Here is a 55297-nt window from a genome sequence, read left to right on the forward strand (position 1 = left end):
GAGGCGTGCGCTGATCGTGGTGCTGGGGGCGGGTGTCGTCGTGGCCTGTGTGCTGACACTGGTCATCGGGCTTCGAGGCCCCGGTGGCGTGGGTGGGCCCGAGGGCGACTCGCTCACCGCACAGCAGCTGCCGTACCCGCGAGCGACCAAGCCGTTGCCCGTGCCCGAGGCGCACATCGGTGAGTTGCCGTGGAGGCAGGAAGTGGGCCTCGAGCCGTCCTCGGCAGCTCCGATGCCCCGGCCGACCGACGACCTGCCGGCATGCGGGCAGCAAGGGAAGTTCAGGTTCTGCCGGTCCGGGTAGAACACCTGTTCGAGTCGACGTATCCTGAAGTGGTGAACCCGAACGGCTCGATCAACGGACGACCGCTGGCAGCGGCGGATCCCTATGCCGTCCCGGTGCCACAGCCGCCGCCGGTCTACCACGTGTGGGTCAACCTCTCGAACCTCACGACCCAGGTGGCCCAGGAGTACCCGGGGCTCGTGCTGGGGTGGCGACGGACGTCCGACGGCTACGAGGCGCAGGTGGTCTACGTCGTCCCCAGCCGCACCCAGCGGCACAGCGACGCCTCGCAGATCGCCTGGCTGCCCGCGAGCAAGCTCAAGCCCCGCGAGTGAGGCCGGTGGCCGGCCGGTAGAACTGACGCATGGGACTCTTCGCCACGTTCGTGTTCGCCGGCGGCTCGTGGGACGGCTCGGCCGATCAGACGCCCCGCTTCGCGGCGAAGGTCCACGACAGCGACTTCGTGACGATCGACTACGCGCCGGCCCTGGCCGGGGGCACCGGGCATTGCTACGTGGGATTCGAGCCGCGGCACTACTTCGAGGACGAGACCGCGAGCGATCCGGTCGACACGGACGCCGAGGCCCGGGGGCTCGCCGCGTGGGCGGCGGACGTGCGGGGGACCGTCATCGACCCTGATGTCGTCCGCGGCCTGCTGGCCAGCCCGGAGGGCGACGAGGCCCCTGACGTCTTCGTCGAGGCCGCACTCGTCCGACTCCTGCTGGCGTTAGGGCTTCCGCTGCCGGAAGACCTCGAGGACTGGGCCGAGGTCTAGCGTCCGCTGCCCACATCACCAGCCGCGCTCGCGCCACTCCGCGAGGTGGGGACGCTCGACGCCGAGCGTCGTGTCGTGGCCGTGGCCGGGGTAGACGTGGGTGTCGTCCGGGAAGCGGCCGAAGATCTTGGTCTCGACCTCGCCCACCAGGGTCGTGAAGTCCTCGGGCGACCAGGTCTTGCCGACGCCGCCGGGGAACAGCGAGTCACCCGTGAACAGGTGCACGATGCCGTCCGGGTCGTCGTAGGCCAGGGCGATCGAGCCGGGGGTGTGGCCGGCGATCTCGATGACCTCCAGCTCGCAGGAGCCGACGCGCACGCGGGCACCGGTCTGCACGCGGCGGTCGACCGGGACGGGCAGCTCGTCGGCGTCCAGCTCGCCGGCGATGGTCTCGGCGCCGGTCGTGATGACCAGCGTCTCCAGGGCCTGCCAGTGGTCGCCGTGGCGATGCGTGGTGACGATGGCCGACAGGCCGTCGTCGCCGATGAGCTCGAGCAGCCGGTCGTGCTCGGCGGCCGCGTCGATCAGCACCTGCTCGCCGGTGAGGTTGCAGCGCAGCAGGTAGGCGTTGTTGTTCATCTCGCCGACCGCGATCTTGGTGATCTGCAGATCGCCCGCGTCCTGCACGTCGGCCGGCCCGCCGACCTCGACTTCTCCGGTGTACGTCATGCGCCCACCCTGCCAGAGCCCCGCCGAGGGCGGTGTGACGTGGTCGACCTGGTTCTCTGGAAAGAAACTGTCGTACCCCGTCGTTACGATGGGGAAGGGGCGGGTTCTGCCCTGCCAACACATCTTTCTCACCAGAAACAGGGGAGCCAGTGACCGATCGCCTCGTCATCCGCGGCGCACGAGAGCACAACCTCAAGGACGTCTCGCTCGATCTGCCGCGAGACTCCCTCATTGTGTTCACCGGCCTGTCGGGCTCGGGCAAGTCGTCACTGGCCTTCGACACGATCTTCGCCGAGGGCCAGCGTCGGTACGTCGAGTCCCTGTCGGCGTACGCCCGCCAGTTCCTGGGCCAGATGGACAAGCCGGACGTCGACTTCATCGAGGGCCTTTCGCCCGCGGTGTCGATCGACCAGAAGTCCACGAGCCGCAACCCGCGCTCGACCGTCGGCACGATCACCGAGGTCTACGACTACCTCCGCCTGCTCTACGCGCGCGCCGGTCGGGCCCACTGCCCCAAGTGCGGCGAGCCGATCGCACGGCAGACGCCCCAGCAGATCGTCGACCGCATCCTCGCCGGCGAGGAGGGCACCCGCTTCCAGGTGCTCGCGCCGGTCATCCGCGGCCGCAAGGGCGAGTACCTCGAGCTGTTCCGTCAGCTGCAGTCGCAGGGCTACAGCCGCACCATCGTCGACGGCGAGGTGCACATGCTCGCCGATGAGCCGCCCAAGCTCACCAAGCAGAAGAAGCACACGATCGACGTCGTGGTCGACCGTCTGCAGGTCAAGGCCTCGCAGCAGCAGCGTCTCACCGAGTCGATCGAGACGGCGCTCGAGCTGGCCGACGGCCTGGTGATCATCGACTACGTCGACCTCGACCCCAAGGACGAGAACCGCACGCGCCGCTTCTCCGAGAAGCTGGCCTGCCCCAACGACCATCCGCTCGAGGTCGACGAGCTCGAGCCGCGCTCGTTCTCGTTCAACGCCCCCTTCGGCGCCTGCCCCGAGTGCCATGGTCTCGGCACCCGCATGGAGGTCGACGCCGAGCTGGTCGTCCCCGACGACTCCAAGTCGCTCAACGAGGGCGCCGTGGTGCCGTGGGCATCCGCCCATGTCGCCGACTACTACTCCCGCCTCATCGGCGCGCTCGCCGACGAGCTCGGCTTCAGCGCCGACACCCCGTGGCGTGACCTGAGCGACGAGGTGCAGGAGGCGATCCTGCGCGGCCACTCCACCAAGGTCCACGTGCGCTACAAGAACCGCTACGGGCGCGTCCGTTCGTACTACACCGAGTTCGAGGGTGCGATCACCTACATCGAGCGCCGGCACGCCGAGACCGAGTCCGACACCAGCAAGGAGCGCCTCGAGGGCTTCATGCGCGAGGTGCCGTGCCGGGTGTGCAAGGGCACCCGCCTGCGCCCGGTCATCCTGGCGGTGACGCTGAACTCCACGGAGTACGGACCCAAGAACATCGCCGAGGTCTGCGCCCTGTCGATCCGCGAGGCCGCCGACTACCTCAAGACGCTGGAGATGAGCGATCGCGAGCGTCAGATCGGTGAGCAGGTGCTCAAGGAGATCAACGAGCGGCTGCGCTTCCTGCTCGACGTCGGCCTGGACTACCTGGCGCTCGACCGTGCCGCCGGCACCCTGTCCGGTGGTGAGGCGCAGCGCATCCGCCTGGCCACGCAGATCGGTGCCGGCCTGGTCGGCGTCCTCTACGTCCTGGACGAGCCGTCGATCGGCCTGCACCAGCGCGACAACCAGCGCCTCATCGAGACGCTGGTCCGACTGCGCGACCTCGGCAATACGCTGATCGTCGTCGAGCACGACGAGGACACGATCCGCGCGGCCGACTGGGCCGTCGACATCGGTCCGGGCGCGGGCGAGCACGGCGGACAGGTCATCGTCTCCGGCCCGGTGCAGGAGCTCTACGACAGCAAGGACTCGCTGACCGGTCAGTACCTGTCGGGTCGCAAGTCGATCCCGCTGCCGGAGAAGCGCCGCAAGCGGGTCAAGGGCCGTGAGCTGCGCGTGCGCGGGGCCAAGGAGAACAACCTGCGCGACATCGACGTGACGTTCCCGCTGGGCATGCTCGTCTCGGTCACGGGTGTCTCCGGCTCGGGCAAGTCGACGCTGGTCAACGACATCCTCTACACGCAGCTGGCTCGCAGCGTCTACGGCGCCCGGACGATCCCCGGCCGGCACCGCACGATCGAGGGTCTCGACCAGATCGACAAGGTCATCCACGTCGACCAGTCGCCGATCGGTCGCACCCCGCGGTCCAACCCGGCCACGTACACCGGCGTCTTCGACCACGTCCGCAAGCTGTTCGCGCAGACACCCGAGGCCAAGATGCGCGGCTACCAGCAGGGCCGGTTCTCGTTCAACGTCAAGGGCGGACGCTGCGAGGCGTGCTCCGGCGACGGCACGATCAAGATCGAGATGAACTTCCTGCCCGACGTGTACGTCCCGTGCGAGGTCTGCCACGGCGCCCGCTACAACCGCGAGACGCTCGAGGTGCTCTACAAGGGCAAGTCGATCGCCGACGTCCTCGACATGCCGATCGAGGAGGCCGTCGAGTTCTTCGAGGCGCACAACGTCATCGCGCGTCACCTGCGCACCCTGGTCGAGGTCGGCCTGGGCTACGTCCGGCTGGGCCAGCCGGCCACGACGTTGTCCGGTGGCGAGTCGCAGCGGGTCAAGCTGTCGGCCGAGCTGCAGAAGCGCTCGACCGGCCGCACCGTGTACGTCCTGGACGAGCCCACGACCGGTCTGCACTTCGAGGACATCCGCAAGCTGCTGGGCGTCCTGCAGCGCATCGTCGACACCGGCAACTCGGTCATCGTCATCGAGCACAACCTGGACGTCATCAAGACGTCCGACTGGGTCCTGGACATGGGTCCGGAGGGCGGCAGCGGCGGTGGCCTGCTGATCGCCGAGGGCACACCCGAGGACGTCGCCGAGGTCGAGGGCAGCTACACCGGCAAGTTCCTCAAGCCGCTGCTGGCCTGACGGCGGGACGGATCTTTCGGCCTTTCGGCTGCCCTGGCACCCGGAACGTCGAAAGATCCGTCCTCCCGCGGCGCGCCGGGCACCGATGTGTCGGCGTTCGCGCTGCTGCAGCGACCGAAATGCAGAAAGATCCGTCCCCCGGAGGTGTCCGGGGCCGACCGTAGAGTAGGTGCCGTGGCAGATCCAGCGACCTATCGACCGGCGCCGGGGGAGATCCCGACCGCGCCGGGGGTCTACCGGTTCCGCGACGACGAGAAGCGGGTCATCTACGTCGGCAAGGCCAAGTCGCTGCGCCCGCGGCTGAGCTCGTACTTCCAGGACATCAGCAACCTGCACCCGCGCACGCAGCAGATGGTGACCACGGCCAGCTCCGTGGACTGGACGGTCGTCGACACCGAGGTCGAGGCGCTGGCGCTGGAGTACTCGTGGATCAAGGAGTTCGATCCGCGGTTCAACGTCAAGTATCGCGACGACAAGTCGTACCCGTGGCTGGCGGTGACTGTCAGCGAGGAGTTCCCACGGGTCACCGTGATGCGCGGCGCGCAGCGCAAGGGCGTCCGCTACTTCGGCCCGTACGGACACGCCTGGGCGATCCGCGACACCGTCGACACGCTGCTGCGGGTGTTCCCGATGCGATCGTGCTCGGCCGGCGTCTTCCGCCGCGCGAAGGCGATCGGGCGGCCCTGCCTGCTGGGTGACATCGGCAAGTGCGCCGCGCCGTGCGTCGGCCGGGTCAGCCCCGAGGAGCACCGCGCGATCGTCAACGACTTCCTGGCCTTCATGGGCGGGCAGACCGCAGGGTTCACCAAGCGCATCGAGACCAAGATGCTCGAGGCGTCCGCCCGTGAGGAGTACGAGCTCGCCGCCAAGCTGCGCGACGATCTCGGCGCGCTGCAGCGGGTGCTGGAGAAGCAGACCGTGGTGTTCGGCGACGGCACCGACGCCGACGTGCTCGGATTCGTCGACGACCCGCTGGAGATCGCCGTCCAGATCTTCTCGGTCCGCGGCGGACGCATCCGCGGACAGCGCGGCTGGGTGGCCGAGAAGGCCGACGAGGCCGAGTTCCCCGAGCTGGTCCAGCGTGCGCTCATGACGCTGTACCAGGACGCGAACGCCGCGGCCGTCCCGCGCGAGGTGCTCGTGCCGGCCATGCCGTCGGACGTCGACGTGGTCACCGAGCTGCTGAGCGAGCGGCGCGAGGGTCCGGTCAAGATCCGCGTGCCCAAGCGCGGCGACAAGCGGGCCCTGATGCAGACCGTCGAGCAGAACGCCAAGCAGTCGCTGATGCGCCACAAGATGAAGCGCACGTCCGACCTGACGGCGCGCAGCCTCGCCCTGGAGGAGATCCAGGCGGCCCTCGACCTGGAGACCGCGCCGCTGCGCATCGAGTGCTACGACATCTCCAACCTCGGCGCCACCGAGACCGTGGCGTCGATGGTCGTGTTCGAGGACGGTCTGCCGCGCAAGTCCGAGTACCGCCGGTTCACGATCCGCAACGAGGGCCAGAGCGATGTCGCGGCGATGCACGAGGTCATCACCCGCCGGTTCAGCGCGTTGCTGCGCGCCCGTGAGGACAATGACGACGACGGACCCGGCATCGACCCGGAGACCGGCAAGCCCCGGCGCTTCGCGTACACGCCGGCGCTCGTCGTGGTCGACGGCGGCCCGCCGCAGGTGGCCGCAGCCCATGCCGCCCTGACAGAGCTCGGTCTGACCGACATCGCCCTGGTCGGCCTGGCCAAGCGCCTGGAGGAGGTGTGGCTGCCCGATGACGACGACCCGGTCATCCTGCCGCGCACCAGCGAGGGCCTCTACCTGCTGCAGCGGTTGCGCGACGAGGCGCACCGGTTCGCGATCAGTCACCACCGCGGGCGCCGCAGCAAGTCGATGATCGAGAGCGTCCTCGACCCGGTGCCCGGGCTCGGCCCGACCCGTCGCAAGGCGCTGCTCAAGAGCTTCGGCTCGGTCAAGAAGCTGAGGGCCGCCACGGCCGAGGAGATCGCCATGGTTCCCGGGATCGGCGCGGCTACGGCACAATCGATCGTGGAGGCACTGGCCTCCACCGAGGCGGCACCGGCCGTGAACACCGCCACCGGCGAGATCCTCGAGTGACACCGATGACAGGAGACATCCGTTGACCCAGCTCAGCCAGTTCGTGCTCGTGACGGGCATGACCGGCGCCGGCCGTGGCTCCGCCGCGAAGGTCCTCGAGAAGCTCGGCTACTACGTCATCGACAACATCCCGCCCGAGCTGCTGCCCGGCGCGGTGGAGACGATCGGGAAGTCCGACGAGATCGAGAAGCTGGCCGTCGTGGTCGACGCGCGCTCGCGGGGGTTCTTCGCCGGCCTCGTCGACGCCCTCGAGTCGTTGCGCGACAGCGGCGTCAACCCCCGCATCCTGTATCTGGAGGCGTCCGACGAGGTGCTCGTGCGCCGCCAGGAGGCCGCCCGCCGCCCGCACCCGCTCAGCCACGAGGGTCGCCTGATGGACGGCTTCGACCGCGAGCGGGAGCTGTTGCGCGACATCCGCGGGATGGCCGACATCGTCGTGGACACCACGACGCTGAACGTCCACCAGCTCGGCCAGCGGGTCCACGCGGCGTTCGAGGACGCCGACTCGGGGATGCGCGCATCGGTCATGTCGTTCGGCTTCAAGTACGGCATCCCCATCGATGCCGACATGGTCGCCGATCTGCGCTTCCTGCCCAATCCGTACTGGATCGAGCAGCTGCGTCCGCTGAGCGGGCTGGACGAGCCGGTGAGGGAGTATGTCCTGCGCCAGCCGCGCGCCGAGGAGTTCCTGGAGCAGTACGAGAAGCTCGTCGCGCTGCTGACCGGCGGCTACCTCAACGAGGACAAGCACTTCTTGACCATCGCGATCGGCTGCACGGGCGGCCGGCACCGCAGCGTCGCGATGTCGGAGGCCTTCGCCGACCGACTGCGCGCCCAGGGCGTCCGCACCCTCGTGGTCCACCGCGACCTGGGGCGCGAGTGATCGAGCGTCCACCCCGCCCGCAGCGGCCTGAACGGTTCGACGGTGACCTGAAGGTCGTCTCCCTCGGCGGCGGCCACGGCCTGGCGGCGAGCCTGTCGGCGCTGCGGCGACTCACGACCGAGCTGACGGGTGTCGTGACGGTCGCCGACAACGGGGGATCGTCGGGACGCCTGCGCCAGGAGCTCGGCGGCCTGCCCCCGGGCGACCTGCGGATGGCCCTGGCCGCGCTGTGCGGCGACGACGAGTGGGGACGCACGTGGGCCGGGGTCCTGCAGCACCGCTTCAACGGAGACGGGCCGTTGGAGGGGCACGCGGTCGGCAACCTGCTGATCGCCGCGATCTGGGAGCAGCTGGGCGATCACGTCGCCGGTCTGGACCTGGTCGGTGACCTGCTCGGGGCGCAGGGACGGGTTCTCCCGATGGCCGCCGTTCCGCTGGACATCGAGGCCGATGTCCACCTCCGGTCGGCACCCGACCGGCTCACCGTCGTGCGCGGACAGGTCGAGGTCGCCTCGACCGAGGGTCAGGTCGTCAGCGTGCGGCTGGACCCGCCCGATCCGCCGGCGTGCCCCGAGGCGGTGGCGGCGGTCGAGGCCGCCGACTGGGTCGTGATCGGACCGGGGTCGTGGTTCACCAGTGTCATGCCCACGCTGCTGGTGCCAGGGCTGCGGGACGCGCTGATCGCGACGACAGCGAGCCGCGTCCTGGTGCTCAACCTGGCCGAGCAGCGGGGCGAGACCGAGGGCCTGAGCCCGACCGATCACCTCGATGTGCTGGCCGCCCACGCACCCGAGCTGGCCCTCGACGCGGTCATCGCCGACGCGAGCCTGATTGACACGCGTGGCACGCTGGAGTCGGCCACCCGTGCCCTCGGTGCCCGCCTGTTCGTGTCCGACGTGTCGGCCGGGCCGGGGTCCGATCAGCACGATCCTGCCCGTCTCGCAGCCGCATTCGGGCAAGTCATGCGACAGGCGTAGGGTGACACTTTCCACCGGACGAGCTCAGCTCGCCACGACCAGTAGGGGAACATCTGCATGGCGATGACGGCCCAGGTGAAGGCGGAGCTCGCCAGCACCACGATCACGAAGTCGTGCTGCCGCAAGGCCGAAGTCTCCTCGATGTTGCGCTTCTCCGGCGGACTGCACATCGTCTCGGGACGCATCGTGGTCGAGGCCGAGCTCGACACGGGTGCCGCCGCCCGCCGCCTGCGCCGCGACATCGCCGAGATCTACGGGCACGACAGCGAGATCCTGGTGATGCAGAACGCCGGTATTCGCAAGGACACGCACTACGTCGTGCGGGTCTCCAAGGACGGTGAGGCGCTCGCCCGCCAGACCGGTCTGATCGACGGCAGCGGCCGTCCCATCCGTGGCCTCCCGCCACAGGTCGTGTCCGGATCGTCCTGCGACGCCGTCGCGGCCTGGCGCGGATCGTTCCTCGCGCACGGCTCGTTGACCGAGCCCGGCCGCTCGTCCGCCCTCGAGGTCAGCTGCCCCAGCCCGGAGGCCGCCCTGGCGCTGGTGGGCGCCGCCCGTCGCGTCGGCATCAGCGCCAAGGCCCGTGAGGTCCGCGGCATCGACCGGGTCGTGATCCGCGACGGCGAGGCCATCGGCGCCCTGCTGACCCGCCTGGGCGCCCACGAGTCGCTGCTGGCCTGGGAGGAGCGCCGCATGCGCCGCGAGGTCCGCGCGACGGCCAACCGGCTGGCGAACTTCGACGATGCGAACCTGCGCCGCTCGGCCCGCGCCGCCGTGGCCGCCGGTGCGCGCGCCCAGCGTGCCCTGGAGATCCTCGGTGAGGACGTCCCCGATCACCTCAAGATGGCCGGCAGGCTGCGCGTCGAGCACCGCCAGGCGAGCCTCGAGGAGCTCGGCCAGCTGCACGAGCCGGCCCTCACCAAGGACGCCATCGCCGGCCGCATCCGCCGGCTGCTCGCGATGGCCGACAAGCGCGCCGAGGAGCTCGGCATCCCCGACACCGAGTCGAGCCTGGGCGACGAAGTCCTCGCCGACGACTAGTCGCATCGACCGGCCTGTGGGCTGGATCACGAGAAACACCGCAGGTGACTCGCCGGTAGCGCCGGCGCCTCGGTAGGGTGGAGTCGTTATCCACCCGATCCAGCAGGAGATCAGTTACCCGTGACCGTACGCGTAGGCATCAATGGATTTGGCCGCATCGGCCGCAACTTCTTCCGCGCGGCCCGTGCCGCCGGGGCTGACATCGAGATCGTCGCCGTCAACGACCTGACGGACAACAAGACGCTCGCGCACCTGCTCAAGTACGACTCGATCCTCGGCCGCCTCGACGCCGACGTCACCTACGACGAGACGTCGATCTACGTCGGCGAGCAGAAGATCGTCGCCTTCGAGGAGCGCGACCCGGCCAAGCTCGACTGGGCCAGCGTGGGTGTCGACATCGTCATCGAGTCGACCGGCTTCTTCACCGACGCCACGAAGGCCAAGGCGCACATCGACGGCGGTGCGAAGAAGGTCATCATCTCCGCTCCGGCGAAGAACGAGGACGTCACGATCGTCATGGGCGTCAACCACGAGCTCTACGATCCGGCCGCCCACACGGTCATCTCCAACGCCTCGTGCACCACGAACTGCCTCGCCCCGATGGCCAAGGCGCTCAACGACGCGCTGGGCATCGAGAAGGGCCTGATGACCACGATCCACGCGTACACGCAGGACCAGAACCTGCAGGACGCGCCGCACAGCGACCTGCGTCGTGCCCGCGCCGCCAACCTGAGCATCATCCCGACGTCGACCGGCGCTGCCAAGGCCGTCAGCCTCGTGCTGCCCGAGCTCAAGGGCAAGCTGGACGGCTACGCGCTGCGCGTCCCGGTCCCGACCGGTTCGGCCACCGACCTGACGTTCACCGCTTCGCGCGAGACGACGGTCGAAGAGGTCAACCAGATCGTCAAGGACGCCGCTGAGGGCGCCATGAAGGGCTTCCTGGTCTACACCGAGGACCCGATCGTCTCGGCCGACATCGTCACCGACCCGGCGTCGTGCATCTTCGACTCGGGCCTGACCAAGGTCATCGGCGACCAGGTCAAGGTCGTCGGCTGGTACGACAACGAGTGGGGCTACTCCAACCGTCTGGCCGACCTGGTCGTCCACGTCGGCGCCACGCTCTAAGCCTGTGCAGACGATCGACGATCTGGGCGACCTGCGCGGCAAGCGCGTCCTCGTCCGCAGCGATCTCAACGTGCCGCTGGACGGGCGCACGATCACCGACGACGGCCGGGTGCGCGCGAGCGTCCCGACCATCAAGCGTCTTGCCGACGCAGGTGCCCGTGTCCTGGTGACGGCCCACCTGGGCCGGCCCGACGGCGTGCCCAACCAGGACTACTCTCTGGCGCCGGTCGCCGAGCGGCTCGCTGAGCTGCTCGGCGCCCCGGTGCTGTTCGCGAACGACACCGTCGGTCCCGAGGCGCACCGCATCGCTGCGGCGCTGCGGGACGGGCAGGTCGCCGTCCTGCAGAACGTCCGGTTCAACGAGGGCGAGACCAGCAAGGACGATGCCGTGCGCGGCGCGTTCGCCGACGAGCTCGCCTCGCTGGCCGATGTGTTCGTGTCCGACGGGTTCGGGGTCGTGCACCGCAAGCAGGCCAGCGTCTACGACATCGCGACCCGGCTACCGGCCGCGGTCGGCGGTCTCGTGGAGGCCGAGGTCACGGTGCTCAAGCGCCTGACCGAGAGCCCCGAGCGTCCGTACACCGTCGTCCTGGGTGGGTCGAAGGTGTCCGACAAGCTCGGCGTCATCGACAACCTGCTCAGCAAGGCGGACAACCTGCTGATCGGCGGCGGGATGGTCTTCACCTTCCTGGCGGCGCAGGGTCACGAGGTCGGTCAGTCGCTGCTCGAGGAGGACCAGCTCGAGATCGCCAAGGGCTACATCGAGCAGGCCGAGGCACAGGGCGTCCGCCTCGTGCTGCCGACCGACATCGTGGTGGCACCGAAGTTCGCCGATGCGGATGCCTCCACGGTGTCCGCCGACGCGATGCCGGCCGACCAGCTCGGTCTCGACATCGGTCCGGCCTCGGCCGAGGCCTTCGCCGAGATCATCCGCGGCTCGCGCACGGTGTTCTGGAACGGGCCCATGGGCGTGTTCGAGATGTCCTCGTTCGCGGCCGGCACCAAGGCCGTCGCCCAGGCGCTGACCGAGGTCGACGGACTGTCGGTCGTCGGCGGGGGAGACTCCGCCGCCGCGGTCCGCCAGCTCGGTTTCTCCGATGACCAGTTCGGCCACATCTCCACCGGTGGCGGGGCGAGCCTGGAGTACCTCGAGGGCAAGACGCTGCCCGGTCTCGCCATTCTCGAAGGGAACGACGCATGACGTCCGCACGCAAGCCGTTGATGGCCGGCAACTGGAAGTCCAACCTCAACCACCAGGAGGCCGTGGTCCTGGTCCAGAAGCTCGCCTGGACCCTGCAGGACAAGAAGCACGACTTCGAGCGTGCCGAGGTCGTCGTGATCCCGCCGTTCACCGACATCCGCAGCGTCCAGACGCTCGTCGACGGTGACCGGCTCATGATCGGCTACGGCGCCCAGGACGTCTCCGAGCACGACGGCGGGGCGTACACCGGTGAGATCACCGCGGCGATGCTCGCGAAGCTGGGCTGCTCCTACGTTGTGGTGGGGCACTCCGAGCGTCGTGAGTACCACGGCGAGACCGATGCCGTGGTGAACGTCAAGGCCACCAAGGCGCTCGCAGCGGGCATCAGCCCGATCGTGTGCGTCGGCGAGGGCCTGGACGTCCGCCAGGCCGGCGAGCACGTCGCGTACACGCTCGACCAGATCGACGGCTCGTTGGCCGGCCTGACGGCCGACCAGATGGCCGATGTGGTCATCGCCTACGAGCCGGTCTGGGCCATCGGCACCGGCGAGGTCGCCACTCCCGAGGACGCCCAGGAGGTCTGCGCGGCCATCCGTGGGCGTGTCGAACAGACCTGGTCGTCCGAGGTGGCCGCGGCAACGCGTATCCTTTACGGCGGGTCGGTGAAAGCGGCGAACATTGCCGCCATCATGGCGAAGTCGGATGTCGACGGAGCCCTGGTCGGCGGTGCAAGCCTCCAAGCGGAGGAGTTCGCCGGGATTGCCCGCTTCTATGCCATGCCGGATCTCTCCGGCGCCTGACAACGAAGGTCTGACGTGATTCTGACGTTTTCCATACTCCTGGCGATCAGCAGCCTGCTGATGATCGTGCTGGTCCTGATGCACAAGGGACGGGGAGGCGGCCTGTCCGACATGTTCGGTGGTGGCGTGTCCAGCTCGCTGGGCGGTTCGTCCGTCGCCGAGCGCAACCTCGACCGCATCACGGTCGGTATCGCAGTCGTCTGGGTCGTGTGCATCATCGCACTCGGCCTGCTCCTGAAGGTGAGTAACTAGTGGCAGCAGGTGCTATCCGGGGTAGTCGTATCGGCTCCGGTCCCATGGGTGAGGCAGAGCGTGGCGAGGCGGCTCCCCGCCAGTTCGTGACGTTCTTCTGCATCAACAACCACACGACCGAGCTGCAGTTCGCGATCGAGGCCGAGGTGCCGGAGTCGTGGGACTGCCCGCGCTGCGGCATGCCGGCCAGCGTGGACTCCGACAACCGTCCGACGGCCAAGAAGATCGAGCCGTACAAGACGCACCTGGCCTACGTGAAGGAGCGTCGCTCCGAGACCGAGGCCGACGAGATCCTGAAGGAAGCCGTCGAGATGCTGCGCAGCAAGCGCAAGTCCGGCGAGATCATCTTCTAGACCTCCCGCCGGTGGTGGTCGGTTTACCACGGTCCCACCGCAAACCTCGTCCGCCCACTGGAGATTTCCGGTGGGCGGACGACGTTTGCCAGGGGACCGTGGTAAACCGTCACCAGCGGGGACGTCTCAGGGCAGCTGCTCGGCCAGGAACTGGACGACCTGGGTCGCGAAGACGTCATTGTCGTCGCCGGCGACCATGTGCCCGGCCTTCGCCTCGCGCACGACCGCGTGCCCGATCAGCTGCTGCAGCTCGGCGGCGCCCTCGGGCGACACCACATCGGACGACGCTCCCCGCACGAGCAGGGTGGGGACGGTGACACGTTCCGCGGCGGCCTTGAGCCGGGCGTAGCCGGCTTCTCGACTCGGCTCGTCGCGGACCCGCAGGAACGCCGGGTCCCAGTGCCAGCGCCAACGCCCGTCCTCGCCACGTCGGACGTTCTTGGTGAGGCCGCTCAGGTTCGAAGGGCGCTTGCGGTGCGGGTTGTACGCCGCGATCGCGTCGGCGACCTCGTCCAGCGAGCCGAAGCCGTCGGGGGCGCTGGCCATGAAGTCCAGGATGCGTCGTGTGCCGACGGCCTCGACCCGCGGAGCCACGTCGACGAGCACCAGCGCGCGGGCCAGCCCGGGCGTCTCGCCCGCGGCCACCAGGGATGTCATGCCGCCCAGCGACGCGCCGATGAGCACCGGGGGCTCACCGACGGCATCGATGACCCGCTGCAGATCTCCCACCAGGGCGTCGATGGAGTAGTCGGCTTCTGCGTCCCAGTCGCTGTCGCCGTGGCCGCGGGCGTCCAGCGACATCGTCGTCCAGCCGGCGTCGGCGAACCGGGCGCCGCTGCGTGCCCAGGAGTGACGGGTCTGCCCGCCGCCGTGCAGGAGCAGGACCGTCCCGAGCGGGTCCGCGACCGCCCAGCGGTCACCCACGAGCATCCCGGCTGCGCCCTGGAACTTGATGGTCTCCGGCGTCATGCGGGCAGCTTCGAGGCCGCGGCCTCGTCGAGCAGCCACACGGTCTCGTCGAGCCCTGCAGCGCCCGCTGCCGGGGTGGAGTCGACATCGGCGCCGCCCACCGCGCGCGCGACCGCCTCGGCCTTCCCCTCGCCCGACACGATCAGCCAGACGCTGCGCGCGTGGTTGAGCGCCGGATAGGTCAACGAGATGCGTTGCGGCGGCGGCTTGGGGGAGTCGAACACCTCCACCGCCCGCCGAGTGGTCTCGTGCACCTGCGGGAAGCCGGGGAACAGTGATGCGATGTGTCCGTCCGGTCCGACGCCGTGCAGCACCAGGTCGAAGGGATCTGCCGGCAGCGTGGCGGCGTAGCCGTCGGCGGCCTCGGCCATGCTCTCGGAGCAGCCGTGGGCCGGCATCGCGTGGATGCGCGCCTCGGGCACGCCGAGCCGGGTCAGGAAGGCGTCGCGGGCCTGCTGGTCGTTGCGGTCGGCGTGCCCGGCCGGGACGAACCGCTCGTCGCCCCAGTAGAAGTCGACCGAGGACCAGTCGACGTCACCTGCCTGGATGCGCTCGTACGCGGCGATCGCGATGGTTCCGCCGGTCAGCACGACCGACGGGGTCCGTCCATCGGCCTGCACGGAGGCGAGGTGCTCGACGAGACGGTCGGCGATGCCCTGGGCGAGGCTGTCGGCGTCGGGCCAGATGTCGACGGTCATGAGTTCTCCAGCATGTGGTGGATCGTGTCGGCGTAGATGTCGTCGGCGTCGAGACGGCGCAGGTCTTCGGCGAGCAGCATCGCCAGTGGTCGAGCACCCAGCGGCACCTCACGCGGTGAGGAGCCGGGGACGCTGAACTGGCACGACGTGCTGTCGATGCGCTCGATCACGACATCGCCGACCGAGGTGTTCAGCACGACCGACATGATCTGCTCGGCGTCGGTGCGCTTGGCCGTGATCGAGATGCCCAGCCGGCTCTCCAGCCACGCCACGAGCAGCGTCGCCGCCGGGTTGCTGGCGCTGGCCGTCACGGTGCCGCCGGTGACCTCGCCGGGGGACTGGTCCAGTGCCGCGGCCAGCAGCGCACGCCATGGGGTCAGCCTGGTCCACGACAGATCCGTGTCGCCGGGGGAGTAGGCACGGGCGACGGCCTTCAGGGAGCGGGTCGGCGAGTCAGTGGCCTCGGCGTCGGTCAGCCGGCGGCGGGCGAGCTGCCCGATCGCGTCCTTGGACGGATCGGCCGGCGGCTTGCCCGGCCACCACACGACGACGGGGGAGTCCGGCAGCAGCAGCGGCAGGACGACGGACTCGGCATGCTTCGTCAGCTCACCGGAGATGCGCAGCAGGATGGACTCGCCCGACGAGCTCTCGCCGACCCGCACCTTGGCGTTGAGCTTGGCCGCGCCACGCCCGTCGCCCAGGATGACGCCGATGATCCGCGAGGGGTGCTCGCGCGACAGCATCGTGGCGGTCTTGAGCGCCTCGCTGACGTTCTCGTCGTCGGTGACGACCAGCAGCGTCAGCACCATGTCCATGGCCGGGCTGCCGGCAGCGGACCGCGCCTTGACCAGTGCTCGGGCGATGCGGGACGAATTGGTGTTCTCGAGCGCGATCTCCACTACGGACGCCTCCAGGTGCGGCCGTCGCGGGCCATCATCTCGTCTGCGGACGCAGGGCCCCACGTGCCGGCCTGATAGGTGTCCATCGTGCCGTCCTTCCGCCAGTGCTCGATCACGGGATCGAGGATCTTCCAGGCCAGCTCGACCTCCTGGTGCTGCGGGAACAGCGGCGGATCGCCCAGGAGCACGTCCAGGATGAGTCGCTCGTACGCCTCGGGGCTGCTCTCGACGAAGGCGCCGCCGTACGCGAAGTCCATGTTGACGTCACGGATCTCCATCGTGGTGCCCGGGACCTTCGCGCCGAAGCGCAGCGTGACACCCTCGTCGGGCTGGATGCGCATGACCAGCGCGTTCTGGCCCAGCTCCTCGATGTCATTCTTGCTGAACGGCTGGTGCGGGGCGCGCTTGAAGACGACCGCGACCTCGGTGACCCGTCGTCCCAGACGCTTGCCCGTGCGCAGGTAGAACGGCACACCCGCCCAGCGCCGGGTCGAGACGTCGACGCGGATCGCCGCATACGTCTCCGCGCGGGAGTCCGGCTTCACGCCCTCCTCCTCGAGGTATCCGCGCACCTTCTCGCCACCGGCCCAGCCGGCGACGTACTGCGCCTGAGCGGTGTGCAGGTCCAGGTCGTCGGCCGGACGCGCATTCGCGAGGATCTTCTGCTTCTCCAGGCGAAGGCTCCGGGCGTTGAACGAGACGGGCTCCTCCATCGCGATGAGCGCCATCAGCTGCAGGAGGTGGTTCTGGATGACGTCGCGGGCCGCGCCGATGCTGTCGTAGTAGCCGGCGCGTGATCCGATGCCGATGTCCTCGGCCATCGTGATCTGCACGTGGTCGACGTAGTGGCTGTTCCAGATCGGCTCGAACATCCCGTTGGCGAAGCGGAAGGCCAAGATGTTCTGGACCGTCTCCTTGCCCAGGTAGTGGTCGATGCGGAAGACCGACTCGCTGGAGAAGACGTCGCCGACGATGCGGTTGAGCTCCTCGGCCGAGGCCAGGTCGTGCCCGAACGGCTTCTCGATGACGACCCGGCGCCATCCCTTGGCCGAGGTCGCCAGCCCGTGCTTCTTGATCTGCGAGACGACGACAGGGAACAGACCCGGGGGGATCGACAGGTAGAAGGCGTGATTGCCGCCGGTGCCCTGCTGCTCGTCGAGGTCGGCCATCGTGTCGGCCAGCCGCTCCCAGGCCTCGTCGTCGTCGAACTCGCCCGGGACGAACCGGATGCCGGCGGCCAGCTGCTTCCAGACCGTCTCGCTCCACGGCGTGCGGGCGCCGTCCTTGGCCGCATCGCGGATCAGGGTGGAGAACGACTCCGTGCCGAAGTCCTGGCGGGCGAATCCCACCAGGGCGAAGCCGGGAGGCAGCAGACCCCGGTTGGCCAGGTCGTAGACGGCCGGGATGAGCTTCTTCTTGGCCAGGTCGCCGGTGACGCCGAACAGGATCAGGCTGCAGGGCCCCGCGATGCGGGGGAGCCGCCGATCGCGCGGGTCCCGGAGCGGGTTGCTGACATCCACCGGGCGTTCGGTCATTCCAGCAGCCCTCGGATCGTCTCCAGGCCGGCTGGCACATCGCTCAGGTGCAGCCGCAGCACCGGTCGGCCGTGATCGCGAAGGACCGCCGCGTCACCCGCGGCCTGCGAGTCGATGAACGAGCCGAAGGTGAAGTCGCGGCCCGCGATCGGCAGGTCGTGCTCCGGCGCGCCCGTGACCTGCAGGAACACGCCGTTCGGCGTGCCGCCCTTGTGGTACTGACCGGTCGAGTGCAGGAAGCGCGGTCCCCAGCCGAAGGTCACCGGACGCCCGAGGCGGGCCGCGGCGACCTCACGGACCTCGGCGAAGTCGGCGTACGCCAGGCGATCGAGGTAGACCTGTATCGCCAGGTAGCCCGCGTCGAGATCGACCTGGTCGAGCAGCGCCCGTACCGATTCGGCCAGCGACGAGCCGCTGCCGTAGACGTCGATGCCGTTCTCGGTGTAGTCCGGCGACGGGACCGACCCGGCGCCGTCCAGCAGCTCACGGGCGGCCTTCTTCGCGCTCTCCACGTCGGGCTGGTCGAAGGGATCGATACCGATCGCCCGCCCGGCCACGGCGACCGCGACCTCCCACAGCAGCATCTGGGCGCCGAGGGAGCCCTGCAGGGCAGCCGCGTAGCCGGACTGCGCCTTGGGTGCCTCGTCCGTGCCGATCGAGACCAGGACGGAGTCCGATGTGCTGGGGTTGAAGTTGACGGCGTTCTCGAACGGCACGACGACCGGCAGGATGCCCTTGCCGAGCTTGCCGGTCGACTCGGCGACCAGCTGCTCGATCCAGTCACCCACCCCGTGGCCGGTCTGGTCCGACAGCACCAGCTTGTCGACGCCGTGGGCGTTGGCGACGCCGAGCATGACGCCCAGCTGCAGCGCGGGATTGCTCGGGTCGTCGGCGTACAGGGACGCCTCGGCGTCCGCGGCACCGTCCAGCAGCGCGCCGATGTCCGCGCCGGCCAGCCCGCTGGGGACCAGGCCGAACGCGGTCAGCGCCGAGTAGCGCCCGCCGACGTGCGGATCGGCGCGAAAGACCCGGTAGCCGGTCTCGGTCGCCTGCTGGTCGAGCGGGGAGTCCGGGTCGGTCACGACGATGATGCGCTCGAGCGGGTCGATGCCGGCCTCGGTGAAGGCGTGCTCGTAGGCGCGTCGCTGGCTGTCGGTCTCGATCGTCCCGCCGGACTTGCTGGACACCACGACGACCGTCCGGTCCAGTCGATCGGCGATGGCCCCACGGACCATGTCAGGCTGCGAGGAGTCCAGCACCGTCAGGGCGACGCCGGCGGTGTGACAGATGACCTCCGGCGCGAGCGAGGACCCACCCATGCCGCACAGCACGATGTGGTCCAGACCCTTGCCCAGCAGCTGTTCGCGCAGCTCGGAGATCTCGCCCACCAGGGAGCGGGACGACTCGGGCAGGTGGGTCCAGCTGAGCCGGATGCTGGCCTCGGACTCCGCCTCAGGACCCCACAGCGTGGGGTCCTGGGCCGAGATTCGTGATGCGACCTGGTCGACGATGGCACTGCTCAGTGCCTCATCGAAGTCCTGCTGGGACGGGACACTGAGAACGACGTCGACCTCGGCCATGGATCAGGCCTTGTCGAGCTCGGCCTGGACCGTCTCGAGCAGCTCGTTCCAGGAGGCCTCGAACTTGTCGAGCCCTTCGTCCTCGAGCAGCCTGACGACCTCGTCGTAGGAGATCCCCTCGCGCTCCAGCGCCGCGAACGCGTCGCGCGACTCCTCGTACGTGTTGTGCACCCGGTCACCGATGACCTCGCCGTGATCGGCGAATGCCTCCAGCGTCTTCTCCGGCATCGTGTTGACGGTGCCGTTCACCACGAGCTCGGAGACGTAGAGCGTGTCCGGCAGGTTCGGGTCCTTGACGCCGGTCGACGCCCACAGCGGACGCTGCGGGTTGGCGCCCTTGGCCTTGAGGGCCTCGAAGCGGTCGGAGCCGAACATGTCCTCGTACGCCTCGAACGCGAGGCGGGCGTTGGCCAGGGCGGCCGTTCCGCGCAGCGGGCTGTCCTCCGGAAGCCGCTTGTCGACCTCGGTGTCGACCCGGCTGACGAAGAACGAGGCGACCGAGTGGATCGTCGACAGGTCGCGTCCGGCCTCGGCCGCCTGCTCCAGACCGCTCAGGTAGGCGTCCATGACGCCGCGGTAGCGCTCCAGGGAGAAGATCAGCGTCACGTTGACGCTGATGCCCTCGGCGATCGCGGCGGTGATCGCCGGAAGGCCCTCGAGCGTCGCCGGGATCTTGATCATGAGGTTCGGGCGGCTGACCCGCTCCCACAGCCGGTGGGCGAGCTTGATGGTGCCCTCGGTGTCGCGGGCCAGGTCGGGGTCGACCTCCAGCGAGACCCGGCCGTCGAAACCGCCGCTGGCCTCGTAGACCGGCATCATGATGTCGCAGCCGTTCTGGACGTCGGTCGTGGTGATCTCGAAGACGGTCGTGGCGATGTCGGCGCCGGACTCCTTGAGCTCCTTGACCTGCGGCTCGTACTTCTCACCCTTGGCCAGGGCCGAGGCGAAGATCGACGGGTTGGTCGTGACTCCGACGACACCGGACTCGGCGACGAGCTGGGCCAGGTTGCCGGACTCGATGCGCTCGCGGGACAGGTCGTCCAGCCAGATCGACACTCCCGCATCGGCGAGAGCCTTGAGACGGTCGTTCATGGGTGTGCTCCTTCGTGAGGAAACTTCTGCGGATCGCAGGCGCGTCAGTGGGTGGCTGCGTCTGCGTTGTCGCCGGGGCCGACGGGTCCCGCCGGCCGGGCGTGGAACGGGGCCGTGGGCTCGCCCGCCGCTGCGGCGATCGAGTCCTTGGCAGCTGCGACGACGGCCTCGGGCGTGATGCCGAACTTGTCGTAGAGCGTCTGGTAGTCCGCGGAGGCGCCGTAGTGCTCGATGCTCACGATGCGTCCGGCGTCGCCGACGATGTCGCGCCAACCCAGCGAGACACCCGCCTCGACGGACACCCGCGCGCGCAGCTGCGGGGGGATGACCTCGTCGCGGTACGCGGCGTCCTGCTGCTCGAACCACTCACGGCTCGGCATCGAGACGACCCGCGCCGAGATGCCCTCGGCGGCCAGCAGCTCGCGTGCCTTGACCGCGATCTGCACCTCCGAGCCGGTGCCGAACAAGATGACGTCCGGGGTGCCCTCGGTGTCGAGCAGCACGTAGGCGCCCTTGGCCGTCAGGCTGGCCTCGGCGTAGCCGTCGGTGCCACGAGGGAACGTGGGCAGGTTCTGGCGGGACAGCGCGAGCGCCGAGGGACGGTTGGTGTTGCCCATGACGGTGCGCCACGCCTCGATCGTCTCGTTGGCGTCCGCCGGACGGATGACGTCGAGACCGGGGATGGCCCGCAGGGCGGCCAGGTGCTCGATCGGCTGGTGCGTGGGTCCGTCCTCGCCCAGGCCGATGGAGTCGTGCGTCCACACGTACGTGACGGGCAGCTCCTGCAGGGCCGCCAGGCGGACCGCCGGGCGCATGTAGTCGCTGAACACCAGGAACGTGCCGCCGTACGGGCGGGTGAGCCCGTGCTGGACGATGCCGTTCATGATCGAGCCCATCGCGTGCTCGCGGATGCCGAAGTGCAGCACCCGGCCGTACCAGTCGCCCTTGAACTTCTCCGAGGAGCGCTCCGGCGGCAGGAAGGACGGCTCGCCCTTCGGGGTCGTGTTGTTGGAGCCGGCGAGGTCGGCCGAGCCGCCCCACAGCTCGGGAAGGCCACTGACGGCCGCAGACAGGAAGGCACCGGATGCCACACGGGTCGCGACACCCTTGGGATCGGCCTCGTAGACGGGCAGGTCGGCGTCCCAGCCCGCGGGCAGCTCACGGTTCTTGAGCCGCTCGAGCAGCGCCGCGCGCTCGGGGTTCGCCGAGGTCCAGGCGTCGAGGGACTCCTGCCAGACCTTGCGCTGGTCCGCGGCCCGGTCGCGCAGCGACTGGGTGTGCGCGATGACCTTGTCGTCGACGTCGAAGGTCTTGTCGGGGTCGAAGCCGAGCAGCTCCTTGGTCGCGCGGATCTCGTCGTCGCCGAGCGCCGATCCGTGCGATCCGCCGGTGCCCTGGGCCGTGGGGGCCGGCCAGGCGATGATCGTGCGCAGCTGGATGAAGCTGGGACGGTCGGTCACGGCCTCGGCGGCCTGGTAGGCGTCCCAGAGGGCCTGGACGTTCTCCTCGTACCCGGTGCCGCCGTTGGTCCAGTCGACGGTCTGGACGTGCCAGCCGTAGGCCTTGTAGCGGGCCGCGACGTCCTCGGTGAAGGCGATGTTGGTGTCGTCCTCGATCGAGATGCGGTTGTCGTCCCACAGCACCGTCAGGTTGCCGAGCTGCTGGGTGCCGGCGAGCGAGGACGCCTCGGCCGAGACGCCCTCCTCGAGGTCTCCGTCGGAGCAGATCGCGTAGATGTGGTGGTCGAACGGGCTCTCGCCGGCCGCGGCGTCGGGGTCGAGCAGCCCGCGCTCGCGCCGGGCGGCCATCGCGAAGCCCACGGCGTTGGCGACGCCCTGGCCCAGCGGGCCGGTGGTCACCTCGACACCGGGGGTGTGGTTGTACTCGGGGTGGCCGGGGGTCTGGCTGCCCCAGGTGCGCAGGCTCTTCAGGTCGTCCAGCGTCATCGGGTAGCCCGCGAGGTACAGCTGGATGTACTGCGTCAGGCTCGAGTGCCCGCACGAGAGCACGAAACGGTCACGGCCGGCCCAGTGCGGATCGGTGGGGTCGTGACGCATGACCTTCTGGAAGAGCAGATAGGCCGCGGGGGCCAGGCTCATGGCGGTGCCCGGGTGGCCGTTGCCGACCTTCTGCACCGCATCGGCGGCCAGGAGACGAGCAGTGTCCACGGCCTTCTTGTCGAGATCTGTCCACTCCAGCGAGCGGGTTCCGGACGTCACAGCTTGAGCTCCTGATCGTCGTTCTTTGGGGCTTGGCGGTCTGCCGTCGAAGGCCGACACGTTGAGCCTACTCGCGTCCCTTAGACTGATGCACGTGACTGCCGTGGATACGAACACCGTTAGTTCTACTGACGTACCCAGTTCTCCACCATTCACGGACGTGGTCAAGGGATATGTCGCCCTCACGAAGCCGCGCATCATCGAGCTGCTGCTGCTGACCACCGTCCCGGTCATGTTCCTCGCCGAGCAGGGCGTTCCGTCGCTGTGGCTGGTGCTCGCGACGTTCTGCGGTGGTGCGCTGTCCGCCGGCAGCGCCAACGCGCTGAACTGCGTCGTGGACGCCGACGTCGACCAGCTGATGCGTCGCACGTCGCGCCGGCCGCTGGCCCGCCACCAGATCCCGACCCGCAACGCGCTGATCTTCGGCCTGGTGCTCGGGGTCGTCTCGACCGCGATGCTCGGCTTCTGGGTCAACTGGCTGTCGGCCGGACTGGCGCTGGCCGCCAACGTGTTCTACGTCGTGGGCTACACGATGATCCTCAAGCGCCGCACGACCCAGAACATCGTGTGGGGCGGCGCCGCGGGCTGCTTCCCCGCCGTGATCGGCTGGACCGCCGTGACGGGCGAGATGGCGCTGGCGCCGTGGGTGCTGTTCCTGGTGATCTTCTTCTGGACTCCGCCGCACTTCTGGTCGCTCGCGATGCGGTACCGCGAGGACTACTCCGCGGCCAGCATCCCGATGCTGCCGTCGGTCGTCGGATCGGCCGAGGTCGCCCGCCAGATCGTCATCTACACCTGGGCCATGGTCGGCACGTCGCTGGTGCTGTGGCCGCTGGCCACCGGCTGGTTCTACCCGGCCGTCGCGATCGTGCTCGGCATCGTCTTCCTGGTGGAGGCGTACGACCTGAAGTCGCGCGCCCAGGACACCGAGGACCTGTCGATCATCAAGCCGATGCGGCTGTTCCACTTCAGCAACGCCTACCTGGCCCTGCTGTTCGTCGCCGCGGCGATCGACCCCTTCCTGCGCTAGCCCTCCGCTCAGCTGGCCTGCAGGCGCTGCAGGAGCTGCTCGAGGGCCAGCGGGTTCCCGGCGAGGTGCCAGCGGTGCCCCCGGTGGTGGACGACCGCGGTGCGTCCGCCGGCCGCCTCCACGATCGCCTGGCCGGGCAGCCAGTCCCACTCCGCCGTGGAGTGCTGTGCCCACACCCCGATGCGCCCGGTGGCGACGCTGGACAGATCCATCGAGCCGGACCCGAACAGGCGCGGGGTCGCCACGCCGGCCACCATCGCCAGCCAGGGCTGCAGGACGTCCGGGTCCGTCAGGGTGGTGGGATGGATGTAGGTCGCCATGCTGCACTCCGCCAGCGGACGGTCCGCGAGCGGCTCGAGCTCCTTGCCGTCCAGCGTCGTCGGCAGATCACGTCCGCCGAGCCACGTCTCCCCGCTGCTGGGCTGGTGGACGGCGCCGAGCACGACACCGTCCTCGTCGCGCAACGCCAGGGCGCTGCACCAGTAGGCCAGGCCCGACACGAAGTTGTAGGTCCCGTCGACCGGGTCGATGACCCAGGTGCGGCCGCTCGTGCCGGTGTGGGCGGCGCCCTCCTCGCCCAGGATGCCGTCGTCGGGCCGGACGCGCCGCAGGGTCTGCATGACGAGCTCCTCGGCGGCCCGGTCGGCGGCCGTGACGACGTCGGAGATCGAGGTCTTGAAGTCGGTGCGCAGGCCCTCGTCGCGCATGCGGGACGCGAGCGATCCGGCGGACGTCACGAGGAACACCGCGAGGTCGGCATCGCTGACGGACGGTTCGACATTCCATTCCACGGACATGGTCGAAGTCTATGAGTCGCTCCGGGACCCCCGGCGGACGCTACGGTGAACGCCACACGTCCACCCGCAAGGAGAGCCGCGATGCCCGTCGACCCCACCGGAGCCGATCTCAAGCGCTACCTCGCCGAGGACCCCGGGGGACCGGTGGTGATGCTGAACCTGTTGAAGTTCACCGAGACGGGACGGCCGAGCTACCAGAAGTACGCCGACGAGATCCAGCCGTTCCTGGACAAGGTCGGCGGCCGGGTCGTCTACGTCGGCGACACGTCCACGGCACTGGTGGCCCCCGACGGTTTCGACTGGGACGCCGTGCTGCTGGTGGAGTACCCGAGCCGGCAGGCCTTCAGCGCGATGGTCGCCGATCCGGACTACCAGGGCATCACCGAGCTGCGGACCGAGGCGCTCTCGGAGGCGGTCCTCCAGGCCACGACGCGCTGGGGCAGCTGAGCGTCAGCCGGTGATGCGCCAGCCGGCCACGTCGATCAGGAAGTGGGCCAGGACGAGCGCACCCAGGTAGAACGTCGAGACGGCCAGCGCTGCCCCGACACGAGGCCACGCTCCGAGGCGTCGGGTCGCGGTGAAGGCGACCGCGGTGGCCCAGCCGAGCGCCGCCTCGGCCGGGACGACGTAGATCGCGACGCCGGCCCACCGGGTGGTGTCCCCGGTCGGCTCCCACAGGCCCAGGGCCGGTGCCGCGATCTCCGCGCCGAGGAACACGACGGCCGAGAGCAGCGCCGCGCGTCCTGGACGGCCACCCGCGAGGGCTACTGCGATGAACAGCGGCGCCACCCACATGCCGGCCATCGCGACGGGGATGACATCGTCCACGCGCAGGCCACCTGTGTCGGGGAAGCGCAGGGTCCCGATCAGGTCCGCCAGCACCCAGTCCGGCAGGACCTGGAACACCGAGACCGGCACCAGGAAGGCGGCCAGCGCGGCCAGGTCGTCGCGGCCCGAACGCCGTGCCGCCACCTGCAGCGCGATGACGTAGGCGAGGACGGTGGCGAGCACGCCCCAGCCCTGCGCGGGCCGGGGGAGCGCCAGGCTCAGCCCGCCTGCCAGCACCAGGCCGGCGTGGACGAGCAGGAGTGGCGTGAGATCCGACGACCGGACGTCCGTGGCAGCCGGGCTGGTGGGCATCAGGTCACCGTAGGGGTGCCCCGCCCACAGGTCAACGGATCGAGGACGCCTCGCGCCGGGTAGTGCTCAGCTCGGCCTCGGTGCGCGAGGACAGGACCTCGACCAGCAGTCTCGTCCCGACGGCGATCAGGACCGCCGCTCCGACCAGGTGCGTCGCGACGAGCGCGATCGGCAGGTCGGTGAAGTACTGGACGAAGCCGATGACGCCCTGCGCCACCTCGGCCACCAGGAGCCACACGGCGAGGCGGGCCAGCGGCGTCCGGCGCAGCACGAAGCACACGGCGACGGTCAGCAGGACCAGTCCGTAGACGACCCAGGCGTGCACGTGGCTCATGAACGCGGGATCGAGCCCGTTGCGCGGGGCGTTGTCGTCGCCCGCGTGCGGGCCGCTCCCGGTGACGATGGTGCCGAGGTAGACCACGACCCACAGCACCGCGTAGGTGGCCAGGACGAGGGCTGCCGCGCGTGGGGGCACGGTCTGGGTGGCCGCCCCGCGGACCCGGACGACCAGCAGCACCGAGGCGGCCACCAGCATCAACGACAGCAGCAGGTGCAGGGAGACGATCCACGGATTGAGGTCGGTCAGCACCGTGATGCCGCCGATGACGCCCTGGAAGGGGACGCCCAGCGCGATGAGAACGGCGAGCCGGCGCAGGCTGCGGGACGTCCCGGACCAGCGCCACACCGCGACCAGCGTCGCGACGACCACGACGATCAGGACGTAGGTCAGCAGGCGGTTGCCGAACTCGATGACGCCGTGGGCACCGAGCTCACGGTGGGGGACGAACGACTCGTCGGTGCACTTGGGCCACGTCGGGCAGCCGAGGCCGGATCCGGTCAGGCGGACGAGCCCTCCGGTCAGGATGATGACGGTGTTGGCGACCACCGCCGCCCACGCCCATCGCTCGACCGACGTGTCGGTGGGCCTGCGAAGGCCCAAGCCGTTGTTCATGACTTTCACTCCCACTTGAACGTTCTCGAGACCAACAGACTCGCGCACACCGTCCACACCAGCAGGACGACGATCGCGAACGGGGCGGCGCCTTGGCCGGCAAAGGCATCGCGCAGGCCCTGGCCCAGCGCACCGGACGGCAGCAGCTCCACCACGTGCCTGGCCGCCTCGGGATAGCGGCTCAGCGGCACCAGCAGCCCTCCACCGACCAGCAGCAGGACGTAGACCAGGTTCGCCACCGCCAAGTTAGCCTCCGCGCGCAAGGTCCCGGCGATCAGCAGGCCGAGGGAGCCGAAGGCGGCGGTGCCCAGCACGATCAGCACCAGCGCCTCCCCGAAGGCGACGACGCCGCCCTGCGGGTCCCAGCCGAGCGCGATGCCGGCGCCGGACAGGATGGCCAGCTGGACGATCTCCACGATGACGACCGCGGTGATCTTGCCGAACAGCAGGCCCCACCGCGGCAAGGGGGACGCGCCGAGACGCTTGATGATGCCGTAGCGGCGCTCAAAGCCGGTGGCGATCGCGAGCGAGGTGAACGAGGTCGACAGCACCGCGAGCGCCAGGATGCCCGGCGTGATGATGTCGATCGTGCGGCCGGGGCCGAGATCGACGATCCCGTCGGCGCGCGAGCCCAGCACGAGCAGCACCAGCGGGATGACCATCGTCAGCAGGACCTGCTCGGCATTGCGTCCCTGCAGCTTCAGCTCCATGACGGTCTGCGCGCGCAGCATCGCCGACCGCGGCGCGGCGCCGGGCCGGGGGGACAGGTCGAGGGTGCTCTGGGGTGCGCTCATCGCAGGGCCTTGCCGGTCAGCTCGAGGAACCGGTCCTCGAGGGTCTGGCGCTCCACGAGCAAGGACTCGGTCAGGACGCCGTGGGACGCGCACCAGGTCGCGAGGGTTGCCAGGAGCTGGGGGTCGACGATGCCGGCGATGACGTAGGCGCCGGGGCTCACCTCGTCGACCTTGGTGTCGTGGGGGAGGGCGGACATCAGGCCGGCCACGTCCAGCCCGGGACGCGCCGTGAAGCGGACGGTGTTCTCCGAGCCGGAGGAGGCCAGCGCCTGGGGCGTGCCGGAGGCGATGACGCGTCCGGCGTCGACGATGTGGATGTGGTCGGACAAGGCCTCGGCCTCGTCCATGAAGTGGGTCGTCAGCACGGTCGTGACGCCGCTGCTGCGCAGCTCGTCGATGAGCTCCCAGGTCGATCGGCGTGCCGCGGGGTCCAGCCCGGCGGTCGGCTCGTCGAGGAACAACAGCTCCGGACGTCCCACGATGGCCATGGCCAGGCTCAGTCGCTGCTGCTGTCCGCCGGAGAGGCGGCGGTACGGCGTCGATCCGTAAGAGCCCATGCCGAGGCGCTCGATCAGCAGGTCGACGTCGAGCGGATGGGCGTGCAGCGACGCGATGTGGTGCAGCATCTCGTGCGAGCGGGCTCCCGACCACGCGCCGCCGGACTGCAGCATGACGCCGACGCGCGGACGCAGCAGGTGGCCGTCGGCGACCGGATCGAGGCCCAGCACCCGGACCGTGCCGGCGTGCGGGCTGCGGAAGCCCTCGCAGGTCTCGATCGTGGTGGTCTTGCCGGCGCCGTTGGGTCCCAGGATCGCGGTGACGGTGCCGGGACGGACGTCCAGACTCAGGCCGTCGACCGCGGTCTTGGTGCCATAACGCATGACGAGGTCGACGACCTCGACGGCGGGTACTTCTCTAGCCGGCTCAGACACCCCCACAGTCTAGGTGTCGACCCCCCACTGCTTGTCCGGGCGGTGCTGCACACCCGCTCATCGCACTGCGAAGACGTGCGGAACAGCTGCAGAAGGTGAGATCCGGATGTCCCCTGACGCGCCCGCCGCTCTGCACGACATCACGGGCGAGGCGCGCCAACGACTGGCCGGTGCGTTCGACGCCGTCAAGAACGTCTGAACTACGACGGCGTGTAGTAGGCCAGGGCTCTGTGGGATATCGTGACGAGGTGCCCGATCGACGCCTCCGCCGCGGCTTGCCGCGGTTGGTGCGAGGCGGTCTGGTCGCACTGCTGACCATGACGCTGGGCGTCGGCGCCCACGTCTGGGCCGGCGGTCACGCCCCTTCCGTCACCGCTGCAGGCGTCCTCGTGCTCGCGTTCACCGCGGCCTGTTGGGCCCTGAGCTCGCAACGCTGGACGGCACGTCCACTGCTCGCGATGTTCCTGCTGGCCCAGGTCGGGACCCACACGGTCGCCGTGGTCGAGCATCCTGACGCATCGATGGGCATGGTCGCGATGATCCCGGCACACGCCGCCGCGGCGGCCCTGCTGGTGGTGATGGTGACCAGCGGTGAGCGCGCCGCGATCGAGCTGGTCGAGCACCTGGCCCTGCGCTGCCTCGCGCTGCGGGCCGTCCCCGCACCGCGGCCCACGACCGCTCGCGCCGCGTCGCGGATCGTCTCGCCTGGCGCCGGGTTCCTGGGTGGACCGGTCCGTGGCCGGGCTCCGCCGCGCGGTCTGCTGCTGCCCACCTCCTGACGGCAGCAGTCCTGAATTCGTCGCCCCCTTCGGGCGTCCATCCAGACCTGGAGGCACCCATGCCATCGACCCTTCGGGGCCGGTCGGTGCTGGTCGTGCTGCTCGTCGCAGCCCTGTCGGTGATGCCGACGCGGGGAGCGTCCGCACACGCCGCACTGACCAGCTCCAACCCGTCCGCCGGCTCGTCCGTCTCGTCTTTGCCGGCCGAGATCGAGCTGCAGTTCAACGACGAGCTCAGCGACCTGGCACCCGCACTCATCCTGCGGCACGACGGCCGGACCCTCGCGGAGCTGCAACCACGCATCGACGGCACGCTGCTGCGTGCTGACGCGCCCGGGCTGGACCTGCCCGACGGCGCGTACCAGCTCGTGTGGCGGATCGTCTCGGTGGACGGCCACCCGGTGAGCGGGAGCATCGCGTTCCGGATCGGTGAGGCCGAGGCACCCGCGACCGAGGCACCCGCGACCGAGGAACCGGCCACCGGGCCGGCGACATCGGGGTCGTCGACCAACCAGCCCACCGCGATCGCCGTCGGCCTCGCGGTCATCGCGCTGGTCGCAGCACTGCTCGTACGGCGCCTGCTCAAGCGCTCCCACATCAAGGAAGAACAACCGTGAACCTCAAGACCGCCACATCGTGGCGCCACGCCGGCGCCGCCACCTCTGCCGCTCTCGTCCTCGCCCTGGCGTCGGCCTGCGGCAGTGACACACCGAGCGAGACCGCGACGCAGGCATCAGCGGTCTCGGTCAAGGACCCCTGGGTCAAGGCCGCTGACCAGGGGATGACCGCCGCGTTCGCCACGCTTCGCAACGCCGGTGGCAACGAGGCCAGGGTGGTGTCCGCAGCGGTTGAGTCGGTCACCCAGACGGCCGAGCTGCACGAGATGGCAGCCGACGACAGCGGCCAGATGGTGATGCGGCAGAAGCCCGACGGGATCGTGCTGCCCGCAGGGAGGAGCCACGAGCTTCGTCCGGGCGGCGATCACATCATGCTGATCGGGCTGACCAAGCCGGTCCGGGCCGGGGACGAGGTCCGGGTGACTCTGACCTTCGCCGACAGGTCGGAGCTGTCGTTCACCGCACCGGCCCGATCCTTCTCCGGGGCGCAGGAGGACTATCAGCCTGACGGAGGGCACGGGTCGGACCCGGACCCGTCCAGCCACCATGAGTGAGCGGCCACGCCGTCTGTCCCGGCGCACGCTTCTGGCCTCGGGTGCAGCCGGGGCTGCCGGGCTCGCCGTGGGGGCGGCGGGAGCGTCAGCGGTCGGCAAGGACCCCGACAGCCAGGACCTCGGACGCTCGACAGTGCCCTTCCGCGGGGCTCATCAGGCCGGTGTGACGACGGCCCCGCAGACGCACGCGACCTTCGTGGCATTCGATCTTCGCGACGACGTGGATGCCGACGGGCTGCGCCGCCTCCTGCGGATCTGGACCGATGACATCGAACGGCTGATGTCGGGTCGACCGGGCCTGACCGACACCGAGCCGGAGCTCGCGAGCCGGCCCGATCGACTGACCGTCACGGTCGGTGTCGGTGCCAAGGTGGTCGAAGTCGCCGGCGCCGAGGTTCCGGGTTGGTTGGGACCATTGCCGGAGTTCGTCATCGACCGCCTGGAGAGCCGCTGGAGCGGTGGGGACCTGATCCTGCAGGTCTGTTCCGACGACGAGCTCAGCGTCTCCCATGCCGTGCGGGTGCTGACGAAGGAAGCGCGGACCTTCGTGGCCGTCCGGTGGGTGCAGCGCGGGTTCCGGGGTCCGGTCAAGGGACCGGACCTGCCCCGCAACCTCATGGGTCAGGTCGACGGGACAGCCGCTCCCGCGGCCTCCGAGCACGATCGGCTGGTGTGGGTCGGCGACGGGTCGCGTCAGTTGTTCGGTGCCCAGCCGGCGTGGCTGGAAGGGGGGACCACGATGGTGGTGCGCCGCATCGCGATGGACCTGGACACCTGGGACGAGCTGGACCGGCCCAGTCGCGAACGAACGATCGGTCGCCGGCTGAAGGACGGGCGCCCCCTCACCGGTGGCAGCATCACCGACGATCCCGACCTGGAGGCGCGGGACTCCAACGGGCTGGAGGTCATCGATCCGTTCGCGCACGTCCGCCGGGCCCGCACGGAGGACCGGACCCAGCAGTTCCTGCGACGTCCCTACAACTACGACGACCCACCGGCGTCCGGCGACCTGACCAATGCAGGGCTGGTCTTCGTGACCTTCCAGGCGGATGTGGACAGGCAGTTCATCCCGATCCAGGCACGTCTGGCCGAGCTCGACCTGCTCAACCAGTGGACCACGCCCATCGGATCGGCCGTGTTCGCGATCCTGCCGGGAACCGGCGCTGGGGGATTCCTCGGCGAGGCACTCTTCTCCTGAGCTGGGGGTCGTCGATCCTCTATCGTGGCCGGATGGATCTTCCGGTCATGCCGCCCCTGAAGCCGATGCTCGCCAAGTCGGTCAAGGGCGTCCCGGCCGCGGACTCGGTGGCCGGCGGGCTGTCGTACGAGCCCAAGTGGGACGGCTTCCGCTGCATCGTGTTCCGCGACGGCGACGAGGTGTCGCTGGCGAGCCGGTCGACCAAGGAGCTGACCCGGTACTTCCCGGAGGTCGCCGACGCCATCCGGCGCGAGACGCCCGAGCGCTGCGTCCTGGACGGCGAGATCTTCCTGGCGATCGACGGTCGGCTCGACTTCGACGCCCTGTCGCAGCGCATCCACCCGGCTGCGTCGCGGGTCACGATGCTCGCCGAGCAGACGCCGGCGTCCTTCGTCGCCTTCGACCTGCTGGCCATCGGTGACGAGTCGCTCGTGGGGGAGCCGTTCGCGGTGAGACGTGACCGGCTCGAGCAGGCCCTGGCCGGTGCGAAGGCGCCGGTGCACGTGACCCGCACGACCACCGACGCGGCGATCGCCGAGCAGTGGTTCGGAATCTTCGAGGGCGCCGGTCTGGACGGGGTGGTGGCCAAGCCGCTGGCCAAGCCGTACGCCCAGAACGGCCGGACGATGCTGAAGATCAAGCATGCGCGGACGGCCGATGTGGTGGTCGCCGGCTATCGCCTGCACAAGACGTCCACCGAGGAACGCCCGCTGCTGGGCTCCCTGCTGCTGGGCCTGTACGCGGACGACGGGAAGCTGCAGCACGTGGGCGTCGCGGCGTCGTTCACCGAGGCGCGTCGCGCCGAGCTGGTCGAGCTGCTGCAGCCACTGGTCGTCGACAGCGCCGACCACCCGTGGGGCGAGTGGCGGGATCCGGACGCCCAGGCGTCGTCCCGGCTGCCCGGCGGTCAGAGCCGATGGACCGGCACCAAGGACCTGTCGTTCGTGACCCTCGAGCCCTCGCTGGTGGCCGAGGTGGCCTACGAGCACATGGAGGGAACCCGCTTCCGCCACACGGCCAGGTTCCTGCGCTGGCGCCCCGACCGGGAGCCGGAGAGCTGCACGTACGAGCAGCTCGAGGAGGTCGCCAAGTACGACCTCGCGGACGTCCTGACGTGAGGGCGGTCAGCGGCCGAGACGCTTGAGCCGTTCGACGAACGCCGCGTCCGGGTCCGACGCGGTGCCGTCCACCAGCTCCGCCTTCAGCTCGCGGGGCAGGGCGCCTGAGGTCTTCACCTCGGTGTGCAGGCGCTCCATCGTCGCGTCCAGCTCACCGGCCGTCACCGACGCCTCGCGCAGCCCGTCGAGCAGGGACTGCGGAACGGCCTCGGCGTACTTGTAGTAGATCTTGTGCTCGAGGCTGGCCCAGAAATCCATCGCGATGGTCCGCAGCTGCACCTCGACCAGCGCCGGGACCTCCCCGTCGCTGAGGAAGACCGGCACCTCGATGAGCGCGTGCAGGCTGCGGTAGCCATTCGGCTTGGGGCCGGTGATGTAGTCACGCACCTCGACGATGACGACGTCCGACTGGCTCGTGAGCATGTCGAACACGTGGTAGACGTCCGACACGAAGCTGCACGTCACGCGCACGCCGGCGATGTCGGTGATCTTCTCGCCGATGGACTCGAAGGTCGGGTCGCAGCCCTTGCGTCTCATCTTCTCGATGATGCTGTCGGGGTTCTTGAGCCGCGACGAGATGTTCTCGATCGGGTTGCTCTCGTGCAGGTGGGCGAACTCGTCGCGCAGGATCGTCAGCTTCGTGACGATCTCGTCCATGCCGAACTTGTAGCGCATCATGAAGCGGGTGAAGTCCTGCCGCAGCTGCTGCGCATCGTCGTCGGACAGATCGGGGCCGGGGCGGTCGAGAAGCCGGCCGAGGTCCAGACGTGCTGGTGTCGGATCCACGCAGCCACTGTAGACAGCGCCTCCTCACACGGGTACCGGGGTTGCGTCCCGGCGCGCGGTTGCAGGCATCGAGGCGTGGGCCGCCCCGGTTCGGGTACGTGATGGACACACCGACCGAGGAGAGACCATGTCGCAGACACCGTCCGATGACACCGAGCCCGATCAGGACGCCGAACCGCCCGTGGGAGCACCCGCGCCGGACCCGGGTGGAGAGCCGGTCGCCCCCGGCGACGCCTCAGGATCCGATCGCGTCGATCCCGCCGAGGCCGGCGAAGCATCCGACTAGCACCGCGCCCCACGTGAGGGCGGTGCCTCAGCCACGCATGCGCCGCAGCGGCGGTGGCTGAGCCACCCATCAGCGACGTGATCGGTGGCTCAGGCACCGCCCCACGCCGGGAAGCGGGCGGACCGAGGGCGGTCAAGCTGGGATCGGGACCACTTCTCTGACCAGGTCAGTCGTGCCCTCGGCATAGCTCAGGACGATCGAGGAGTCGCCGGTGTCGCGTACGGCGACGTCGAAGAACGACATGCCGTCCCCGCCACCCGAGCCGGCCGAGGCAATCTCGCCTGGCGTGCCGTCGGGCCACGTGATGGTCACGTGCTGCCTCAGGCGCCAGTCGATGGGTTCGCTCCCGACGTACCTCAGTGCCTCACCCTTGCCGACGAATGACAGCCAGACGAATCCCTCGGCCCGTCCCGCTGGGAGTCGCGTCAACCGGACGCCGTCGAGCTCGACCACATGCTGATCCGTCATCGCCACAGTGTGGCACCCATGGCGGGTGGGTAGGCGGTGGCTGAGCCACCCATCAGCGACGTGATCGGTGGCTGAGGCACCGCCCCACGGGCAGGTCAGTCCTTCTTCGCCTTGCTGGGCTGGACGCGCTTGGGCTCGCCGGGCATCTTCGGGTAGTCCGGCGGATACGGCATCTCGGTCGGGTCGGCGTGCCACAGCTCCAGCAACGGCTCGAGCGAGTGCGCGACGTCGTCGATCTCGGCCCAGGCGTCGCCGTCGCGGGCCAGCTTGTCCGGGACGGTGTGCAGCGTGAACGTGCGCGGATCCTCCAGGGCAGCCAGCTCGTCCCAGGTGACCGGCATCGAGACTGTCGCGCCGGGTGCGGGGCGCAGGCTGTAGGCCGAGGCGATGGTCCGGTCACGCGCGTTCTGGTTGTAGTCGACGAAGATGCGGTCGCCGCGCTCCTCCTTCCACCAGGAGGTCGTCACGCCATCGGCCCGCTTCTCGAGCTCGCGCGCGACACCGATCGCCGCATGTCGGACATCGGTGAACGTCCACTCCGGCGCGATGCGCACATAGACGTGGACGCCACGCTTGCCGCTGGTCTTGGCGAAGGCGCGGACGCCCAGCTCGGCGAACATCTCGCGGGCGACCCCCGCGACGCGTACCGCGTCGGCGAAGGTCGCCGACCCGAACGGGTCCAGGTCGATGCGCAGCTCGTCGGGATGCTCGTTGTCGTCGCGGCGCGTCGGCCAGGGGTGGAAGGTGATGGCGCCCATGTGGGCGGCCCAGGCGGCGACGGCAATCTCGGTGACGCACAGCTCGTCAGCGGGACGGCCGGACGGGAACAGCACGGCGGCGGTCTCGGCGTAGTCGGGCGCGCCCTTCATCATCCGCTTCTGGTAGAACGCATCGCCGTGCGAGTCGGCGCGCGTCGACATCACCATGCCCTCCCGGACGCCCTTAGGCCAGCGCTCCAGCGTCACTGGCCGGTCGCGCAGGGCACGCATGAGTCCGTCGGCCACGGCGACGTAGTACTCGGCGATCATCACCTTGGTGACTTCGTCAGAGAAGTCGGTGGCCTCGTAGATGACACGCGTCGGGCTGGAGACCCGCACGGATCGTCCGCCTGCCTCGATCTGGACCGCATCGCTCGCCATGGCACGACTCTAGGGCGCCGTGGGGGGTGGCGTGAGTTTTCGCACGGGTCGCCCACGGGGGTTGTGGGTACCCGAGGGGCCTACGAAGGAGTTGAAGTGAAGGTACTGATTGTCCTGACCTCGCACGACAAGCTCGGCGACACCGGCGAGAAGACGGGCTTCTGGCTCGAGGAGCTCGCGGCGCCGTACTACGAGTTCAAGAAGGCCGGGATCGAGCTGACGCTCGCCTCGCCCGCCGGCGGCCAGCCGCCGCTCGACCCCAAGAGCAACGAGCCCGATGCGCAGACCGACGACACGCGCCGGTTCCAGCAGGACGCCGAGGCGACGGCAGCGCTGGCGTCGACCGTGCGCCTGGACAGCGTCGACCCCGCGTCGTTCGACGCGGTCTTCTACGCAGGCGGCCACGGACCCCTGTGGGACCTCGCCGCTGACGCGTCCTCGAAGGCACTGATCGAGGGCACCCTCGCCGCCGACAAGCCCGTGGCGCTGGTCTGCCACGCTCCCGGCGTCCTGCGCGACGTCACCGCCCCGTCCGGCGCGCCGCTCGTCGAGGGCAAGGACGTCACCGGGTTCACCAACACGGAGGAGGAGGGCGTCGGCCTGACCGACGTCGTGCCGTTCCTCGTCGAGGACATGCTCAAGGAGAAGGGCGGCCGCTACTCCAAGGGTGACGACTGGGGTCCGCACGTCGTGCGCGACGGGCTGCTCATCACCGGGCAGAACCCGGCGTCCTCCGCACCGGCGGCGGCCGCGCTGGTCGAGCTGCTGCAGAGCACCACGCAGAGCTAGCCGCCGCGCATCGAGCACCATCGTGGCCCGGTTGTGGACGGCCGGGCCACGGTGTCCGTGCTCCTTGCAAGGATGCGTGCATGGGAAGCAGCAGCAGGCAGCGCCGGGACGCCCGGCGACGCGCGACAGGGCCGCGCTCGGCGACGGGCGATGTCGGAGCCCTGATCGATGTCGCCCGCCGCTTCGCGGTCGATGCACCAGGAGCCCTCGGACCCCGTGTCAGTCAGCTCAACGAGCTGTCGGCCGCGGCTCCCGGCGGTGAGGCCGATCCGGTGAAGCTGGTCATCGGCGACGTGCTCGCCGGCATCACCCGAGCATGGGAGCAGGGCTGGCAGCCGCTCGACCTGGTCCATGCCGTCCATCGGCGGGCCTCCAAGGCGGCCGCCCGGTGGATCACCGGCGCGGTCCTGGTCGAGGCGCAGCACTCCGGCGCCCGCGACCGCGCACCGCAGGCGTGGGTCGAGCAGCTCGACGCCCTGGCCTCCCGTGGTCGCGCCGACGACGAGCTGCTGCCACGGGGCGGCCGGGCCTCGGTCGCGCAATGGACGGTCGCGCTGGTGGTCCTCGACTTCATGCGCAGGCTGCCTCCGTCCCAGCTCCTGATGCCACCGCCGTCCCGGTGGGGGCACGGTGACGGCGCCGCGCAGCCCAGGCGAGCCGATCCGAGCAGCGTCCCGCTGACCCAGCAGCGGGCCAAGACGCTGACCAAGATCCGCGCCCTGCTCGCCAAGGCCGAGTCGACCGACTTCGTCGCCGAGGCCGATGCGCTGACGGCCAAGGCGCAGGACCTCATGACGCGGCACGCGATCGACGAGGCGCTGCTGGCCGACGAGGCCGGGCAGTCCGTGGACGTGGGCAGCATCCGGGTGCTGATCCACCACCCGTACGCGGTCGAGAAGGCCACCCTGCTGGACGTCATCGGCCGCGCCAACCGCTGCCGTGCCGTCTGGAGCGACTACGCCTCGTACGCGATGCTCGTCGGAGTGCCGACCGACCTGGCCCAGGTCGAGATGTTGTTCACATCGACCCTCGTGCAGGCGACCCGGGCCATGACGCAGGCGGGGGAGGAGTCGCACGGCCTCGACCGCTCCACGTCCTTTCGCAAGGCCTTCCTGGTGGCCTACGCCCACCGCATCGGCCAGCGGCTCGCCGAGTCCTCGCACGAGGCGGCGGCAACGTACGGCACCGATCTGGTCCCGGTGTTCCAGCGGCAGGAGGCCGCCATCGCCGGCGAGTTCGACCGGCTGTTCCCGCAGGTCACCTCCGGCGGTCGCCGCTCGAGCTTCGACGCGCGCGGCTGGCACGCCGGCACCGCCGCAGCCGACGCGGCGGTGCTTCCCGCGGGAGCGGTCGAGTCCTGAGACCGGTGACTAAGGCTGTCCTTCGTTGAACGGCCGGAATCATTAACGGCACACTGGTGTTGTGAAATACATGCAGGCGGTGGAGAAGGTGTCGGTCGACGACGCCCCCACACGTACGCGTGTCACCCAGAGCATCTTGGAGAACGGCCCCTCGACGGCCGCCGATCTGGCCGAGCGCCTGCAGTTGACCCCGGCGGCGGTCCGCCGCCACCTCGACCACCTGCTGGCCGAGGGCATCCTGGAGACCCGCGACCAGCGGATCGTCGGGCAGCGCGGCCGCGGCCGTCCGGCCAAGGTCTTCGCGATCACCGACGCGGGCCGTTCCACGTTCGAGAACGCCTACGACGAGCTGGCAGTCGACGCGCTGCGCTTCCTGGCCCAGACCGGCGGTGACGACGCCGTCATGGCGTTCGCACGTCACCGGTTGAGCGGCCTCGAGGAGCGGTACCGCCCCATGCTCGCGATGGTCGAGCCCGCCGAGCGTCCTCGCGCCCTCGCGCAGGTGCTCAGCGCGGACGGCTTCGCAGCCTCCACCAGCTCCACCCCGGCCGGCACCCAGATGTGCCAGCACCACTGCCCGGTCGCCCACGTGGCCGAGGAGTTCCCCCAGATGTGCGAGGCCGAGTCGGAGATGTTCGCCCGGCTCCTCGGCACGCACGTGCAGCGGCTCGCCACCATCGCCCACGGCGACGGTGTGTGCACGACCCACCTGCCGCACGCCCCCGAATCACACTCCACCAAGACTGTCCCCACCGCAGAGAGGCTGCCCTCATGACGACCGCGTCAGAGACCAACGCACCCAATGCCATCATCGACGCCAACCCAGGCCTCAAGGATGTCGGCCGCTACGAGTTCGGCTGGGCCGACACCGACGTCGCCGGAGCAAACGTCCAGCGTGGTCTGAGCGAGGATGTCGTCCGCAACATCTCGGCGCTCAAGAGCGAGCCCGAGTGGATGCTCGACCTGCGTCTGAAGGGCCTGAAGCTGTTCGGTCGCAAGCCCATGCCGACCTGGGGCTCCGACCTCAGCGGCATCGACTTCGACAACATCAAGTACTTCGTGCGGTCCACCGAGAAGCAGGCCGCCACATGGGACGACCTGCCCGAGGACATCAAGAACACGTACGACCGCCTCGGCATCCCCGAGGCCGAGAAGCAGCGTCTGGTCTCCGGCGTCGCGGCCCAGTACGAGTCCGAGGTCGTCTACCACTCGATCCGTGAGGACCTCGAGGCCCAGGGCGTGCTGTTCCTGGACACCGACACGGCCCTCAAGGAGCACCCGGAGCTGTTCCGCGAGTACTTCGCCACGATCATCCCGGTCGGCGACAACAAGTTCTCCGCGCTGAACTCCGCGGTCTGGTCCGGCGGCTCGTTCATCTACGTGCCCAAGGGCGTCCACGTCGACATCCCGCTGCAGGCCTACTTCCGGATCAACACCGAGAACATGGGCCAGTTCGAGCGCACGCTCATCATCGCGGACGAGGACTCGTACGTGCACTACGTCGAGGGGTGCACCGCGCCGATCTACTCCTCGGACTCGCTGCACTCGGCCGTCGTGGAGATCATCGTCAAGAAGGGCGCCCGCGTCCGCTACACGACGATCCAGAACTGGTCGAACAACGTCTACAACCTGGTGACCAAGCGCGCCGTCTGCGAAGAGGGCGCCACGATGGAGTGGGTCGACGGCAACATCGGCTCCAAGGTCACCATGAAGTACCCCGCCGTCTACCTCATGGGCGAGCACGCCAAGGGCGAGACGCTGTCGATCGCCTTCGCCGGCGAGGGACAGCACCAGGACGCCGGCGCCAAGATGGTGCACGCCGCCCCGAACACGTCCAGCTCGATCCTGAGCAAGTCCGTGGCACGCGGCGGTGGACGCACGTCCTACCGCGGCCTGCTGCAGGTGCTCGAGGGCGCCGAGGGCTCGGCCAGCACCGTCAAGTGCGATGCACTGCTGGTCGACCAGATCAGCCGCTCCGACACCTACCCGTACGTCGACGTCCGCGAGGACGACGTGACCCTGGGCCATGAGGCCACCGTCTCCAAGCTCAGCGACGACCAGCTCTTCTACTTCATGTCACGCGGCATGGAGGAGGACGAGGCCATGGCGATGATCGTCCGTGGATTCGTCGAGCCGATCGCGCGCGAGCTGCCCATGGAGTACGCCCTCGAGCTGAACCGCCTCATCGAGCTGCAAATGGAAGGAGCTGTCGGTTGACCGCCAGCACACAGACAGTCGCCGAAGCACTGGAGCTGTCTCCCGTCGAGTCCCACCTGCACCCGGAGGGGTCGTTCGACCTCGCCGACCACGAGGTGCCGACCGGTCGCGAGGAGATCTGGCGGTTCACCCCGCTGGCCCGCCTCCGTGACCTGCACAAGGACGCACCGCTCGACGGCACCGGCGTCACGGTCGAGGTCGACGCCGCCCCCGGCGTGACCGCCGTGTCCGTCCCGGCCTCGGAATCCGTGCGCGGCCTCTCGGGATACGTCCCGGTCGACCGCGTGTCGGCTCGTGCCTGGCAGGCGGCCCAGTCGGTCTTCGAGGTCACGATTCCGGCCGACGCCGAGATCGAGGAGCCCACGACGCTGCGGCTGAACGGTGGTGGCGTCGAGAACGCCGCCGCCGGCCACCTGCTGGTGCGCGCCGGACGCTTCAGCCGGGCCGTCGTCATCGTCGACTACAGCGGCTCGGCCACCTGGGCCGAGAACATCGAGATCGTCCTCGAGGACGGCGCCCAGCTGACCTTCGTGACGGTCCAGGACTGGAACGACGACAGCGTGCACGTCGTGACGCAGCACGCGCGGGTGGGTCGCGACGCGACGTTCAAGCACGTCGCGGTCTCGCTGGGCGGCGACGTCCTGCGGGCCAGCACCTCCGCGGACTACATCGGCACCGGCGGCAGCGTCGAGATGCTCGGCGTGTACTTCGCCGACGCCGGCCAGCACATGGAGCACCGCCTGTTCGCCGACCACACGGCGCCCCGCACCAAGAGCGATGTCCTCTACAAGGGCGCGCTGCAGGGCAAGGACGCCCACACGGTCTGGATCGGCAACGTCCTGATCCGCAAGGAGGCCGAGGGCATCGAGACGTTCGAGCAGAACGACAACCTCGTGCTGACCGACGGCGCCAAGGCGGATTCGGTGCCGAACCTGGAGATCGAGACCGGTGACATCGAGGGCGCCGGACACGCGTCCACGACCGGCCGCTTCGACGACCAGCACCTGTTCTACCTGCAGAGCCGCGGCATCCCCGCCGACGAGGCCCGCCGCCTGGTCGTGCACGGCTTCTTCAACGACATCATCCGCCGCATCGGCGTGCCTGCCCTCCAGGAGCGACTGACCGCTTCGATCGAGGACGAGCTCGCCGAGCACGTCGGACGGCTCGAGCTGTGAGCTTCACCGAGGCCGCACAGCTCGCGGACGTGCCCGACGGGGGAGTCCTGAGCGTCAAGGTCGACGGTCAGGAGATCGCCCTGGTGCGCGACGGCGACGATGTCTACGCCATTCGCGACGAGTGCTCGCACGCGTCCATCCCGCTGTCCGAGGGTGAGGTGGAGGGATGCGAGATCGAGTGCTGGCTGCACGGATCGCGCTTCGACGTCCGCACGGGCAAGCCGCTGAACCTGCCGGCCACCGAGCCGGTTCCGACCTATTCCACCCAGATCGAGGGAGAGACCGTGATGGTCGATCTCTCCACCCCCAGGAGCTGAACAATGGCAACACTCGAGATCAAGGACCTGCACGTCTCGGTCGACACCGAGGAGGGCGCCAAGGAGATCCTCAAGGGCGTCGACCTGACCGTCAAGAGCGGTGAGGTCCACGCCATCATGGGCCCCAACGGCTCGGGCAAGTCGACCCTCGCCTACTCGATCGCCGGTCACCCCAAGTACCAGGTCACCGGCGGAAGCGTCACGCTCGACGGCGTCGACATCCTCTCGATGACGGTCGACCAGCGCGCCCGCGCCGGACTGTTCCTCGCGATGCAGTACCCCGTCGAGGTGCCCGGCGTCTCGGTCGCCAACTTCCTGCGCACCGCCAAGACGGCCATCGACGGCGAGGCCCCCAAGCTCCGCACCTGGGTCAAGGACGTCAACGAGGCGCTCGAGCGGGTCACCCTCGACAAGGAGTTCGCGCAGCGCAGCGTCAACGAGGGATTCTCCGGTGGTGAGAAGAAGCGCCACGAGATCGCCCAGCTGGAGCTGCTCAACCCGAAGTTCGCCGTCCTGGACGAGACCGACTCGGGCCTGGACATCGACGCCCTGCGCGTCGTCTCCGAAGGCGTCAACCGCTACAGCGCCCAGGGTGACCGCGGCGTCCTGCTCATCACGCACTACACGCGCATCCTGCGCTACATCAAGCCCGACTTCGTGCACGTCTTCGTCGCCGGCCGGGTCGCCGACCAGGGTGGAGCGGAGCTGGCCGACGAGCTCGAGGCCAATGGCTACGACAAGTACGTGAAGGCTGCCGCGCTGTGACCATCGTCGAGGGCACCAGCACGTTCGACGTCGCCAGGATCAGGGAGGACTTCCCGATCCTGGGCCGTCGCCTGTCCGGAGACCTTCCGCTGGTGTACCTCGACAGTGCCAACACCTCGCAGAAGCCGCGGCAGGTCATCGACGCGATCGATGACCACTACCGCAGCCACAACGCCAATGTGGCGCGGGCGATGCACCAGCTCGGTGCCGAGGCGAGCGAGGCCTTCGAGCTCGGCCGCGACAAGGTCGCTGCTTTCATCGGCGCGCCGAGCCGCGACGAGGTCATCTTCACCAAGAACGCGTCCGAGGCGCTGAACCTCGTGGCCCGCGTGCTCGGTGAGGCGTCCTTCGAGGGGCAGGGACGTGTCGGTGCAGGCGACGAGATCGTCATCACCGAGATGGAGCACCACTCCAACATCGTCCCGTGGCAGCAGCTGGCCCAGCGGACCGGCGCGACCCTGCGCTGGTTCGGCGTGACCGACGAGGGCCGGCTCGACCTGGACGACATCGACACGCTCATCACCGAGCGCACCAAGATCGTGTCGCTGACCTGGGTGTCGAACATGCTGGGCACGATCAACCCGCTGGACGTCGTGATCGCCAAGGCGCACTCGGTCGGTGCCCTGGTCGTCGTCGACGCCTCGCAGGCCGTCCCGCAGATCCCCGTCGACGTCGCGGCGCTCGGTGCGGACTTCGTCGCGTTCACCGGGCACAAGCTCGTCGGGCCGACCGGCATCGGCGTGCTGTGGGGACGTTACGACCTGCTGGCCGAGCTGCCCCCGTTCCTGGGCGGCGGCGAGATGATCGAGACCGTCACGATGCAGGGCTCGACGTACGCCCCGCCGCCGGCGCGGTTCGAGGCCGGGACGCCGCCCATCGCCCAGTCCGTCGGGCTCGGCGCGGCGGTGGACTACCTCAGCGCCATCGGCATGGAGAACGTCGCGGCGCACGAGCAGCGGATCACCGCCTATGCGCTGGGCGCCATGCAGGAGATCGACGGCCTGACGGTCGTCGGTCCCAAGGAGGCCGTCATGCGCGGGGGAGCGATCAGCTTCACCCTCGACGGCGTCCACCCGCACGACGTCTCCCAGCTGCTCGACTCGCGTGGCGTCGCGGTCCGCGCGGGGCACCACTGCGCCAAGCCGGCTCACCTGCGCTTCGGCGTGCAGTCGACGACGCGTGCGTCGTTCTACCTGTACACGACCGAGCAGGAAATTGATGCGCTGGTCGAGGCGTTGCACCACACCAAGAAGTACTTCGGAGCCTGAGGGGAACTGTGAACGTCGACTCGCTGTACCAGGAGATCATCCTGGACCACTACAAGCACCCGCACGGTGCGGGCCTGCGCGAGCCCTTCGAGGCCGAGGTGCACCACGTCAACCCCACCTGCGGTGACGAGATCACGCTGCGGGTGCACCTGGATGGCGAGACCGTCAGCGATGTCTCGTACGACGCGCAGGGCTGCTCGATCAGCCAGGCGTCCGTGTCGGTGCTCAACGACCTGATCATCGGCAAGAGCGTCACCCAGGGCATGTCGGTGCTCGACACCTTCACCGAGCTCATGCAGGGCAAGGGCAAGGTCGAGCCCGACGAGGACGTCCTCGAGGACGGCATCGCCTTCGCCGGCGTCGCCCAGTTCCCGGCACGCGTCAAGTGCGCGCTGCTGGGCTGGATGGCCTGGAAGGACGCCGTGTCGCAAGCACTTGTCACCACCTCCACTTCTTCAACCACGGGAGATCCCGCATGACCACCGACCACAGCGACCTGCCCGAGGTGTCGACGGCACCCGCCGGTGCCACCACGACCGAGGACGTCCTCGAGGCGATGAAGGACGTCGTCGACCCCGAGCTGGGCATCAACGTGGTCGATCTCGGCCTCGTCTACGGAGCCGAGGTCGACGAGCACAGCAACACCGTGCTGTCGATGACGCTGACGTCCGCGGCCTGCCCGCTGACCGATGTCATCGAGGACCAGACCCGCGCCGCGCTGGACGGCATCGTCAACGACTTCCGGATCGAGTGGGTCTGGATGCCGCCGTGGGGCCCGGACAAGATCACCGACGACGGCCGCGAGATGCTCCGCGCCCTCGGCTTCAACATCGGCTGACGAGTCACCCAGTACCGCTGACGAGTCACCCAGGACCGCTGAGGAGTCACAAGGTGTCGAGACTCACGTCTCGATCGTGACTCGTCAGCGGTCCTACGTGACTCGTCGGCGTAGGATGGATGGGTGAGCTTCTACCAGCGGGAATGACGTCGAGCTTCGCTCCGTCGACCCCACTCACACTTCCCATATCGAAGGTTGTTCATGCTCACCGTCTCCAATGTGGAGCTGCGCTTCGGCGCGCGCGTCCTGATGTCCGATGTCTCCTTCCGCGTCGACAAGGGCGACAAGATCGGTCTCGTCGGACGCAATGGCGCCGGCAAGACCACCCTGACCCGGATGCTGTCCGGCGACGGCCAGCCCGCCCAGGGGACGATCACGTCCACGGGCAAGATCGGCTACCTCCCGCAGGACCCCAAGTCCGGCGACCTGTCGACGACCGCTCGTGACCGCATCCTCGGCGCCCGCGGGCTCGACGAGGCGCTCACCGTGATGCGCAAGGCCGAGATCGACATGGGCTCGCCCGATCCGCAGATCGCTGAGAAGGCCATGAAGGCCTACAGCCGGGCCGAGACGATGTTCGGAGCCGGCGGTGGCTATGCCGCCGAGTCCGAGGCCGCGACGATCTCGCACGCCCTGGGACTGCCCGACCGCGTGCTGGACCAGCCGCTGTCGACCCTGTCGGGCGGTCAGCGCCGCCGCATCGAGCTGGCGCGCATCCTGTTCTCCGACGCCGACACGCTGCTGCTCGACGAGCCGACCAACCACCTGGACGCCGACTCGGTCACCTGGCTGCGTGGCTTCCTGAAGACGTACTCCGGCGGCATCGTGATCATCAGCCACGACGTCGACCTGATCGAGGAGACCGTCAACAAGGTCCTGTACCTCGACGCGAACCGCGCCACGATCGACATCTACAACATGGGCTGGAAGTCCTACGTCAAGCAGCGCGAGGCCGACGAGGCCCGTCGCAAGCGCGAGCGTGCCCTCGCGGTCAAGAAGGCCGATGCGCTGACCAGCCAGGCCAACAAGTTCCGCGCCAAGGCGTCGAAGGCGTCCACGGCCCAGCAGATGCTGCGCCGCGCCGAGCAGCTCGTCTCGGGGCTCGAGGGCGAGCGGGTCCAGGACAAGGTCGCCAACATCAAGTTCCCGAAGCCGGCCCCGTGCGGCAAGACGCCGCTCATGGCCGAGGGGCTGTCGAAGTCCTACGGCTCGCTGGAGATCTTCCTGGACGTCGGCCTGGCGATCGACAAGGGCAGCCGCGTCGTGATCCTGGGCCTCAACGGCGCCGGAAAGACCACGCTGCTGCGCATGCTGGCCGGCACGCTGGAGTCCGACGGCGGCAGGATCATCCCGGGCCACGGCCTGAAGATCGGCTACTTCGCGCAGGAGCACGAGACGCTCGACACCTCGCGCACCGTTCTGGAGAACATGCAGGCGCAGGCGCCGCAGCTCACCGACACCGAGGCACGCAGCGTGCTCGGCTCGTTCCTGTTCAGCGGTGACGACACCTCCAAGCCGGCCGGCGTCCTGTCCGGTGGCGAGAAGACGCGTCTGGCCCTGGCCAGCCTCATCGTCTCCAGCGCGAACGTCCTGCTGCTCGACGAGCCCACCAACAACCTCGACCCGGCATCACGCGAAGAGGTGCTGCGCGCGATCCGCAACTACGAGGGTGCCATCGTGCTGGTCTCCCACGACGAGGGCGCTGTGCGGGCCCTGGAGCCCGACCGCGTGCTGCTGCTGCCCGATGGCGACGAGGACCTGTGGTCCGAGTCCTACCTCGACCTGGTCACCCTGGCGTAGGGCGCGCGGCTCCGCCGCTCCGGCCGTTCGTACCTCACGGCCGCCGGGCTTCGCCCGGGCGCCTGCCTTCGGTCGCTTCGCTCCCTCGGCCCATGGTCGGGACGAGTCCTCCGGCCGTTCGTACCTCACGGCCGCCGGGCTTCGCCCGGGCGCCTGCCTTCGGTCGCTTCGCTCCCTCGGCCCATGGTCGGGACGAGTCCTCCGGGCGTTCGTACCTCACGGCCGCCGGGCTTCGCCCGGGCGCCTGCCTTCGGTCGCTTCGCTCCCTCGGCCCATGGTCGGGACGAGCTGCCGCTCGGCGGCGAACCCGTCGATGCGGGTGGGCTTGCGGCGTTCCTTGGCCTCGGCGCGCGCGAACCAGAAGTAGCCGACGACGGCCAGCAGGGCGAAGAACCACCACTGCAGGGCGTAGAAGAAGTGCGGACCCTGCCCGAGCTCCGGCTTCGGCTCGACGGCCAGCCCGGCCGACGGTGCGGGGGACTGCTTCTGCAGGTTGACGTAGCCATCGATGAGGTCGTACGGGACGAAGTCGGCCATTCCGTCGCTGGAGATGGCACGGACCTGGCCGTCGTTGGGCCGGACAGCGCCGCCAGTGGCGCCGTTGTCCTTGCGCAGCCAACCCTCGATCGTGACCTCACCCGTTGCCGGATCCGGGACGTCGGGATGGCTGACGTTGTTCTGGGTCTCCATCCAGCCGCGGTCGACCAGGAGGGCCGCGCCCGAGTCGAGGACGAGCGGTGTGACGACGTTGACGCCGGGCGCGCCGTCGCGGGTCGAGAACTTGACCGTGACCTGGTGGTCGAGGTCATAGGTGCCGGTGGCGCGGACGCGGGTCCACTCGTTCGACTTGTCGACCTCGGTGCCGGCAGGCAGTGCGGTGGACAGGTCGACGGGGTCGGCTCCGAAGTGCTTGGTGATCGCGTCATTGCGGTCGAATCGCTGCTGGAGCTTGTCCATCTGCCAGAAACCGAGACGGGTGCAGATGGCGGCGAGCAGGACCACGAAGATGGCAAAGCCGATCCAGCGTGCGCTCAGAAGGAAGCGGTACACACCACGAGATTAGTTCGCCGTCCAAGCACGCTCCGAGCGGGCTGGTCCGATCGACCTAGGATGTACCAATGGAGCTGATCGACAGGCACGGGCGGGTCGCGACGGACCTGCGCGTGTCGTTGACCGATCGGTGCAATCTGCGCTGCCAGTACTGCATGCCGGCCGAAGGGCTCGACTGGCTCCCGACCGAGGACACGCTGACCGATGACGAGCTGAACCGGCTGATCCGCATCGGCGTCGAGGTGCTCGGCATCCGCGACGTCCGGTTCACCGGCGGCGAGCCGCTGCTGCGCCGCAGCCTGCCGTCGATCGTGGCCACGACCAAGGCGCTCCCGTCCCGCCCGCGGACCGCGATGACGTCCAACGGCCTGGGACTCAAGCACACCGCCGGGGCACTGGCTGCCGCCGGGCTCGACCGGGTCAACATCAGCCTCGACACGACCGATCCGGCGACCTTCGAGCGGATCACGCGGCGCAATCGGCTCCACGACGTCATCGACGGTCTCGCAGCGGCCCACGAGGCCGGCCTGCGCCCGGTCAAGATCAATGCGGTGCTGCTGCGCGGCATCAACGACCACGAAGCACCCGATCTGCTGCGCTGGTCCATGAAGCACGAGTACGAGCTGCGGTTCATCGAGCAGATGCCGCTCGACGCACAGCACGGGTGGAGCCGTGAGGCCATGGTCACCGCGGACGAGACGCTCGCGCTGCTCGGCGATCACTTCCGGCTGACACCGCTGGACGGCCGCGGGTCCGCACCGGCCGAGAAGTTCCTCGTCGACGACGGCCCCCACACCGTCGGCATCATCGGCTCGGTCACCAAGCCGTTCTGCGGCGACTGCAACCGCGTCCGCCTGACCGCGGACGGTCAGATCATGAACTGCCTGTTCGCCCGCGAGGAGTCAGATCTGCGAGCCTCGATGCGTGCCGGCGCCTCGGACGTCCAGATCGCCGAGCGCTGGGCGGCAGCGATGATGACCAAGCTGCCCGGCCACGGCATCGACGACCCGACGTTCCTGCAGTCGGACCGGCCGATGTCGGCCATCGGCGGCTGAGCCGGCCCGGCTCAGACCGGCTGGGTCTCGCGGTAGAAGCCGCGAGCGTCCAGGAACGAGCGCAGCGACTGCTCGTGCTCGGCGCAGGCCAGCCAGATCTTGCGGCGGTCGGGGGTGTGCAGCTTCGGGTTGTTCCACACCACCTGGTGCTGCGCGGCGGCGGTGCATCCCTTGGCCGAGCAGATCAGCTCCTCAGCCATGGTCGATCTCGGGGGAGCGAGGCGCATCGATCTGCTTGCCGTTCTCGGGGCCGAACGGGGACGGCCCGTCGCCCTTCTTGCGCACGCCCGCGTTGGCGAACACCACGGCGATGTAGGGCAGGAAGAGCGCACCGACGAACATCAGCCAGCCGAGCACCTTCCACGGCATCGGCTGCATGACCAGCACGACGCCGCCCAGGAAGCACACGGTGCGGATCCCCATCGAGATGGCGTATCGCTTCTCGCGACGCACCCGGTCGGCGGTCTGTGACTCGGCGGCTGTGGTGATCGAGAAGACCTGCTGCTTGCGGGGTTCGCGGGGTTCTGGCACCTACTCAGCCTACGCCGGTGGCTGAACCGTGCAGGACGTACGCCGCGCCTCTCGCCGTCAGCCCGTCCGGGGCCGTACCCTCATGGGCATGACTGACCGCACTTACCGCATCACCGAGATCGTCGGCACGTCCCCCGAGGGTGTCACGGAGGCCGTCGAGAACGGCATCAATCGGGCCACCAAGACGCTGCGCCACCTGGACTGGTTCGAGGTGACTGGCATCCGCGGGCAGATCACCGACAGCGATGTCTCCCACTACCAGGTGTCGATGAAGATCGGGTTCCGTCTCGAAGACGACGAGTGAGTCCGGGGCGTCCCACCGACTGAGCTGGGCTCAGTCGGTGGAGGCGAACCGGCGCAGCACTGCGGCGCTGCCTGACAGCACGATCACGACGCTGCCGTAGACGTAGGTCGTCTGGGCGAGTCCGAGGTGCGGCGCGGCGATGCCGGCCAGCACCGCCGGGATGCCGAAGGCCAGATAGCTGATGACGAACACCGCGGCAAAGAGTTCGCCGCGCTCGTGCGGCGCGGCCAGCGGCGTGATGGAGCGCATGATGCCCAGGAACGACGTCCCGAACCCGACGCCCACGACGACGGCGGCTGCGATGAAGCCCCAGTACGATCCCGCCGCCAGCGCGACCAGGGTCAAGCCCGTCCCGATGGCCAGAGATGTCGTCCCGCCGATCGTGACGCGTCGGGACGTGCCGCCGCGCGCCACGAAGCACGCCAGGGAGCCGACGCCGGTCAGCACCGCGACCACGAGACCCTGCTCGACGTGCAGCTCCCCACCAAGCTCCTGACCGACGAGCGGCGCTCCCAGGGACAGGTACAGGCCGCTGGTGGCCCAGGCGGCGAACAGCGCCGGAGCGCTGCGCAGGAAGGGGCCTCGCGCCGCGAGCGGGAGGCCCACGCGGGGACGGAACGACCGGAGGAGTCCCTCGTGGCGCGGCGATGTCTCCGGCACCAACCAGATCGTGGCCGCGAGCGCCAGGTACACCGCGGTGAGCGATCCGAAGACAGCGGTCATCGCGGAGGACGCGTGGTCCAGCAGGAGCCCGGCCACCAACGCGCCGGCGCCCAGACCTGCCAAGGGCCCGACACTGTTGAGGGTCGCGGCGGACCCCGGGCGGCCCGGCGGCTCCAGGTCGACCACGGCTGCGGACAGGGCCGATATCAACAGCCCCGCGGCGGCGCCCTGCACGATCCGGGCGATCACGAGCACCGTGACGCTGTCGGCGTGCCAGAAGGCGATCATGCTCAGGGCCAGCACGAGGAATCCGGCCGAGACGACGGGCCGGCGTCCGATGTGGTCCGACGTCGCGCCGGTGACGAGCAACGTCAGCAGCAGAGCCACCGCGTACACGGCGAAGATCGTCGTCGACGTGGTGGCCGAGAAGCCGATGTCCTGTTGCAGCACGGGGTAGAACGGCGAGGGTGCGCTCGCCCCGGCCATCATCGCGATCACGGCTGCGATGACCAGGACGAATCCGGGAGTCGGTGTGGACCGGAGGGTCGTTGCAGCAGTAGTGGTGTCGACGGACATGCTGGACCTCTAGTGGCAATAGTTCGAAAAAGTTGGAACTGAAGCCACGGTACGCGCACCAGTCAGGAAAGTTCAAGTATTATCGAACCATGGCGACTGTCAAGCAGCTTCCGCACCCGCGAGTCGCGGACGTGCCGCTGACCGAGGTGCTGTTCGCCCTGAGTGACCCCGCCCGGCTCGAGATCGTCCGCGAGCTCGCCAATGGCCCGTTGAGCATGGCCGAGTGCGGGGCGACCAACCCTGATCTCCCGAAGTCGACCAAGTCGCACCTCATGAAGGTGCTGCGCGAGGCAGGCATCGTCCGCAACGAGCCGGATGGTCGCCAGCGCATCGTGAGCCTGCGCAGGGAAGAGCTCGACGAATCGTTCCCGGGCCTGCTCGAGGCTGTTCTCGGTGTGACCGAGGGCTCCGACTAGCCGGAATTCGCACTGATATTGCAGTACATTTCTAGGTCTACCCTCTTGCGGTGAACGAGGGCCCCGCGATAGAATCGAACATACGTTCTAGTCGCTTCGGAGTCCGTCCATGATCCTCGATCAGCTGTCATCGGTCAGTGATGATGTGGCTGCGCTCGAGCCCTGGACGTTGACCGGTGGCGAGGTCAAGCAGGTCGCGATTGCGGTCGCGAGGGCCCGCACGTCGATGGACGCAGCGTTGTCGCGGCTGGCAGGGTGCGCCGAGGAGATGGGTCTTGCCAAGGATGACGGGGCGACGTCGACGACGGTGTGGTTGGCGAACGCCACTGGCATCAGCAAGGGCGAGGCGGCCAAGCTGGTCAGCCTCGCGCGGGTGAGCGGTGTCGAGGCCACCCAAGCAGCCTGGGCCGCTGGTGGGCTGTCGACGGATCAGGCGTCAGTGATCATGAAGGCCATCGACGCCTTGCCGGACTGGTGCGGTGACGAAGAACGCGGCGATGCCGAGGCGCATCTGATCCGCCTGGCTGGCGAGTACGGTCTGGATGATCTGAAGCGGCTGGCGAACAGAGTCCTCGAAGTGATCGACCCCGATGGTGCGGACGAGCACTTGGGTGAGCAGCTGCGCAAGCAGGAGCAGAAGGGCTGGGACGCCACCAAGCTCAGCATCCGTCGCCGTGGAGATGGCACCACGCATGGGGCGTTCACGATCCCCGACGCTGACGCGGACACCTTGCGCGCTGCGCTGGAAGGAATCATCGCCCCACGCCGGACGGCGGCGAATGCTGAGCACCACGGCATGGGCGCCGACGACTGGCTGGCGCTGCCGAGGGACCGCAAGCTCGGGCACGCGTTCACCGAGCTCATCACGCACCTGCCGACAGGGGCTTTGCCGCAGTCCGGCGGGCTGGCGGCCACTGTCGCGGTCACCGTCGATGTCGACGACCTCCGCACCGGGCAAGGCGTCGCCGAGAACACCTCCGGCACGACGATGTCAGCGCGGAAGGCCCAGCGGCTGGCGTGCAACGCTCACCTGGTGGCGCTGTACCTGGAGAACGGCACCCGGGTCATCGACCACGGCATGACCAAACGGCTGTACGACCGCCACCAGCGCCTCGCCCTGGCCGTCCGGGACAAGGGGTGCGTCTTCCCGGACTGCGACCGGCCACCGGCGTGGTGCGAAGCCCACCACCTGAGCTTCTGGTCAGAGGGCGGACCGACCGACCTGAACAACGCGGCACTGTTGTGCCACTTCCATCATTTCCTGGTCCACGAGGGCGAGTGGGAAGCGCGCATGGGCAAGGACGGGGTCCCCGAGATCATCCCGCCACCCCGCATCGACCCAGAGCAGAGACCCAGACGCCACGCCAGGTTCATCCAGCAAGAACCCCGCGCCGCCTAGGAGGCGTCGGCCTCGTCGGCCGCCTCGACCTCCTCGCGGGTGATGCCCAGGAGATAGACGATCGCGTCGAGGTACGGGACGTTGACCGAGGTCCTGGCCTGGTCGCGCACCAGCGGCTTGGCGTTGAACGCGATGCCGAGGCCCGACGCAGCCAGCATGTCCAGGTCGTTGGCGCCGTCGCCGATGGCCACGGTGTTCTTGACCGGGATGCCGGCCTCGCCGGCGAAACGCCGCAGCGACTCCGCCTTGCCGGCCCGGTCGACGATCGGACCGACGACACGTCCGGTCAGCACACCGTCGACGACCTCCAGCTCGTTGGCCGCGTAGTAGTCGATGTCGAGCTCGGCGGCGATCTTCTCGATGATGTGGGTGAATCCGCCGCTGACCAGCGCGAACTTGTAGCCCAGTCGCTTCAGGGTGCGGATCATGGTGCGGGCGCCGGGCGCGTACTGGAGGGTGTCGTACACGCTGTCGAGCGCGGACGCCTCGACGCCGCGCAGCAGCGCCACCCGGGCCAGCAGCGACTCGGCGAAGTCCAGCTCGCCGCGCATCGCCGACTCGGTGATGCGGGCGACCTCGTCCTCGCAGCCGGCGTGGGCCGCGATCATCTCGATGACCTCGCCCTGGATGAGGGTCGAGTCGACGTCCATGACGACCAGGCGCTGCGCGTGGCGCAGGATGCCGTTCTCCTGCACCGCGACGTCGACGCCCTGCTCGTACGCGATCGCGGCCAGATCGGCCTGCAGCTGGTCGGGATCGGCGCCGGAGACCTCCATGCGGATCGCGGTGACGGGATAGCGCGCCATCCGGACGATTCGGTCGATGTTGCCGCCATCGTCCTTGATGCCTTGCGAGATCGCCGCCATGGCCGCGGGTCGCAGCGGCGCGCCCAGCACGACGACCTGGGCGCGGCCCACCCGTCGTGCCCGGTTGTCGCCCGTGCCGTGCTCGACCGTCACCTCCAGCCCGAAGGCCGCGCCGGCCGCACGCACCGTCCGCTCGAGCCCGGCCATGTCGTCGGGGACGGTCAGCAGGACGCTGAGGATCAACCGCCCGCGCACCACGAGCTGCTCGACGTCGATGACCTCGAGGTCATACGGCGCGATCTCGTGGAACAGGCGTGTGGTGACTCCGCTCTGGTCAGGACCCGTGAGGGTCACCAGGACGGTGGGGTCGGTGAAGTGCGACGTGGGCACAGGTTCGGTCATCGCACCCGAGGCTATCGCTGACGCTGCACACGCTCGCGGTAGGTTGACTGCACCGACACGTACCACGACCAGGAGGGTGCATGCCTGCCGCTTTCGAGCTCTCGAAGGTCAGCGTGGTGCGTCCCGGCAAGCTATTGCTCGACGACGTCAGCTGGACCGTCGAGGAAGGCGACCGCTGGGTCGTGCTGGGACCCAACGGAGCCGGCAAGACGACGCTGCTGCAGATCGTCGGCGCCGCGATGCATCCCACGACCGGTGAGGCGCACATCCTGGGCGAACAGCTCGGCCGGACGGCTCTCGCCGAGCTGCGCACCCGGATCGGACACACCAGCACCAAGGTCGCCGACCGCATCCCGCCGGGGGAGTCGGTGCGCGACACCGTGCTGTCCGCCGCGCACGCCGTCACGGGACGGTGGAACGAGGAGTACGACCCCGAGGACGTCAAGCGCGCGGAGCAGACGATGGGCGAGTGGGGGGTGTCAGGCCTGGCCCGGCGCACCTTCGGGACCCTGTCCGAGGGTGAGCGCAAGCGGGTCCTGATCGCGCGTGCGCTGATGACCGATCCCGAGCTGCTGCTCCTGGACGAGCCGGGCGCCGGACTCGACCTCGGCGCGCGGGAGGACCTGCTCGCGAGCCTCGACGTGCTGTCGGAGTCGGAGGACGCGCCGGTCCTGGTCATGGTGTCGCACCACGTCGAGGAGATCCCTGCAGGCTTCACCCACGTGCTGCTGATGCGCGCGGGACGGGTCGTCGCCCAGGGTCCGATCGAGTCGACGCTGACCGCGGAGAACCTCAGCATGACCTTCGGGCAGCGCATCCAGCTCGACCGCGAGGGTGGACGCTACGCAGCGCGTCGGGCAGCATACGGGCGGCGGGCCGACCGGTCCCACGACACGTCAGACACCACAGGGGGAAATGCATGACCGACTGGATCAGGGACAACGCGTGGGCCAGCTGGCTCGCGGTGGCCGTGGTGCTGGCCGTCATCGAGATGATGAGCCTCGACCTCGTGCTGCTGATGTTCGCGGTCGGCGCCCTCGCGGCGGCCGTCGCGGCAGGCCTGGGGGCTCCGGTCTGGATCACGCTGCCGCTGTTCGCGCTCGTGAGCCTCGCGTTGCTCTTCTTCGTCCGACCTCCGTTCGTCGCGAAGCTGCACGACGGGCCCACCCTGCAGACCGGTCACGCCAACCTCATCGGCTCCAGCGCGCTCGTCGTGGAGCCCGTCGACCAGCGGGGCGGCCGCATCCGACTCGCCGGCGAGCTGTGGTCGGCCCGCACCCTTGACCCCGTGCTGCTCGACACTGGAGCCGAGGTCCTGGTCACCCGGATCGACGGCGCAACAGCCGTCGTCACCTCGTCCAGCCCATCGACCCTTCCCAAGGAGTTGTGATGTCCGCAGCACTGATCGTGCTCATCCTGATCGCCGTCCTGGCGATCGTGATCGTCTCGATGACGGTCAAGATCGTCCCCCAGGCGCGCTCCGGCATCGTGGAACGGTTCGGCAAGTACCGCACGACCCTGTCGGCCGGCCTCAACATCGTGATGCCGTTCGTCGACAAGGTCCGGTACGTGATCGACCTGCGCGAGCAGGTCGTGTCGTTCCCGCCGCAGCCGGTCATCACCGAGGACAACCTCGTGGTGTCGATCGACACGGTCATCTACTTCCAGGTCACCGACCCGGTCGCCGCGACGTACGAGATCGCCAACTACATCCAGGCCATCGAGCAGCTCACGATGACCACGCTGCGCAACATCACCGGTGGCATGAGCCTCGAGCACGCGCTGACCAGCCGTGACCAGATCAACTCGGGCCTGCGCGGCGAGCTCGACTCGGCGACCGGCAAGTGGGGCATCCGCGTCAACCGCGTCGAGCTCAAGGGCATCGACCCGCCGCCGTCGATCATCGACGCGATGGAGCAGCAGATGCGCGCCGAGCGCAACAAGCGTGCGGCGATCCTGACCGCCGAGGGTGAGCGCCAGTCGGCGATCCTGACTGCCGAGGGCGACAAGCAGTCGGCCATCCTGACCGCCGAGGGCCAGCGCCAGGCGCAGATCCTCACCGCCCAGGCCGACCGGCAGGCGCAGATCCTCCGCTCGCAGGGTGAGGCCCAGGCCATCCAGACCGTCTTCCAGGCGATCCACGACGGCAACCCCGACCAGAAGCTGCTGTCGTACCAGTACCTGCAGATGCTGCCGAAGATCGCCGACGGCAACAACGCCACGACCTGGATCATCCCGGCCGAGCTGACCAAGGCTCTCGGGACGCTCGGCGGCACGATCGGCTCCATCCCGGTCGACGGCGGCGGCAGCAAGACCCGCGTCGATCTGGACGCCGATGTCGTCGACGACACGGGAGTTGACGAGTCCGCGACCAACGAGGCCGTCCAGGAGGCGCTCGACGCCGCCAAGGCCGCCGAGAACCCGGCGACGACCGCTGCGGACGTCCCGCCGGCCCCGCCGGCGCCGGAGCAGCCCCCGCAGGCCTGACCTCGCGGCTGCCCCGG

The 55297-nt window shown here is 69.3% G+C and carries 60 protein-coding genes (1 of these 60 cut by a window edge); 39 read left to right on the top strand and 21 right to left on the bottom strand.

The window, feature by feature from the left end; translation table 11 throughout:
* The 3 genes in view from NQV15_RS08355 to NQV15_RS08365 are tightly spaced (at most 32 nt apart) and all read left to right on the top strand, a layout consistent with a single transcriptional unit that may run on beyond the window.
* Positions 1-304, top strand: partial view of a hypothetical protein gene (locus NQV15_RS08355; protein ID WP_232399364.1) — the 3' portion only. It extends 2 nt beyond the left edge of the window; 304 of the gene's 306 nt are visible here — the last part of the coding sequence; its start codon straddles the left edge of the window (only 1 of its three bases is visible, at position 1); its stop codon occupies positions 302-304.
* A 32-nt stretch (positions 305-336) separates the two neighbouring features.
* Positions 337-618: a hypothetical protein gene (locus NQV15_RS08360; protein WP_232399365.1), complete on the top strand. Its 282-nt coding sequence runs from the start codon at positions 337-339 to the stop codon at positions 616-618.
* Positions 619-647: 29 nt separating this feature from the next.
* Positions 648-1058: a hypothetical protein gene (locus NQV15_RS08365; protein ID WP_232399366.1), complete on the top strand. Its 411-nt coding sequence runs from the start codon at positions 648-650 to the stop codon at positions 1056-1058.
* A gap of 15 nt (positions 1059-1073) precedes the next feature.
* Here NQV15_RS08365 and NQV15_RS08370 read toward each other — a convergent pair whose 3' ends face one another.
* Positions 1074-1727 carry an MBL fold metallo-hydrolase gene (locus NQV15_RS08370; protein WP_232399367.1) on the bottom strand — a complete coding sequence of 218 codons (654 nt, stop codon included), beginning with the start codon at positions 1725-1727 and terminating at the stop codon, positions 1074-1076.
* Positions 1728-1876: 149 nt separating this feature from the next.
* On the opposite strand from NQV15_RS08370, the gene uvrA reads away from it, so the two are divergent.
* From uvrA to NQV15_RS08420, 10 genes are all read left to right on the top strand, one after another.
* A complete protein-coding gene (gene uvrA / locus NQV15_RS08375; protein ID WP_232399368.1) occupies positions 1877-4735 on the top strand; it encodes an excinuclease ABC subunit UvrA in 2859 nt (952 codons plus the stop codon).
* 174 nt (positions 4736-4909) lie between these two features.
* Positions 4910-6847, top strand: a complete 1938-nt coding sequence (uvrC, locus tag NQV15_RS08380) for an excinuclease ABC subunit UvrC (protein ID WP_232399369.1) — start codon at positions 4910-4912, stop codon at positions 6845-6847.
* Between the two features lie 22 nt (positions 6848-6869).
* Positions 6870-7730, top strand: a complete 861-nt coding sequence (gene rapZ, locus NQV15_RS08385; RefSeq protein ID WP_255669749.1) for an RNase adapter RapZ — start codon at positions 6870-6872, stop codon at positions 7728-7730.
* Positions 7727-8707, top strand: a complete 981-nt coding sequence (locus tag NQV15_RS08390) for a gluconeogenesis factor YvcK family protein (RefSeq protein ID WP_232399370.1) — start codon at positions 7727-7729, stop codon at positions 8705-8707. The genes rapZ and NQV15_RS08390 overlap by 4 nt, the downstream gene beginning before the upstream one ends.
* A gap of 57 nt (positions 8708-8764) precedes the next feature.
* Positions 8765-9748 carry a DNA-binding protein WhiA gene (whiA, locus tag NQV15_RS08395; RefSeq protein ID WP_232399371.1) on the top strand — a complete coding sequence of 328 codons (984 nt, stop codon included), beginning with the start codon at positions 8765-8767 and terminating at the stop codon, positions 9746-9748.
* A 120-nt stretch (positions 9749-9868) separates the two neighbouring features.
* Entirely contained in the window at positions 9869-10873 is a 1005-nt protein-coding gene (gap, locus tag NQV15_RS08400; protein ID WP_232399372.1) for a type I glyceraldehyde-3-phosphate dehydrogenase, read from the top strand.
* A gap of 4 nt (positions 10874-10877) precedes the next feature.
* The gene (locus tag NQV15_RS08405; RefSeq protein ID WP_232399373.1) at positions 10878-12074 is read left to right on the top strand and encodes a phosphoglycerate kinase; all 1197 of its coding nucleotides are present in this window, start codon (positions 10878-10880) and stop codon (positions 12072-12074) included.
* The gene (gene tpiA / locus NQV15_RS08410) at positions 12071-12874 is read left to right on the top strand and encodes a triose-phosphate isomerase (protein WP_232399374.1); all 804 of its coding nucleotides are present in this window, start codon (positions 12071-12073) and stop codon (positions 12872-12874) included. The genes NQV15_RS08405 and tpiA overlap by 4 nt, the downstream gene beginning before the upstream one ends.
* A gap of 15 nt (positions 12875-12889) precedes the next feature.
* A complete protein-coding gene (gene secG / locus NQV15_RS08415) occupies positions 12890-13126 on the top strand; it encodes a preprotein translocase subunit SecG (protein ID WP_232399375.1) in 237 nt (78 codons plus the stop codon).
* Positions 13126-13479 carry an RNA polymerase-binding protein RbpA gene (locus NQV15_RS08420; protein ID WP_257125110.1) on the top strand — a complete coding sequence of 118 codons (354 nt, stop codon included), beginning with the start codon at positions 13126-13128 and terminating at the stop codon, positions 13477-13479. Before secG ends, NQV15_RS08420 begins: the two co-directional genes overlap by 1 nt.
* Positions 13480-13605: 126 nt before the next feature.
* On the opposite strand, the gene NQV15_RS08425 is transcribed toward NQV15_RS08420, so the two are convergent.
* The 7 genes from NQV15_RS08425 to tkt are packed head-to-tail and all read right to left on the bottom strand — an operon-like array spanning position 13606 to position 22471.
* Positions 13606-14448, bottom strand: a complete 843-nt coding sequence (locus NQV15_RS08425) for an alpha/beta fold hydrolase (protein WP_232399377.1) — start codon at positions 14446-14448, stop codon at positions 13606-13608.
* Positions 14445-15146 (bottom strand): 6-phosphogluconolactonase, encoded by a 702-nt coding sequence (pgl, locus tag NQV15_RS08430; protein ID WP_232399378.1) that lies wholly within the window; start codon positions 15144-15146, stop codon positions 14445-14447. The genes NQV15_RS08425 and pgl overlap by 4 nt, the downstream gene beginning before the upstream one ends.
* Positions 15143-16045 (bottom strand): glucose-6-phosphate dehydrogenase assembly protein OpcA, encoded by a 903-nt coding sequence (locus NQV15_RS08435; protein ID WP_232399379.1) that lies wholly within the window; start codon positions 16043-16045, stop codon positions 15143-15145. Before NQV15_RS08435 ends, pgl begins: the two co-directional genes overlap by 4 nt.
* Complete coding sequence (gene zwf / locus NQV15_RS08440) at positions 16045-17580, bottom strand: glucose-6-phosphate dehydrogenase (RefSeq protein ID WP_232399380.1); 1536 nt, start codon at positions 17578-17580, stop codon at positions 16045-16047. The genes NQV15_RS08435 and zwf overlap by 1 nt, the downstream gene beginning before the upstream one ends.
* Positions 17577-19160: a glucose-6-phosphate isomerase gene (locus NQV15_RS08445; protein WP_232399381.1), complete on the bottom strand. Its 1584-nt coding sequence runs from the start codon at positions 19158-19160 to the stop codon at positions 17577-17579. The genes zwf and NQV15_RS08445 overlap by 4 nt, the downstream gene beginning before the upstream one ends.
* A gap of 3 nt (positions 19161-19163) precedes the next feature.
* Entirely contained in the window at positions 19164-20252 is a 1089-nt protein-coding gene (gene tal, locus NQV15_RS08450; protein ID WP_232399382.1) for a transaldolase, read from the bottom strand.
* Positions 20253-20296: 44 nt separating this feature from the next.
* Positions 20297-22471 carry a transketolase gene (gene tkt / locus NQV15_RS08455; RefSeq protein ID WP_232399383.1) on the bottom strand — a complete coding sequence of 725 codons (2175 nt, stop codon included), beginning with the start codon at positions 22469-22471 and terminating at the stop codon, positions 20297-20299.
* Between the two features lie 88 nt (positions 22472-22559).
* On the opposite strand from tkt, the gene NQV15_RS08460 reads away from it, so the two are divergent.
* On the top strand, positions 22560-23501 hold the full coding sequence (locus NQV15_RS08460; protein WP_232399384.1) for a heme o synthase: 942 nt from the start codon (positions 22560-22562) through the stop codon (positions 23499-23501).
* Positions 23502-23509: 8 nt separating this feature from the next.
* Here NQV15_RS08460 and NQV15_RS08465 read toward each other — a convergent pair whose 3' ends face one another.
* A complete protein-coding gene (locus tag NQV15_RS08465; RefSeq protein WP_232399385.1) occupies positions 23510-24298 on the bottom strand; it encodes an inositol monophosphatase family protein in 789 nt (262 codons plus the stop codon).
* 81 nt (positions 24299-24379) lie between these two features.
* On the opposite strand from NQV15_RS08465, the gene NQV15_RS08470 reads away from it, so the two are divergent.
* Positions 24380-24745, top strand: coding sequence for a DUF1330 domain-containing protein (locus tag NQV15_RS08470; RefSeq protein ID WP_232399386.1), 366 nt, complete (start codon positions 24380-24382; stop codon positions 24743-24745).
* Between the two features lie 3 nt (positions 24746-24748).
* On the opposite strand, the gene NQV15_RS08475 is transcribed toward NQV15_RS08470, so the two are convergent.
* From NQV15_RS08475 to NQV15_RS08490, 4 genes are read right to left on the bottom strand one after another with little or no spacing between them, the layout of a single operon-like run.
* On the bottom strand, positions 24749-25438 hold the full coding sequence (locus NQV15_RS08475; RefSeq protein ID WP_232399387.1) for a DUF6989 domain-containing protein: 690 nt from the start codon (positions 25436-25438) through the stop codon (positions 24749-24751).
* Positions 25439-25469: 31 nt separating this feature from the next.
* On the bottom strand, positions 25470-26390 hold the full coding sequence (locus NQV15_RS08480; protein ID WP_232399388.1) for a COX15/CtaA family protein: 921 nt from the start codon (positions 26388-26390) through the stop codon (positions 25470-25472).
* Between the two features lie 5 nt (positions 26391-26395).
* Positions 26396-27184, bottom strand: coding sequence for an ABC transporter permease (locus NQV15_RS08485; RefSeq protein ID WP_232399389.1), 789 nt, complete (start codon positions 27182-27184; stop codon positions 26396-26398).
* Positions 27181-28116, bottom strand: a complete 936-nt coding sequence (locus tag NQV15_RS08490) for an ABC transporter ATP-binding protein (RefSeq protein WP_232399390.1) — start codon at positions 28114-28116, stop codon at positions 27181-27183. Before NQV15_RS08490 ends, NQV15_RS08485 begins: the two co-directional genes overlap by 4 nt.
* Before the next feature lie 248 nt (positions 28117-28364).
* Between NQV15_RS08490 and NQV15_RS08495 the strand changes: the two genes are divergently transcribed.
* The 5 genes from NQV15_RS08495 to NQV15_RS08515 are packed head-to-tail and all read left to right on the top strand — an operon-like array spanning position 28365 to position 32382.
* The gene (locus NQV15_RS08495; protein ID WP_232399391.1) at positions 28365-28895 is read left to right on the top strand and encodes a hypothetical protein; all 531 of its coding nucleotides are present in this window, start codon (positions 28365-28367) and stop codon (positions 28893-28895) included.
* A 59-nt stretch (positions 28896-28954) separates the two neighbouring features.
* Positions 28955-29512: a copper resistance CopC family protein gene (locus tag NQV15_RS08500; RefSeq protein WP_232399392.1), complete on the top strand. Its 558-nt coding sequence runs from the start codon at positions 28955-28957 to the stop codon at positions 29510-29512.
* Positions 29509-30066, top strand: coding sequence for a copper chaperone PCu(A)C (locus tag NQV15_RS08505; RefSeq protein ID WP_232399393.1), 558 nt, complete (start codon positions 29509-29511; stop codon positions 30064-30066). The genes NQV15_RS08500 and NQV15_RS08505 overlap by 4 nt, the downstream gene beginning before the upstream one ends.
* Positions 30059-31264 carry a Dyp-type peroxidase gene (locus NQV15_RS08510; RefSeq protein ID WP_232399394.1) on the top strand — a complete coding sequence of 402 codons (1206 nt, stop codon included), beginning with the start codon at positions 30059-30061 and terminating at the stop codon, positions 31262-31264. Before NQV15_RS08505 ends, NQV15_RS08510 begins: the two co-directional genes overlap by 8 nt.
* 32 nt (positions 31265-31296) lie before the next feature.
* Positions 31297-32382: an ATP-dependent DNA ligase gene (locus NQV15_RS08515; RefSeq protein ID WP_232399395.1), complete on the top strand. Its 1086-nt coding sequence runs from the start codon at positions 31297-31299 to the stop codon at positions 32380-32382.
* A gap of 6 nt (positions 32383-32388) precedes the next feature.
* On the opposite strand, the gene NQV15_RS08520 is transcribed toward NQV15_RS08515, so the two are convergent.
* Positions 32389-33168 carry a GTP pyrophosphokinase gene (locus tag NQV15_RS08520; RefSeq protein WP_232399396.1) on the bottom strand — a complete coding sequence of 260 codons (780 nt, stop codon included), beginning with the start codon at positions 33166-33168 and terminating at the stop codon, positions 32389-32391.
* A 127-nt stretch (positions 33169-33295) separates the two neighbouring features.
* Between NQV15_RS08520 and NQV15_RS08525 the strand changes: the two genes are divergently transcribed.
* Positions 33296-33454, top strand: a complete 159-nt coding sequence (locus tag NQV15_RS08525; RefSeq protein ID WP_232399397.1) for a hypothetical protein — start codon at positions 33296-33298, stop codon at positions 33452-33454.
* 132 nt (positions 33455-33586) lie between these two features.
* Here NQV15_RS08525 and NQV15_RS08530 read toward each other — a convergent pair whose 3' ends face one another.
* On the bottom strand, positions 33587-33922 hold the full coding sequence (locus NQV15_RS08530) for a hypothetical protein (protein ID WP_232399398.1): 336 nt from the start codon (positions 33920-33922) through the stop codon (positions 33587-33589).
* A 95-nt stretch (positions 33923-34017) separates the two neighbouring features.
* The gene (locus tag NQV15_RS08535; RefSeq protein ID WP_232399399.1) at positions 34018-35061 is read right to left on the bottom strand and encodes a DNA polymerase domain-containing protein; all 1044 of its coding nucleotides are present in this window, start codon (positions 35059-35061) and stop codon (positions 34018-34020) included.
* A 96-nt stretch (positions 35062-35157) separates the two neighbouring features.
* On the opposite strand from NQV15_RS08535, the gene NQV15_RS08540 reads away from it, so the two are divergent.
* The 11 genes from NQV15_RS08540 to NQV15_RS08590 all read left to right on the top strand — a co-directional run bounded on the left by NQV15_RS08540 (position 35158) and on the right by NQV15_RS08590 (position 45591).
* Positions 35158-35850: a type 1 glutamine amidotransferase domain-containing protein gene (locus NQV15_RS08540; protein ID WP_232399400.1), complete on the top strand. Its 693-nt coding sequence runs from the start codon at positions 35158-35160 to the stop codon at positions 35848-35850.
* Positions 35851-35930: 80 nt separating this feature from the next.
* Positions 35931-37211, top strand: a complete 1281-nt coding sequence (locus NQV15_RS08545) for a DUF2786 domain-containing protein (RefSeq protein WP_232399401.1) — start codon at positions 35931-35933, stop codon at positions 37209-37211.
* A gap of 70 nt (positions 37212-37281) precedes the next feature.
* Complete coding sequence (locus NQV15_RS08550) at positions 37282-37986, top strand: helix-turn-helix transcriptional regulator (RefSeq protein WP_232399808.1); 705 nt, start codon at positions 37282-37284, stop codon at positions 37984-37986.
* Positions 37983-39428 (top strand): Fe-S cluster assembly protein SufB, encoded by a 1446-nt coding sequence (sufB, locus tag NQV15_RS08555; RefSeq protein ID WP_232399402.1) that lies wholly within the window; start codon positions 37983-37985, stop codon positions 39426-39428. The genes NQV15_RS08550 and sufB overlap by 4 nt, the downstream gene beginning before the upstream one ends.
* A complete protein-coding gene (gene sufD, locus NQV15_RS08560; RefSeq protein ID WP_232399403.1) occupies positions 39425-40603 on the top strand; it encodes a Fe-S cluster assembly protein SufD in 1179 nt (392 codons plus the stop codon). The genes sufB and sufD overlap by 4 nt, the downstream gene beginning before the upstream one ends.
* Positions 40600-40920 (top strand): non-heme iron oxygenase ferredoxin subunit, encoded by a 321-nt coding sequence (locus NQV15_RS08565; RefSeq protein ID WP_232399404.1) that lies wholly within the window; start codon positions 40600-40602, stop codon positions 40918-40920. Before sufD ends, NQV15_RS08565 begins: the two co-directional genes overlap by 4 nt.
* 3 nt (positions 40921-40923) lie before the next feature.
* Positions 40924-41685: a Fe-S cluster assembly ATPase SufC gene (gene sufC / locus NQV15_RS08570; protein ID WP_232399405.1), complete on the top strand. Its 762-nt coding sequence runs from the start codon at positions 40924-40926 to the stop codon at positions 41683-41685.
* On the top strand, positions 41682-42953 hold the full coding sequence (locus tag NQV15_RS08575) for a cysteine desulfurase (RefSeq protein WP_306459370.1): 1272 nt from the start codon (positions 41682-41684) through the stop codon (positions 42951-42953). The genes sufC and NQV15_RS08575 overlap by 4 nt, the downstream gene beginning before the upstream one ends.
* Before the next feature lie 8 nt (positions 42954-42961).
* Complete coding sequence (gene sufU / locus NQV15_RS08580; protein WP_232399406.1) at positions 42962-43432, top strand: Fe-S cluster assembly sulfur transfer protein SufU; 471 nt, start codon at positions 42962-42964, stop codon at positions 43430-43432.
* Positions 43429-43791 (top strand): metal-sulfur cluster assembly factor, encoded by a 363-nt coding sequence (locus NQV15_RS08585; RefSeq protein ID WP_153652592.1) that lies wholly within the window; start codon positions 43429-43431, stop codon positions 43789-43791. The genes sufU and NQV15_RS08585 overlap by 4 nt, the downstream gene beginning before the upstream one ends.
* Before the next feature lie 201 nt (positions 43792-43992).
* Positions 43993-45591, top strand: a complete 1599-nt coding sequence (locus NQV15_RS08590; RefSeq protein ID WP_232399407.1) for an ABC-F family ATP-binding cassette domain-containing protein — start codon at positions 43993-43995, stop codon at positions 45589-45591.
* 216 nt (positions 45592-45807) lie between these two features.
* Here NQV15_RS08590 and NQV15_RS08595 read toward each other — a convergent pair whose 3' ends face one another.
* Positions 45808-46641, bottom strand: coding sequence for an SURF1 family cytochrome oxidase biogenesis protein (locus NQV15_RS08595; RefSeq protein WP_232399408.1), 834 nt, complete (start codon positions 46639-46641; stop codon positions 45808-45810).
* A 68-nt stretch (positions 46642-46709) separates the two neighbouring features.
* On the opposite strand from NQV15_RS08595, the gene moaA reads away from it, so the two are divergent.
* Positions 46710-47696, top strand: coding sequence for a GTP 3',8-cyclase MoaA (gene moaA, locus NQV15_RS08600; protein WP_232399409.1), 987 nt, complete (start codon positions 46710-46712; stop codon positions 47694-47696).
* 11 nt (positions 47697-47707) lie between these two features.
* On the opposite strand, the gene NQV15_RS08605 is transcribed toward moaA, so the two are convergent.
* Positions 47708-47896 (bottom strand): acetone carboxylase, encoded by a 189-nt coding sequence (locus NQV15_RS08605; protein WP_232399410.1) that lies wholly within the window; start codon positions 47894-47896, stop codon positions 47708-47710.
* Positions 47889-48227: a DUF3099 domain-containing protein gene (locus tag NQV15_RS08610; RefSeq protein WP_232399411.1), complete on the bottom strand. Its 339-nt coding sequence runs from the start codon at positions 48225-48227 to the stop codon at positions 47889-47891. The genes NQV15_RS08605 and NQV15_RS08610 overlap by 8 nt, the downstream gene beginning before the upstream one ends.
* An 88-nt stretch (positions 48228-48315) precedes the next feature.
* On the opposite strand from NQV15_RS08610, the gene NQV15_RS08615 reads away from it, so the two are divergent.
* A complete protein-coding gene (locus NQV15_RS08615; RefSeq protein WP_232399412.1) occupies positions 48316-48531 on the top strand; it encodes a dodecin in 216 nt (71 codons plus the stop codon).
* Positions 48532-48561: 30 nt separating this feature from the next.
* On the opposite strand, the gene NQV15_RS08620 is transcribed toward NQV15_RS08615, so the two are convergent.
* Positions 48562-49770: an MFS transporter gene (locus NQV15_RS08620; protein WP_232399413.1), complete on the bottom strand. Its 1209-nt coding sequence runs from the start codon at positions 49768-49770 to the stop codon at positions 48562-48564.
* 89 nt (positions 49771-49859) lie between these two features.
* Between NQV15_RS08620 and NQV15_RS08625 the strand changes: the two genes are divergently transcribed.
* Together NQV15_RS08625 and NQV15_RS08630 are read left to right on the top strand one after the other, a co-directional pair.
* The gene (locus NQV15_RS08625; protein WP_232399414.1) at positions 49860-50186 is read left to right on the top strand and encodes an ArsR/SmtB family transcription factor; all 327 of its coding nucleotides are present in this window, start codon (positions 49860-49862) and stop codon (positions 50184-50186) included.
* Positions 50187-50295: 109 nt separating this feature from the next.
* A complete protein-coding gene (locus tag NQV15_RS08630; RefSeq protein ID WP_232399415.1) occupies positions 50296-51585 on the top strand; it encodes an HNH endonuclease signature motif containing protein in 1290 nt (429 codons plus the stop codon).
* On the opposite strand, the gene serB is transcribed toward NQV15_RS08630, so the two are convergent.
* Positions 51582-52793 carry a phosphoserine phosphatase SerB gene (serB, locus tag NQV15_RS08635; protein ID WP_232399416.1) on the bottom strand — a complete coding sequence of 404 codons (1212 nt, stop codon included), beginning with the start codon at positions 52791-52793 and terminating at the stop codon, positions 51582-51584. The genes NQV15_RS08630 and serB overlap by 4 nt on opposite strands.
* An 80-nt stretch (positions 52794-52873) precedes the next feature.
* Here serB and NQV15_RS08640 point away from each other — a divergent pair, with 80 nt between their 5' ends.
* From NQV15_RS08640 to NQV15_RS08650, 3 genes are read left to right on the top strand one after another with little or no spacing between them, the layout of a single operon-like run.
* Positions 52874-53716, top strand: coding sequence for an ABC transporter ATP-binding protein (locus NQV15_RS08640; RefSeq protein ID WP_232399417.1), 843 nt, complete (start codon positions 52874-52876; stop codon positions 53714-53716).
* The gene (locus NQV15_RS08645) at positions 53713-54183 is read left to right on the top strand and encodes an NfeD family protein (RefSeq protein ID WP_232399418.1); all 471 of its coding nucleotides are present in this window, start codon (positions 53713-53715) and stop codon (positions 54181-54183) included. Before NQV15_RS08640 ends, NQV15_RS08645 begins: the two co-directional genes overlap by 4 nt.
* The gene (locus NQV15_RS08650) at positions 54183-55280 is read left to right on the top strand and encodes an SPFH domain-containing protein (RefSeq protein ID WP_232399419.1); all 1098 of its coding nucleotides are present in this window, start codon (positions 54183-54185) and stop codon (positions 55278-55280) included. Before NQV15_RS08645 ends, NQV15_RS08650 begins: the two co-directional genes overlap by 1 nt.
* Positions 55281-55297 lie beyond the last annotated feature (17 nt).

The sequence above is a fragment of the Aeromicrobium wangtongii genome, assembly GCF_024584515.1.
In the GTDB taxonomy this organism is placed as follows: domain Bacteria; phylum Actinomycetota; class Actinomycetes; order Propionibacteriales; family Nocardioidaceae; genus Aeromicrobium; species Aeromicrobium wangtongii.

Excerpts from the sequence above, each read along its gene's own strand:
- NQV15_RS08640 (WP_232399417.1), top strand. The coding sequence starts at position 52,874 with ATGCCTGCCGCTTTCGAGCTCTCGAAGGTCAGCGTGGTGCGTCCCGGC.
- NQV15_RS08470 (WP_232399386.1), top strand. The coding sequence starts at position 24,380 with ATGCCCGTCGACCCCACCGGAGCCGATCTCAAGCGCTACCTCGCCGAG.
- NQV15_RS08535 (WP_232399399.1), bottom strand. The coding sequence starts at position 35,061 with ATGGCGAGCGATGCGGTCCAGATCGAGGCAGGCGGACGATCCGTGCGG.
- NQV15_RS08645 (WP_232399418.1), top strand. The coding sequence starts at position 53,713 with ATGACCGACTGGATCAGGGACAACGCGTGGGCCAGCTGGCTCGCGGTG.
- pgl (WP_232399378.1), bottom strand. The coding sequence starts at position 15,146 with ATGACCGTCGACATCTGGCCCGACGCCGACAGCCTCGCCCAGGGCATC.
- NQV15_RS08425 (WP_232399377.1), bottom strand. The coding sequence starts at position 14,448 with ATGACGCCGGAGACCATCAAGTTCCAGGGCGCAGCCGGGATGCTCGTG.
- NQV15_RS08510 (WP_232399394.1), top strand. The coding sequence starts at position 30,059 with ATGAGTGAGCGGCCACGCCGTCTGTCCCGGCGCACGCTTCTGGCCTCG.
- NQV15_RS08630 (WP_232399415.1), top strand. The coding sequence starts at position 50,296 with ATGATCCTCGATCAGCTGTCATCGGTCAGTGATGATGTGGCTGCGCTC.
- NQV15_RS08485 (WP_232399389.1), bottom strand. The coding sequence starts at position 27,184 with ATGAGCGCACCCCAGAGCACCCTCGACCTGTCCCCCCGGCCCGGCGCC.
- NQV15_RS08545 (WP_232399401.1), top strand. The coding sequence starts at position 35,931 with ATGGGAAGCAGCAGCAGGCAGCGCCGGGACGCCCGGCGACGCGCGACA.
- NQV15_RS08615 (WP_232399412.1), top strand. The coding sequence starts at position 48,316 with ATGACTGACCGCACTTACCGCATCACCGAGATCGTCGGCACGTCCCCC.
- NQV15_RS08525 (WP_232399397.1), top strand. The coding sequence starts at position 33,296 with ATGTCGCAGACACCGTCCGATGACACCGAGCCCGATCAGGACGCCGAA.
- NQV15_RS08515 (WP_232399395.1), top strand. The coding sequence starts at position 31,297 with ATGGATCTTCCGGTCATGCCGCCCCTGAAGCCGATGCTCGCCAAGTCG.
- serB (WP_232399416.1), bottom strand. The coding sequence starts at position 52,793 with ATGACCGAACCTGTGCCCACGTCGCACTTCACCGACCCCACCGTCCTG.
- NQV15_RS08550 (WP_232399808.1), top strand. The coding sequence starts at position 37,282 with ATGCAGGCGGTGGAGAAGGTGTCGGTCGACGACGCCCCCACACGTACG.
- tal (WP_232399382.1), bottom strand. The coding sequence starts at position 20,252 with ATGAACGACCGTCTCAAGGCTCTCGCCGATGCGGGAGTGTCGATCTGG.
- NQV15_RS08650 (WP_232399419.1), top strand. The coding sequence starts at position 54,183 with ATGTCCGCAGCACTGATCGTGCTCATCCTGATCGCCGTCCTGGCGATC.
- NQV15_RS08465 (WP_232399385.1), bottom strand. The coding sequence starts at position 24,298 with ATGTCCGTGGAATGGAATGTCGAACCGTCCGTCAGCGATGCCGACCTC.
- NQV15_RS08500 (WP_232399392.1), top strand. The coding sequence starts at position 28,955 with ATGCCATCGACCCTTCGGGGCCGGTCGGTGCTGGTCGTGCTGCTCGTC.
- NQV15_RS08530 (WP_232399398.1), bottom strand. The coding sequence starts at position 33,922 with ATGACGGATCAGCATGTGGTCGAGCTCGACGGCGTCCGGTTGACGCGA.
- sufB (WP_232399402.1), top strand. The coding sequence starts at position 37,983 with ATGACGACCGCGTCAGAGACCAACGCACCCAATGCCATCATCGACGCC.
- NQV15_RS08625 (WP_232399414.1), top strand. The coding sequence starts at position 49,860 with ATGGCGACTGTCAAGCAGCTTCCGCACCCGCGAGTCGCGGACGTGCCG.
- NQV15_RS08475 (WP_232399387.1), bottom strand. The coding sequence starts at position 25,438 with ATGCCCACCAGCCCGGCTGCCACGGACGTCCGGTCGTCGGATCTCACG.
- sufC (WP_232399405.1), top strand. The coding sequence starts at position 40,924 with ATGGCAACACTCGAGATCAAGGACCTGCACGTCTCGGTCGACACCGAG.
- tpiA (WP_232399374.1), top strand. The coding sequence starts at position 12,071 with ATGACGTCCGCACGCAAGCCGTTGATGGCCGGCAACTGGAAGTCCAAC.
- NQV15_RS08480 (WP_232399388.1), bottom strand. The coding sequence starts at position 26,390 with ATGAACAACGGCTTGGGCCTTCGCAGGCCCACCGACACGTCGGTCGAG.
- NQV15_RS08445 (WP_232399381.1), bottom strand. The coding sequence starts at position 19,160 with ATGGCCGAGGTCGACGTCGTTCTCAGTGTCCCGTCCCAGCAGGACTTC.
- NQV15_RS08460 (WP_232399384.1), top strand. The coding sequence starts at position 22,560 with ATGCACGTGACTGCCGTGGATACGAACACCGTTAGTTCTACTGACGTA.
- whiA (WP_232399371.1), top strand. The coding sequence starts at position 8,765 with ATGGCGATGACGGCCCAGGTGAAGGCGGAGCTCGCCAGCACCACGATC.
- moaA (WP_232399409.1), top strand. The coding sequence starts at position 46,710 with ATGGAGCTGATCGACAGGCACGGGCGGGTCGCGACGGACCTGCGCGTG.
- NQV15_RS08370 (WP_232399367.1), bottom strand. The coding sequence starts at position 1,727 with ATGACGTACACCGGAGAAGTCGAGGTCGGCGGGCCGGCCGACGTGCAG.
- NQV15_RS08585 (WP_153652592.1), top strand. The coding sequence starts at position 43,429 with ATGACCACCGACCACAGCGACCTGCCCGAGGTGTCGACGGCACCCGCC.
- zwf (WP_232399380.1), bottom strand. The coding sequence starts at position 17,580 with ATGACCGAACGCCCGGTGGATGTCAGCAACCCGCTCCGGGACCCGCGC.
- NQV15_RS08605 (WP_232399410.1), bottom strand. The coding sequence starts at position 47,896 with ATGGCTGAGGAGCTGATCTGCTCGGCCAAGGGATGCACCGCCGCCGCG.
- NQV15_RS08620 (WP_232399413.1), bottom strand. The coding sequence starts at position 49,770 with ATGTCCGTCGACACCACTACTGCTGCAACGACCCTCCGGTCCACACCG.
- NQV15_RS08590 (WP_232399407.1), top strand. The coding sequence starts at position 43,993 with ATGCTCACCGTCTCCAATGTGGAGCTGCGCTTCGGCGCGCGCGTCCTG.
- NQV15_RS08365 (WP_232399366.1), top strand. The coding sequence starts at position 648 with ATGGGACTCTTCGCCACGTTCGTGTTCGCCGGCGGCTCGTGGGACGGC.